58 protein-coding genes and 2 pseudogenes (2 of these 60 only partly in view) are annotated in these 56,065 nt (G+C 59.8%); 36 read left to right on the top strand and 24 right to left on the bottom strand.

Translation table 11 applies throughout. From position 1 onward, the window contains the following. The 3 genes and pseudogenes from ACOYW1_RS16550 to ACOYW1_RS16540 all read left to right on the top strand — a co-directional run. Positions 1-46 (top strand): annotated as a pseudogene (locus ACOYW1_RS16550) (hypothetical protein) (its annotated part extends 44 nt beyond the left edge of the window); the annotation flags it as partial. A gap of 76 nt (positions 47-122) precedes the next feature. Continuing rightward, positions 123-1,187: a dicarboxylate/amino acid:cation symporter gene (locus ACOYW1_RS16545; RefSeq protein WP_482418902.1), complete on the top strand. Its 1,065-nt coding sequence runs from the start codon at positions 123-125 to the stop codon at positions 1,185-1,187. A gap of 311 nt (positions 1,188-1,498) precedes the next feature. Further along, positions 1,499-1,762, top strand: coding sequence for a hypothetical protein (locus tag ACOYW1_RS16540; protein WP_482415617.1), 264 nt, complete (start codon positions 1,499-1,501; stop codon positions 1,760-1,762). A 116-nt stretch (positions 1,763-1,878) separates the two neighbouring features. Here the strand turns inward: ACOYW1_RS16540 and ACOYW1_RS16535 are convergent, their stop codons facing one another. The 4 genes from ACOYW1_RS16535 to ACOYW1_RS16520 form a co-directional block, all read right to left on the bottom strand. Next, positions 1,879-2,628, bottom strand: a complete 750-nt coding sequence (locus ACOYW1_RS16535; RefSeq protein WP_482415618.1) for an amino acid ABC transporter ATP-binding protein — start codon at positions 2,626-2,628, stop codon at positions 1,879-1,881. Positions 2,629-2,644: 16 nt separating this feature from the next. Further along, positions 2,645-3,745, bottom strand: a complete 1,101-nt coding sequence (locus ACOYW1_RS16530; protein ID WP_482418901.1) for an amino acid ABC transporter permease — start codon at positions 3,743-3,745, stop codon at positions 2,645-2,647. Positions 3,746-3,876: 131 nt separating this feature from the next. After that, entirely contained in the window at positions 3,877-5,037 is a 1,161-nt protein-coding gene (locus tag ACOYW1_RS16525; RefSeq protein ID WP_482418900.1) for an amino acid ABC transporter permease, read from the bottom strand. Between the two features lie 242 nt (positions 5,038-5,279). Beyond that, positions 5,280-6,215: an amino acid ABC transporter substrate-binding protein gene (locus ACOYW1_RS16520; RefSeq protein WP_482418899.1), complete on the bottom strand. Its 936-nt coding sequence runs from the start codon at positions 6,213-6,215 to the stop codon at positions 5,280-5,282. 581 nt (positions 6,216-6,796) lie between these two features. Between ACOYW1_RS16520 and ACOYW1_RS16515 the strand changes: the two genes are divergently transcribed. Then, complete coding sequence (locus ACOYW1_RS16515; protein ID WP_482415621.1) at positions 6,797-7,291, top strand: GatB/YqeY domain-containing protein; 495 nt, start codon at positions 6,797-6,799, stop codon at positions 7,289-7,291. Then, a complete protein-coding gene (locus tag ACOYW1_RS16510; RefSeq protein ID WP_482415622.1) occupies positions 7,292-7,729 on the top strand; it encodes a hypothetical protein in 438 nt (145 codons plus the stop codon). Positions 7,730-7,853: 124 nt separating this feature from the next. Here the strand turns inward: ACOYW1_RS16510 and ACOYW1_RS16505 are convergent, their stop codons facing one another. Further along, positions 7,854-8,060: a SlyX family protein gene (locus tag ACOYW1_RS16505; RefSeq protein ID WP_180143182.1), complete on the bottom strand. Its 207-nt coding sequence runs from the start codon at positions 8,058-8,060 to the stop codon at positions 7,854-7,856. 12 nt (positions 8,061-8,072) lie between these two features. Further along, positions 8,073-8,741 (bottom strand): spermidine synthase, encoded by a 669-nt coding sequence (locus tag ACOYW1_RS16500; protein WP_482418898.1) that lies wholly within the window; start codon positions 8,739-8,741, stop codon positions 8,073-8,075. Between the two features lie 509 nt (positions 8,742-9,250). On the opposite strand from ACOYW1_RS16500, the gene ACOYW1_RS16495 reads away from it, so the two are divergent. Further along, a complete protein-coding gene (locus ACOYW1_RS16495) occupies positions 9,251-10,162 on the top strand; it encodes an SDR family oxidoreductase (protein ID WP_482418897.1) in 912 nt (303 codons plus the stop codon). Here ACOYW1_RS16495 and ACOYW1_RS16490 read toward each other — a convergent pair. Next, positions 10,159-10,290: a hypothetical protein gene (locus ACOYW1_RS16490; protein WP_482418896.1), complete on the bottom strand. Its 132-nt coding sequence runs from the start codon at positions 10,288-10,290 to the stop codon at positions 10,159-10,161. The genes ACOYW1_RS16495 and ACOYW1_RS16490 overlap by 4 nt on opposite strands. Before the next feature lie 332 nt (positions 10,291-10,622). On the opposite strand from ACOYW1_RS16490, the gene ACOYW1_RS16485 reads away from it, so the two are divergent. The 6 genes and pseudogenes from ACOYW1_RS16485 to ACOYW1_RS16460 all read left to right on the top strand — a co-directional run bounded on the left by ACOYW1_RS16485 (position 10,623) and on the right by ACOYW1_RS16460 (position 14,730). Then, positions 10,623-10,967, top strand: a complete 345-nt coding sequence (locus ACOYW1_RS16485; RefSeq protein WP_482415626.1) for a hypothetical protein — start codon at positions 10,623-10,625, stop codon at positions 10,965-10,967. A 126-nt stretch (positions 10,968-11,093) separates the two neighbouring features. Further along, on the top strand, positions 11,094-11,483 hold the full coding sequence (locus ACOYW1_RS16480; RefSeq protein ID WP_482418895.1) for a hypothetical protein: 390 nt from the start codon (positions 11,094-11,096) through the stop codon (positions 11,481-11,483). Between the two features lie 220 nt (positions 11,484-11,703). Further along, positions 11,704-12,390 (top strand): MFS transporter, encoded by a 687-nt coding sequence (locus ACOYW1_RS16475; protein ID WP_482418894.1) that lies wholly within the window; start codon positions 11,704-11,706, stop codon positions 12,388-12,390. 114 nt (positions 12,391-12,504) lie between these two features. Next, positions 12,505-12,918, top strand: a pseudogene (locus ACOYW1_RS16470) (MFS transporter); the annotation flags it as partial. Between the two features lie 127 nt (positions 12,919-13,045). Next, positions 13,046-13,597, top strand: coding sequence for a hypothetical protein (locus tag ACOYW1_RS16465; RefSeq protein ID WP_482418893.1), 552 nt, complete (start codon positions 13,046-13,048; stop codon positions 13,595-13,597). A 92-nt stretch (positions 13,598-13,689) separates the two neighbouring features. Beyond that, positions 13,690-14,730, top strand: a complete 1,041-nt coding sequence (locus tag ACOYW1_RS16460; RefSeq protein WP_482418892.1) for a tetratricopeptide repeat protein — start codon at positions 13,690-13,692, stop codon at positions 14,728-14,730. 99 nt (positions 14,731-14,829) lie between these two features. Here the strand turns inward: ACOYW1_RS16460 and ACOYW1_RS16455 are convergent, their stop codons facing one another. The 17 genes from ACOYW1_RS16455 to ACOYW1_RS16375 form a co-directional block, all read right to left on the bottom strand. After that, positions 14,830-15,795: an HD-GYP domain-containing protein gene (locus ACOYW1_RS16455; protein WP_482418891.1), complete on the bottom strand. Its 966-nt coding sequence runs from the start codon at positions 15,793-15,795 to the stop codon at positions 14,830-14,832. 182 nt (positions 15,796-15,977) lie between these two features. Further along, complete coding sequence (locus tag ACOYW1_RS16450; RefSeq protein ID WP_482418890.1) at positions 15,978-17,597, bottom strand: response regulator; 1,620 nt, start codon at positions 17,595-17,597, stop codon at positions 15,978-15,980. Beyond that, positions 17,594-18,517: a CheR family methyltransferase gene (locus ACOYW1_RS16445; protein WP_482415633.1), complete on the bottom strand. Its 924-nt coding sequence runs from the start codon at positions 18,515-18,517 to the stop codon at positions 17,594-17,596. The genes ACOYW1_RS16450 and ACOYW1_RS16445 overlap by 4 nt, the downstream gene beginning before the upstream one ends. Positions 18,518-18,527: 10 nt before the next feature. After that, positions 18,528-22,082 carry a response regulator gene (locus ACOYW1_RS16440; RefSeq protein ID WP_482418889.1) on the bottom strand — a complete coding sequence of 1,185 codons (3,555 nt, stop codon included), beginning with the start codon at positions 22,080-22,082 and terminating at the stop codon, positions 18,528-18,530. A 44-nt stretch (positions 22,083-22,126) separates the two neighbouring features. Further along, positions 22,127-23,122 (bottom strand): ABC transporter substrate-binding protein, encoded by a 996-nt coding sequence (locus tag ACOYW1_RS16435; protein ID WP_482418888.1) that lies wholly within the window; start codon positions 23,120-23,122, stop codon positions 22,127-22,129. 351 nt (positions 23,123-23,473) lie between these two features. Continuing rightward, on the bottom strand, positions 23,474-26,164 hold the full coding sequence (locus ACOYW1_RS16430; RefSeq protein ID WP_482418887.1) for an SIS domain-containing protein: 2,691 nt from the start codon (positions 26,162-26,164) through the stop codon (positions 23,474-23,476). Then, a complete protein-coding gene (locus tag ACOYW1_RS16425; RefSeq protein ID WP_482418886.1) occupies positions 26,110-27,192 on the bottom strand; it encodes a hypothetical protein in 1,083 nt (360 codons plus the stop codon). Before ACOYW1_RS16425 ends, ACOYW1_RS16430 begins: the two co-directional genes overlap by 55 nt. Before the next feature lie 379 nt (positions 27,193-27,571). Then, a complete protein-coding gene (locus ACOYW1_RS16420; RefSeq protein WP_482418885.1) occupies positions 27,572-28,165 on the bottom strand; it encodes a penicillin-binding transpeptidase domain-containing protein in 594 nt (197 codons plus the stop codon). Positions 28,166-28,172: 7 nt separating this feature from the next. Continuing rightward, on the bottom strand, positions 28,173-28,955 hold the full coding sequence (locus tag ACOYW1_RS16415; protein ID WP_482418884.1) for a penicillin-binding transpeptidase domain-containing protein: 783 nt from the start codon (positions 28,953-28,955) through the stop codon (positions 28,173-28,175). A 167-nt stretch (positions 28,956-29,122) separates the two neighbouring features. Further along, positions 29,123-31,057, bottom strand: a complete 1,935-nt coding sequence (gene metG / locus ACOYW1_RS16410) for a methionine--tRNA ligase (RefSeq protein ID WP_482418883.1) — start codon at positions 31,055-31,057, stop codon at positions 29,123-29,125. A 135-nt stretch (positions 31,058-31,192) separates the two neighbouring features. Further along, a complete protein-coding gene (locus ACOYW1_RS16405; RefSeq protein WP_180143215.1) occupies positions 31,193-32,002 on the bottom strand; it encodes a PSP1 domain-containing protein in 810 nt (269 codons plus the stop codon). 152 nt (positions 32,003-32,154) lie between these two features. Continuing rightward, on the bottom strand, positions 32,155-32,886 hold the full coding sequence (locus ACOYW1_RS16400) for a DNA polymerase III subunit (protein WP_482418882.1): 732 nt from the start codon (positions 32,884-32,886) through the stop codon (positions 32,155-32,157). Then, positions 32,861-33,172, bottom strand: a complete 312-nt coding sequence (locus ACOYW1_RS16395) for a hypothetical protein (RefSeq protein ID WP_482418881.1) — start codon at positions 33,170-33,172, stop codon at positions 32,861-32,863. The genes ACOYW1_RS16400 and ACOYW1_RS16395 overlap by 26 nt, the downstream gene beginning before the upstream one ends. 206 nt (positions 33,173-33,378) lie before the next feature. Next, positions 33,379-33,654: an HU family DNA-binding protein gene (locus tag ACOYW1_RS16390; RefSeq protein ID WP_092211940.1), complete on the bottom strand. Its 276-nt coding sequence runs from the start codon at positions 33,652-33,654 to the stop codon at positions 33,379-33,381. Positions 33,655-33,858: 204 nt separating this feature from the next. Beyond that, positions 33,859-34,377: a transcription termination/antitermination protein NusG gene (gene nusG, locus ACOYW1_RS16385; RefSeq protein WP_246317822.1), complete on the bottom strand. Its 519-nt coding sequence runs from the start codon at positions 34,375-34,377 to the stop codon at positions 33,859-33,861. Positions 34,378-34,460: 83 nt separating this feature from the next. Next, entirely contained in the window at positions 34,461-36,332 is a 1,872-nt protein-coding gene (locus ACOYW1_RS16380; protein ID WP_482418880.1) for an LPS-assembly protein LptD, read from the bottom strand. Positions 36,333-36,356: 24 nt separating this feature from the next. Continuing rightward, positions 36,357-36,722: an LptA/OstA family protein gene (locus ACOYW1_RS16375; protein ID WP_482418879.1), complete on the bottom strand. Its 366-nt coding sequence runs from the start codon at positions 36,720-36,722 to the stop codon at positions 36,357-36,359. Between the two features lie 462 nt (positions 36,723-37,184). Between ACOYW1_RS16375 and tmk the strand changes: the two genes are divergently transcribed. The 24 genes from tmk to ACOYW1_RS16255 form a co-directional block, all read left to right on the top strand. Then, the gene (gene tmk / locus ACOYW1_RS16370) at positions 37,185-37,832 is read left to right on the top strand and encodes a dTMP kinase (protein WP_482418878.1); all 648 of its coding nucleotides are present in this window, start codon (positions 37,185-37,187) and stop codon (positions 37,830-37,832) included. A gap of 127 nt (positions 37,833-37,959) precedes the next feature. Beyond that, entirely contained in the window at positions 37,960-39,060 is a 1,101-nt protein-coding gene (locus ACOYW1_RS16365; protein WP_482418877.1) for a PLP-dependent cysteine synthase family protein, read from the top strand. Next, complete coding sequence (locus ACOYW1_RS16360) at positions 38,985-39,983, top strand: cysteine--tRNA ligase (RefSeq protein WP_482418876.1); 999 nt, start codon at positions 38,985-38,987, stop codon at positions 39,981-39,983. Before ACOYW1_RS16365 ends, ACOYW1_RS16360 begins: the two co-directional genes overlap by 76 nt. A gap of 21 nt (positions 39,984-40,004) precedes the next feature. Further along, a complete protein-coding gene (locus tag ACOYW1_RS16355) occupies positions 40,005-40,343 on the top strand; it encodes a CysS/YqeB C-terminal domain-containing protein (protein ID WP_482418875.1) in 339 nt (112 codons plus the stop codon). Positions 40,344-40,393: 50 nt separating this feature from the next. Beyond that, on the top strand, positions 40,394-40,873 hold the full coding sequence (locus ACOYW1_RS16350; RefSeq protein WP_482418874.1) for a hypothetical protein: 480 nt from the start codon (positions 40,394-40,396) through the stop codon (positions 40,871-40,873). 2 nt (positions 40,874-40,875) lie between these two features. Next, complete coding sequence (locus ACOYW1_RS16345; RefSeq protein ID WP_482418873.1) at positions 40,876-41,262, top strand: hypothetical protein; 387 nt, start codon at positions 40,876-40,878, stop codon at positions 41,260-41,262. 193 nt (positions 41,263-41,455) lie between these two features. Then, entirely contained in the window at positions 41,456-41,641 is a 186-nt protein-coding gene (locus ACOYW1_RS16340) for a 4Fe-4S binding protein (protein WP_482418872.1), read from the top strand. A gap of 215 nt (positions 41,642-41,856) precedes the next feature. Then, positions 41,857-42,189: a hypothetical protein gene (locus ACOYW1_RS16335; RefSeq protein ID WP_482418871.1), complete on the top strand. Its 333-nt coding sequence runs from the start codon at positions 41,857-41,859 to the stop codon at positions 42,187-42,189. Positions 42,190-42,328: 139 nt separating this feature from the next. After that, positions 42,329-44,008, top strand: a complete 1,680-nt coding sequence (locus ACOYW1_RS16330) for a ribonuclease J (RefSeq protein WP_482418870.1) — start codon at positions 42,329-42,331, stop codon at positions 44,006-44,008. Between the two features lie 6 nt (positions 44,009-44,014). Further along, positions 44,015-45,655 (top strand): DNA translocase FtsK, encoded by a 1,641-nt coding sequence (locus ACOYW1_RS16325; RefSeq protein ID WP_482418869.1) that lies wholly within the window; start codon positions 44,015-44,017, stop codon positions 45,653-45,655. Next, positions 45,619-46,257 carry a DNA translocase FtsK gene (locus tag ACOYW1_RS16320; protein WP_482423745.1) on the top strand — a complete coding sequence of 213 codons (639 nt, stop codon included), beginning with the start codon at positions 45,619-45,621 and terminating at the stop codon, positions 46,255-46,257. Before ACOYW1_RS16325 ends, ACOYW1_RS16320 begins: the two co-directional genes overlap by 37 nt. 98 nt (positions 46,258-46,355) lie before the next feature. Continuing rightward, on the top strand, positions 46,356-47,012 hold the full coding sequence (locus ACOYW1_RS16315) for a class I SAM-dependent methyltransferase (RefSeq protein ID WP_482418868.1): 657 nt from the start codon (positions 46,356-46,358) through the stop codon (positions 47,010-47,012). 466 nt (positions 47,013-47,478) lie between these two features. Further along, complete coding sequence (locus tag ACOYW1_RS16310; RefSeq protein WP_482423627.1) at positions 47,479-47,907, top strand: DUF2231 domain-containing protein; 429 nt, start codon at positions 47,479-47,481, stop codon at positions 47,905-47,907. A gap of 11 nt (positions 47,908-47,918) precedes the next feature. After that, positions 47,919-48,458, top strand: coding sequence for a DOMON domain-containing protein (locus ACOYW1_RS16305; protein ID WP_482423626.1), 540 nt, complete (start codon positions 47,919-47,921; stop codon positions 48,456-48,458). Next, positions 48,455-48,994 carry a thioredoxin domain-containing protein gene (locus tag ACOYW1_RS16300; RefSeq protein WP_482423625.1) on the top strand — a complete coding sequence of 180 codons (540 nt, stop codon included), beginning with the start codon at positions 48,455-48,457 and terminating at the stop codon, positions 48,992-48,994. The genes ACOYW1_RS16305 and ACOYW1_RS16300 overlap by 4 nt, the downstream gene beginning before the upstream one ends. 100 nt (positions 48,995-49,094) lie before the next feature. After that, positions 49,095-49,295, top strand: coding sequence for a hypothetical protein (locus ACOYW1_RS16295; RefSeq protein WP_482423624.1), 201 nt, complete (start codon positions 49,095-49,097; stop codon positions 49,293-49,295). A 148-nt stretch (positions 49,296-49,443) separates the two neighbouring features. Further along, the gene (locus ACOYW1_RS16290; protein ID WP_482415651.1) at positions 49,444-51,084 is read left to right on the top strand and encodes a cytochrome c oxidase subunit I; all 1,641 of its coding nucleotides are present in this window, start codon (positions 49,444-49,446) and stop codon (positions 51,082-51,084) included. Further along, positions 51,081-51,233 (top strand): hypothetical protein, encoded by a 153-nt coding sequence (locus ACOYW1_RS16285; protein ID WP_482423623.1) that lies wholly within the window; start codon positions 51,081-51,083, stop codon positions 51,231-51,233. The genes ACOYW1_RS16290 and ACOYW1_RS16285 overlap by 4 nt, the downstream gene beginning before the upstream one ends. Then, on the top strand, positions 51,187-51,681 hold the full coding sequence (locus ACOYW1_RS16280) for a cytochrome c oxidase subunit 3 (protein WP_482423622.1): 495 nt from the start codon (positions 51,187-51,189) through the stop codon (positions 51,679-51,681). The genes ACOYW1_RS16285 and ACOYW1_RS16280 overlap by 47 nt, the downstream gene beginning before the upstream one ends. 10 nt (positions 51,682-51,691) lie before the next feature. After that, positions 51,692-51,967 carry a cytochrome C oxidase subunit IV family protein gene (locus ACOYW1_RS16275; protein ID WP_482415653.1) on the top strand — a complete coding sequence of 92 codons (276 nt, stop codon included), beginning with the start codon at positions 51,692-51,694 and terminating at the stop codon, positions 51,965-51,967. 78 nt (positions 51,968-52,045) lie between these two features. Continuing rightward, entirely contained in the window at positions 52,046-52,660 is a 615-nt protein-coding gene (coxB, locus tag ACOYW1_RS16270; RefSeq protein WP_482415654.1) for a cytochrome c oxidase subunit II, read from the top strand. After that, complete coding sequence (locus ACOYW1_RS16265; RefSeq protein ID WP_482423621.1) at positions 52,653-53,603, top strand: UbiA family prenyltransferase; 951 nt, start codon at positions 52,653-52,655, stop codon at positions 53,601-53,603. The genes coxB and ACOYW1_RS16265 overlap by 8 nt, the downstream gene beginning before the upstream one ends. Positions 53,604-53,626: 23 nt before the next feature. Then, the gene (locus tag ACOYW1_RS16260) at positions 53,627-54,169 is read left to right on the top strand and encodes a hypothetical protein (protein ID WP_482423620.1); all 543 of its coding nucleotides are present in this window, start codon (positions 53,627-53,629) and stop codon (positions 54,167-54,169) included. A 311-nt stretch (positions 54,170-54,480) separates the two neighbouring features. After that, positions 54,481-56,065, top strand: partial view of a diguanylate cyclase gene (locus ACOYW1_RS16255; RefSeq protein WP_482423619.1) — the 5' portion only. Its footprint extends 890 nt past the window's final position; the window shows 1,585 of its 2,475 coding nt (coding positions 1-1,585); the start codon lies at positions 54,481-54,483; the stop codon falls past the right edge of the window.

The raw sequence follows: 56,065 nt of genomic DNA, 5'->3' as shown, positions 1-56,065 counted from the left end.
CGGTTTTTTTGCCGGGATCCTGTTGGGAGACAAAGCTGAATACCTTAAGCCCATCGGGGATATCTTCATTCGATGCCTGCGGCTCATCGTGGTTCCCCTGATTGTCCACCCGGGTCACCGGCGTGACCAGCGCCGGGGACCCCAAGAAGATCGGTTCCCTGGGCATCAAGACCGTGACCTACTTCATCGTGACCACCTTTTTTGCCGTTGTCATCGGCCTGGTGGTGGCCAACGGCTTTCAGCCGGGCGCGGGCCTGGCCCTGGGCGAGGTGAGTGAGATCGCAAGGCCCGACAAGGTCTCTCCCATGCAGATGATCGTCAACATGGTTCCCCTGAACCCTGCCGAGGCCCTGGCCAAGGGCAACGTTCTCCAGATCATCATCTTTGCCCTGCTTTTCGGTGGCGCCCTCTCCCTTGCCGGTGACAAGGGCAAGCCCGTGGCCGATTTTTTCGCGGCCCTTGCCGAGGTGATGTTCAAACTCTCCGACATCGTGATCCGCATGGCCCCTTACGGGGTGTTTGCCCTTATTGCCTGGACCTCTGGCAAGTTCGGCCTGGCCATTCTCATGCCCATGGGCAAGCTCATCGTGGCCACCTTGATTGCCAGCGTTCTCCACGTGCTCATTGTCTACACCGGAGCCGTCAAGTTCCTGGCCCGTGTCAGCCCCATCCACTACTTTAAAAAAGTCTTCGAGCCTGCTCTGGTGGGCCTGAGTACCTGCAGCGCGGCCGCGGCCTTCCCCTTTACCATGCGTGCCCAGAAGCAGCTCGGTGTCCCCGAGCGTGTCTCCGGGTTTACCCTGCCCATGGCCCTGACCATCAACATGGACGGTACTGCCTTGTACCAGGCCGTTGGCGCCGTGTTTGTGGCCAATATCTACGGGGTGGATCTCACCATTGCCCAGCAGGCGACCATCGTCATGACCGCGGTGCTGGCCTCCATCGGCACGGCCAGTATCCCGGGCGGTGGCCTCATCATGCTGACCCTGGTCCTTGAATCCGTGGGACTCCCCCTGGAAGGCATCGCCATTGTGGCGGGCATTGACCGAATCCTCGACATGTTCCGCACCACCACCAACATCTTCGGGGACAACTCCTCCGGTCTTGTTGTGGCAGCCCTTGAAAAGGACCTGGACCGTGAGATCGCGTCCACGCCCCTGAGTGACATGGAGATCGAGGAAGTCTGATAACGGATTCTGATTTCCGGGGTTTCCCAAAAAGCCCTTCGGTGCATGTCGCCGAAGGGCTTTTTTTATGGGGCCTTTTGCTTTGCTTTTCAGCGTCTATCTTTCCGGGTTTATGGTATAATAACACCGTAAGACCACACGCCGTCACATGCTTCATCCGGTCCTGCTTTGTTGACTGGGCTTCTCTCCTTTTTTTCATGCTCCTTTCCCACAGGTTTCGACCCCTTGTGTGGCCATGAACCGTTCACCGGCCTTTCGGACGGGCCCTTTGCCCCCCGGAGAGGCCGAATGACGACCCGAAAGGAGGGCACATGTACAACAGCAAACAAATTTGCGACAGGATCCGCAGCTTTTACCCGGATTCCGGTGAATGCGACAAAGACCTGCGCATCACCTACAACAAGGAGGAGCATGCCTGGCTGGTGGAGGCTTCGGGGTGGAAACGGCCCATGAAGACCTATGTGGAAGAGGCGGACGTGGATGCCTGCCTGTCTCGCGGCCATTGTGTGGGGCTGAGCTTTCAGGTGGGACAGATGCGGGCAAACGCCGGGGGCGGAAACATCGACGAATCCTGATACCGGGCCTTTTTGGCATGTCGGGGAAGAGACGGTGGGTGGATCTGAGTGTTGCGGGGCATGACCCCCGGACGCAGGATGCCCGGTGAAGGGAGTCCTGCGTCCTGTTGGTCACATTAATGTGACTGTGTGAGGATCTGGCTGAGGAAGAGCTGGGTTCGGTCGTAGGTGGGGTTGGTGAAGAACTCCTGTGGGGGCGCTTCCTCGATGATCTCCCCTGCGTCCATGAAGATGACCCGGTCGGCCACGGTGCGGGCAAAGCCCATTTCGTGGGTGACGCAGACCATGGTCATGCCCTCTTCGGCCAGCTCGGTCATGACGTCCAGAACCTCCTTGATCATCTCCGGGTCCAGGGCGCTGGTGGGCTCGTCAAAGAGCATGATGCGCGGGTTCATGCACAGGGCCCGCGCAATGGCGGCACGCTGCTGCTGGCCGCCGGAGAGTTGGCCGGGGTACTTGTGGGCCTGGGAATCGATATGAACCCGGGCCAGAAAGTCCATGGCCATTTTTTTTGCCTCTTTTTCCGGCATCTGCCGCACCCAGGTAGGGGCCAGGGTGAGGTTCTCCAGAATGGTGAGGTGGGGAAAGAGGTTGAACCCCTGGAAGACCATGCCCACGTTTTTCCGGATATCGGTGACGTTTTTCAGGTCCCGGGTGAGCTCGGTGCCCTCCACGGTGATGGTGCCCTGCTGGTGTTCTTCCAGGCGGTTGATGCACCGGATCAGGGTGGACTTGCCGGACCCCGAGGGGCCGCAGATGACGATGCGCTCTCCCTTGTGGACGCTCAGGTTGATGTGCTTGAGCACGTGGAAGTGGCCGTACCACTTGTTGAGGTCGTTGATCTCGATGACGACGGGTTGAGTCATGGTAAAAGCCCCTTTGCTACCAGGCGTTGTGTTTTTCAATGGATCGTCCGTACCGGCTGATGGAAAAGCAGATCACCCAGTAGACCAGGGCGCAGAAGACGTAAGCTTCGGCTTCGTAACCGAGCCAGTCCGGGTCCTGGGTGGAGGCTTTGATCATGCCGAGAAAATCGAGCAGGCCCACGATGATGACCAGGGAGGTGTCCTTGAACAGGGCCACGCAGCGCCCGATGATGGACGGGATGACGTGGTGAAGGGCCTGGGGCAGGACGATGAGGCGGGTGGCCTGCCACTTGGTGAGCCCTGTGGAGAGGGCCGCTTCCATCTGGCCGGGGGGAATGGCCTGGAGGCCGCCCCGGATCACTTCGGCGATGTAGGCCGACGAAAAGAGGATCACCCCGATCTGTACCCGGAGCAGGTTGTTGATGGTCACGCCTTCCGGGAGAAAGAGGGGGAGCATCACCGAGGCCATGAAGAGGATGGTGATGAGGGGAACCCCTCGGATGAGTTCGATGAGTCCCACGCACAGGGCTTTCACTCCGGCCATTTCGGAGCGTCGCCCCAGGGCCAGGAGCATGCCCAGGGGAAGGGAGATGAGGATCCCCACCACGGCCAGGCCCATGCTGAGCATGAGGCCGCCCCAGAGGGACTGGTCCACAGATGTCAGGCCCATGCCCCCGTTGATGATCCAGAAGACGGGCAGGGGCAGGGAGAACCAGAGGATGGCCAGGGTACGGGCGCTCACCAGGCGGAAGAGGGTAAGGATCACAACGCCCATGAGAAGCACGAAGGAGGCCACAGGTCTCCAGATATACTCCCCGGGATAAATGCCCACCATGAGCACGCGGAATTTTTCCACCACAAAGGCCCAGCAGGCCCCTTCCCGTGCCGCGCCGCAGGCGGCTTTCGTGACCCAGGACGCTTTGAATATCGCCCAGGAGAGAAGGGCGGGGATGGTGTTAAAGAGCAGGAGAAGGGCCAGGATGGTCAGGACCGTGTTGAGTTTGCCGTTAAACAGGTTCTGACGGATCCAGCCGATGGGCCCGGCCACGTCCAGTGGCGGCGCCTCCGCCGGTCTCGGGGTGAATGTTTTTATCGGTTCAGCTTCTGCGGGTATCATAATCACCACTTCTTTGTTTCTTAAACATGCACATAAACGCGCATTGACAAGTTGGGGCCCGGGGCATTTTTTCCTTAGCCCTTAGCCCTTAGCCCTTAGCCCTTAGCCCTTCAGCCATTAGCCTTTAACCCTTATCTCCCAATCAACTGCACCCTCGCGTTGAGCCAGTTCATGAACAGGGAGATGACCAGGTTGATGCACAGGTAGACGGACATCCACATGACGATGATCTCAATGGCCTGGTCGTTCTGGCCGATGACGGTGCCGCCCACGGAGACCATGTCCGGGTAGCCGATGGCCACGGCAAGGGAGCTGTTTTTCACGAGGCTGGCGTAATCGTTGGTGGTGGCGGGGATGGTAACCCGCAGGGCCTGGGGCAGGATGACCCGGCGCATGATAAGCCCCTCGGGCAGGCCCAGGGCGTGGGCGGCGTCAAGCTGGCCTTTGGCCACGGACTGAATGCCGCTGCGGACGTTTTCTGCGATAAAGGCGGCGGTGTAGAGGACCAGGCCGATGACCAGGGCGCAGAACTCCGGTCGGATGACGGAGCCTCCCCTGAAGTTGAAACCCTTGAGCACCGGCATCTCCAGGCTGGCCGGCAGACCCAGGAGCAGAGCGGCCACAAGGGGCAGGCCAAAGGTCAGGGCCAGGCCGATGCGGACGGAGGGCAGGGCGTGGCCTGTCTCTTTGCGCCTTTTCGTGGCCTTTCGGTGGACGATGACCGAGGCGATAAGGCCCAGGGCAAAGGCGGCGGGAATGAGCCAGAAGCCGCTCTCCGGAATGAGCTTGGGAAAGTAGATCCCCCGGTTGTTGAGGAAAAAGCCGATGCCCCAGTGAAGGCTTTGCCTGGGGGAGGGAAGGGCCGCAAGGACCACCCCGTAGGTGAAAAAGAGGATCAGCAGCAGGGGGATGTTGCGAAGCACCTCCACGTAGATCTCGGCGAGCCGCGCCACGAGCCAGTTGCCGGATACCCGTGCCACGCCCACCACCACGCCGATGAGGGTGGCCAGCACGATGCTGACGGCGGAAACATACAGGGTGTTGAGGACCCCGATGAAGAAGGCGTAGCCGTAAGTGTCGGCCGGAGTGTAGGGCAACAGGGCGTCGCTGATGGGCATGCCCGCTTCGTAGGAGAGGAATCCGAAGCCGGAGGCGATGTTCCGGGACGCGAGGTTGGCCTGTGTGTTTACAAAAAGCATGTGGCAGAACCAGAGAATCCCCCCCATGACAAGGAGCTGTATGAGGATGGTCCGGCCCTGCGCTTTGGACAGGGAAAGCAGTGGTTGTTTCATGAAAATGACATCTTTGTACGCTGGTGGTGATAACGATGGACGGGCAACGGAGAGCCTGGCTCTGCCGAAACCTGCAAGCCTCCGATGAACCGACACCGGAGGCTTGGGTGGTCAAGGGCTTGTCTTTGCCTTGACCCTGGGGCCGGGACAGGTCGGCAAGGGCCGGAAAAGGGAAAAACCCTTCACCGGCCCTTGATTTCTGTCGCGGACGCTGCGTTGTCAGGTGCAGATACGCACCGGACTTATCGGATGGGCATGGCGTACTGCAGCCCGCCTCGCAGCCAGAGGTTGTTCACGCCCCTGGGGATGTCCAGGGGGGTACCGGGGCCGAAGTGGCGGTTGTAGATCTCGCCGTAGTTGCCCACTGCTTTGATGGCGCGGACCAGCCACTCTTTGTCGAGGCCGAGGTAGCTGCCCGTGTCCCCGGAGGTGCCCAGCATGCGCTTGACAACGGGGTTCTGGGAGGTGGCCTTGATCTTGTCCACGTTGGCGGCGGTGATGCCGTTCTCTTCGGCGGCCACAAGGCCGTTGATGACCCAGGTCACGATGTCTTTCCACTGGTTGTCCCCGTGGCGGACCAGGGGAGCCAGGGGCTCTTTGGAGATGACCTCAGGCAGGATGGAGTGGGCCTTGGGGTCTTTTAAGGTGGAGCGCAGGGAGGCCAGCTGGCTGATGTCGGTGGTGAAGCAGTCGCAGCGGCCGGAGGCGTAAGCGTTGAGAGCTTCCTTTTTGCCGTCGAAGACCACGGCTTCCACCTTGATGCCGTTGGCGCGGGCAAAGTCGGCGAGGTTGAGTTCGGTGGTGGTGCCTGCGGTGACGCAGACCGATGCGCCGTCAAGCTCCCGGGCGGACCTGACGCCGAGTTTGTTGGGGATCAGAAAACCCTGGCCGTCGTAGAAGACGACGTGGGTGAAGTCAACGCCCTGTTTGCCGTCCCGCTTGAGGGTCCAGGTGGTGGTGCGGCTGGTCAGGTCCACCTGACCGGAGGAGACTGCCACGATTTTCTGCTTGGAAGCCAGGGGCACGAATTTGACCTTGGTGGGGTCCCCCAGGACAGCTGCGGCCACGGCGCGGGCCATGTCCACGTCAAAGCCCACCCAGGTGCCGGTGGAGTCGGGAATGGAGAAGCCGGGAACGCCTTCGCTGATGCCGCAGGTCAAGATGCCTTTGGCTTTCACATCTTCCAGGGTGCCTGCGAATACGGAGGCCGACATCATCAGAACAAAAGAAATGATCGAAAAGAGTAGAGCTGTTTTTTTCATAACACGATCCCCAATAAGTGAATAAATAGTTCGAACCTGACACCGATAGTAGATATGGGAACAGCCCCTTAAATTCAATCCTAAATTAGGTTTTGAGTCATAATGTTCCTTTAAAAGCCGGGGAAGTGCGCTTGATGTTCCTTGAAAGGGAAGGTGCTTGGCGTACCATTGGCGGCTCTGTTCGGGAGTACTGACTAGTTGTTCCGGTAACGCAAATGAGGGCGGGATCATGTGTGGAAGTCCGGGCCGTTTGTACGGGCCGTGAACCATTTTCATGTTCACGAAAACCAAAAAATAGGGTAAAGAGTTTAGACTGTCGAAGATTCCCAAGCAAACCGAAACAGCCGTTGGTGCGGCCCTGCTTCGTGCGGGGTGCATGCAGAAAACAGCGGCCCCCTGTGTCGCAGGAGGGGTGTTTTGCGGGGCGTCATAACCAATCCATCCTCATTAGGTAGGGTGCCTCACTTCGGTGAGGAAGAGAAGAATGCAGGTGTGAAATGGCTGACTACGATAAGTCTCCGTATGGCTGGAGTGAGGGCGACGGTGTCTCCCTCTACAACAAGATCAAAGAAGATCTCAAGACAGCTATGAAAACAAAGGACACCGCTGCCCGGGACACGTTCCGTCTGATTATGGGGGAGTTCCCCAAGCTGACGGTTGCCATCACCCTTGAGAGTGGCAAGAAGACCACCCGGGTGAAGAATCCCGATGAGATCACCGACGAGGACCTCCAAAACATCATCCGCAGCCTTGTGAAGTCGGAGAAGACGGTGCTGGAGGTCAAAGGTGAGGCCACCTCGGCCTACCTTGAGCTTCTTCAGAGATACCTTCCCCGCATGGCCGATGAGGCCGAAATCAAGGCATGGATCGACGCCAACGTCGATTTTTCGTCCCTGAAAAGCCCCATGCAGGCCATGGGTCAGGTGATGAAGCATTTTGGCAAGCTGGCCGACGGCAATCAGGTAAAGGAGATTCTCAAGGAGATGTGCTAAATGAGAGAAAAGGTCACAGAGGTGATGCAGCGGATTGCCTTTCTGGAGAAGGACCTGGATCTCCAGAAGCACATCCTGCGTGCCTTGCCTGCCGATGAAGAGGCCCAGGGCCGGGAGGTCCTTTCGGCCATTGCCGAGATCAAGGGGAAGATCGATGCCTGTCGCCAGGAGATCAAGGCCCTGGATCCCGAGGAATACGATCGGATGATTCGGTTTGAGGGGGCTGCTGCGGCGTTTAAAAAGGCCGCCGAGGGTCGTGAGTTTGTCTCCGTCATCGATCTCAACACCCACGTGGAATGCCGTATCGAGACCGTGGATGGCTCGTCCATCGATTGCTTGGTCAAGGCCCGCGACACCACCGGAGAGTGGCTCATCATGACCGTGGACGGCGACGTCATGACCCTGGGGGCGGACCAGGTTCCGGAAGAAGGGGCCTAAGCCGGTTTTTTGGAGCACACGAATCGGGCGTCACCGACGGATTTGCCGGTGACGCCCATTGACGATGCCGTGGTGCGCCCCGCCATCGGGGGCGGTGCCGTATGGAATCCGGCTGTGCGGGCGTTTAGTAATGGGGCGGCTTCTCGTTGGAAGGGGCGCGCTCCATGCGGGTGTCTGCGATCTGCGACACCTTGTCCAGAAGAAACTCCACCGCGTTTTTAAGCCGGTCGATCTCCCGCTGCTGCTCAATGACCACGCTGTTGAGCTCGTCAATGGTGTGCTCCTGAAAGGCCAGTTTGGTCTCGATGTCCATCAACCGATCCTCACTCATGATCGCCCCCTTTCATTTTGAGTTTTTTGCAAACCATAAGGTATGTTTCCCGCCTCGTTTGAGCCGTGCCTTGACGCGGACTTCCTCCACGGCAAGGCCGCACCCTTTGAGTCGCTTGGTAAAAACCGGGTCGGCGTGGGCCGACCAGACCCCCAGCACGCCGCCGGGAACCAGATGCCGTTTGGCAGAGAGAATCCCTGCCTTGCTGTAAAGGCTGTCGTTTTCGCTTCGGGTGAGGCCGTCCGGGCCGTTGTCCACGTCAAGGAGGATGGCGTCCCATGGTCCTTTTTCTTTGATGGCGTCGGCCACATCTCCCACAAACACAGAGGCCCGTGGATCGTTTAAGGGGTGTCCGGCCAGGTGTCCGTAATGGTTGCGGTTCCAGTCCACCACCTCGGGCACCAGCTCCGCCACGGTGACGGCGGCATCTTTTCCCGCATGGTCCAGGGCCGCTCGCAGGGTGTAGCCCATGCCGAGGCCACCCACGAGAATCCGGCATCCGTCGCAGGCGCCAAGGCGGTTTATGGCCTCCCGGGCCAGGACCTCCTCGGAACCGTGTGCACGGCTGTTCATCAGTTCGTATCCGTCGGTGCGGATGGAGAACTCATCCTGCCGCCTTGTCAACCGAAGGGTGTCGCCCCCCGGTACGTCAGCCTCTCCCAGAAACTCCCAGGGAATCATTGTACGTGTCCTTTGTCTTCCTGCCTGCGGTGTGGCGCAATGGCGGGAAATAAAACCAATTACGGTAAAAATAGCCTTCGGCCATGGGTGACGGGCCTTCCGGCCTCTGTGGTGTTCCATCCGGGATGTCAGGATATCACAGGGACGGGGTCAGGAAAACAACCTCAAGAAGGTGTCGCCCACTGCCATGGGCTTCGGGCAAAGGTCTTCTTTTACAGGGAGGCGGCAAAAATGACAAATGATTTCATGGGACGCACGGTTTGCGTGCCCTGTTTTTGTGGCCTGGGGGCCTGATTCCGGAAGAATGCCTGAAACGTACCCTGTATATTCACCTTGACAAGCGGATCGGTTCACCCCTAGTCTTGACATGGCTCTCCCCTTCTCCTGCAACCTGTGTTTCGCAGACCTCTTCACCAGCCTTCTCCCGCCGGACTCGCTCCGGTGACAGCCCGTCTTCCAGCTTCAATGACAATCATGGACCCCTTTTTTGCGATGATAAGGAGACGTGTATGGACAAGATCCGTTTTGACGACCAGGTGGTGGTGATCACCGGGGCCGGCTCCGGCATCGGTCGGGCCTATGCCCATGCCTTTGCGTCCCGGGGAGCCCGGGTGGTGGTCAATGACCTCGGAGGAAACCGGGACGGCACGGGAAAGGCGCATGAAGCCGCAGACAAGGTGGTGAGCGAATTGGCGCAGTACGGGGGCGGCGCCCGTTCCTCGGACCTTACCAACTCGGTGGCCAGCGCCCGTGGCGGCGAACGGATCATCGCCACGGCCGAGGATGCCTTTGGCCGGGTGGACGTCCTTGTGAACAACGCGGGGGTTTTACGGGACAAGAGCCTTTTGAAGATGACCGAGGAAGACTGGGAGCTTGTGGTGGATGTCCACCTCAAGGGGGCCTTTTGCGTGACGCGCCCTGCCTTTGCCCTGATGAAAAAGAACGGGTACGGCCGGATCATCAACACCACCTCGGGCTCGGGCCTTTACGGCAACTTCGGTCAGTCCGCCTACATGGCGGCCAAGATGGGGGTGGTGGGGTTGATGCACAGCGTGGTGGCCGAAGGGAGCAAGCACAACATTCTATGCAACGCCATTTCTCCGGTGGCGGCATCCCGCATGACCGACGACGTGATGCCCCCTGAGATTCTTACCAAGCTGAAGCCCGAGTTCATCGCCCCCCTGGTGCTCTACCTTGCCTCCCAGGAGAACCGGGAGACGGGGATGATTTTTAACTGCGCAGCGGGCTGGTTCAGCCGCACCGCCATCTGCTGTGCCCCGGGGCTCTGTCTCGGCGATGCGGAGCGTCCCATCACGCCGGAAGAGATCCAAGCCAACTGGGAAGGCATCACCTCCCTTGAGAATGCTGCTCCCCTGGGCTCCGTGGTGGATTCGTTCCGGTTCATGGCATCGCTTTTTTAAAATACGACCTCCAGGATGAGATTGGCGAAGCCCTCGTTGTCCCGGACCTTGTACCCGGCCTCCACCGGCCGCACGGCAATGACGCTGCCGTCCGAGGAAGGAGCCGCAGAGGCCGGATAGTTTACCACTCTTTGATTTCTTTACAGCAACCTTTCGCAATAATACTCTATAACTCCGATTGGTCGTTTTCTCGTAGAATATCCGGGCCAAGGCTCCGAGTTTGACACCCCGCACCGGTCGGGGTATACTGATTTCATGGAATAACGCAGTGTTCTGTCCCATCTCCGGCGATTTCGGTACCGGATTTCCTTCCCATGTTTTTCTCCTTGCCCCTTCCGCATCAGGTCTCATTGGTTTCCCCTTAAAACAGACGAACGATGCTTGTTGATTCACCGGGAACACTGGATGATCAATGCCTCGGAAACGCCCGGCAAGGGCGCGATCCGATCCAGGGGGTGCCATGGAAGATATGTATACGATCCAAGATGAAAAACGGGTGGTCACGTTAAAGGGGCGACGCTCCGGAAGCGAGCGCCGCAACACGGGCTCGGAACCTCAGGCCAGTGAGGCGCCGGCAGACCGCAGAAAGGGGCTTGAGAGGCGACACCGGCGGGTGCTCTCCTCCAGGGAGGTCCTGTTCGAGCGCATCAGCAGCCTCACCAACGGCATTGCCCTCCTGGCCGTGGGGCTCTTTTTTCTCCTTACCGGGCTCACCTTTCTGCCCGTGGTCGGGCTCTTTGTGGGTGGCTACATCATCTACAAGAGCTTTGCCGTCATGGCCGAGGTGCTGCACAAGGTGCAGTAGGGGGCACGGTGTCGGAGGGCTTTTCCCTTGAAGGAGAGCCTTCGGTCTCGTATGTAGGGGAGGGCAGCCTGAAACGTGGGGTTCAAGGCCGCCCGCCAACCCCAACCGAGAGACGTGAGACGTTCCGTGAACCCAGAAAAAAATCAGGGATCCTTCCTGATCCGAGTGGCCTTTTTTTTCCTTTTTCTCCTCTTTTTCATGGTGATCCATTCCGTGGGCTCCGTGTGTGTCGCCCTTGCGCCCGTTCCCAAGGTGGTGCGTCTGGTGCTGCACATGGCAGGGGAGGTGGTGAATCTCGTTTTTTTTGCCTTCAGCCTCTTTCTTGCCCGGGAGGCCGGCATCGCTTTTGTTCAGGAGCGGTGCTTCTTTTTTGAGGCCATGGGTGTGGCGTTTAAGCGAAGCTTCCGGCTCCTGCCGTTTGTCAACGCCCGGGAACCGCTTTCCGAAAAGCCACATCCCATGGATTCCACCGAGGTGCCGGTGAATACCCTGAGCAGCCGGACACGCTTTGATTGATGCCTGTCTGCGGGAACCGGAGCCATAGAAAATCCCGGCGGCAGCCGTCATGAATCTCCTTGAAATCAGCACGGGAATCGACTACACCTTCCCTTCACCTGCCCCACAGGCCCGGGCTTTCGTTTGCCGGCGCCGGGAACCGTGGGAGCCGCCCGGGGGATGAGCCGCCGGACATGCATGCCCGAAAGGGGAAAAGGTTGGTCTGGCGATGCGCCGTGATGTGAAATCAAATATTGTCAAACTCTATGTGATCAAGATCTCCAAGTGGCTGATGCTCACCGTGCCCATTGTGTTTCTCTTTTACCGGGAGAACGGGCTAGGCACCCGGGACCTTTTTCTGCTCAAGGCGGCATACTCCTTTGCCGTGGTGCTGATGGAGATTCCCTCGGGATACTTTGGGGATATCTGGGGGCGCAAGGTCTCTTTGGTCATCGGCAGTGTCATGGGGGCCGTTGGTTTCGGCCTGTACAGCGTGTCTTCCGGGTTCTGGGGGTTCCTTGCCTGCGAGATGATCCTCGGGGTGGGCCAGAGCTTTATCTCGGGGTCGGATTCCGCCCTTCTTTACGACACTCTGGAAGAGCAGGGGCTGGGCAATACCTACCTGAAAGAAGAGGGGCGCCTGGTCTCCAGCGGCAACTACGCCGAAGCCATCGCCGCACCCATCGGGGTGGGGCTTGCAGCCCTGAGCCTCGGACTCCTTTTTATTTCCAGGCAGTGGTGGCCTTTTCCGCGGTACCCGCGTCCCTCCTCCTTTTCGAGCCCCAGCGGCGACGGGTCATCCAAAAGGGAAATTTTACCCAGATTTTTCAGATCATCCGCTACGCCCTTACCCGGAACACGGGCCTTAAGTGGCGCATCGTCTATTCGTCCGTCATCGGTACGGCCACCCTCACCATGGCATGGCTGATCCAGCCCTATTTCGTGCACCTGTCCGTTCCCCTGGCCCTCTACGGGTTGTTTCTCCCTGCCCTGAACCTGACCACCGGCTTTGTCTCCATGACGTGGAAAGGCCTGGGCAGGCCGGCTGGGGCGGGACCTAACCGTCTTGCTCATCGCCTTTTGCATCGGGTCAGGCTATCTTTGCCTCAGTCTGTTCTCCACCATCTGGGCCGTGGCGTTTCTTTACCTTTTTTATATGGTCCGCGGGGTGGCCACCCCGGTGCTTCGAAACTATATCAACGAGTCCACCCCTTCGGAGATCCGGGCCACGGTCCTCTCCATCCGAAGCCTCATCATTCGCCTCTCCTTTGTGGCCGTTGGGCCGTTTCTGGGATGGTATGCCGATGGGTACGGTATGTCCGCTACCCTGCTGGTGGGCGGGACGGTGTTTCTTGCCGCCGGGCTCTGGACAGGCCTGCAGCTCCGCAAGGAGGCCCCGGGTAATGCCGTTGAGCCCTTTCTTTCCGATGACGGTGTGCTGCCGCCGTCCCGGTGAACGAGGCGATTTGCACGGCCTCGGAAAAAGGGTGGAGTGATCTTGGTCATACCGTTTTTGGTCGAAATGAGTTATAAAAAATGGTCTTATTTTTATGAATGAAACATGAGGAAAGGTCTTCCCCCCCATGGAATCACAGAAATTGACCGGTATCGCCATTCGACTCCTGGCCCTTTTCTATGCCGTCAAAGCATTTTTCGCCATTCCCGGTGTCGTGGGCAATTACTTTATGTCTAAGGATGCCCTGCGGATGCTCCCCGGAGATGAGGCCTTTGCCATGGCCGCCCGGGTGAGTGCCTTTGCCCAGCTCAATGCGTTTCTGCCCTTTGTGATGCTTCTTTTTTCAGGGGTGCTCCTCGCCAAGGCAGATACCCTGGCGCAGGCCTTCAACCCCGTGCCCTTTGAGCTGCCGTCGGCCCCTGAAGTCACCCCCGCGGCTCTGGTGAAGGGGGCCTTGTTTCTCCTGGGGCTCGTGGGTATCGGCTTCTCCTTTCATTACCTGGCGGCCTTTGGATCCACCTGGGCGGTGTACGGAAGCAAGGTGGCTCTTTTGGAGACCTCGGCCAAGGTTCGCCTCTGGTCCGGGTGCGTGACCGGAGGGCTTTATCTGGCCTGCGGCGTGGGATTGCTCCGGTATGCAGGGGTTATTGCGCGCCGGGTGTTTCCCGTGGGCACATGAGTCGGCCCCCGTGGCAGGGCCGACGTGGCAAGGTTATTCAATACGGTAGGTTCCCTTTGACCCAAGGGATGATGACGAAAACGAGGGTGTGTATGAAAAAACGACGAATTCTGCTGATTTGTGTTCTGTGCCTTTTCTGGGCCCATGGGAGCCTGGCTGGCACCCCGGCACCGGCGGACAAGGATGGCTTTCCCGGCGGGTACAGCCAGGAACGGTTCCTCACGGACAAAGCCAAGGCGGGTAAAGGCGATGCCGGGGCTCAGTTCGTGATGGGCTACCTTTACCATCGCCAGGTGGTTGATTTTGTGAAGGCAGACAGCTCCAAAGCGTTTGCCTGGTACCAGAAAGCCGCCCTTCAGGGGCACCTCCAGGCCTGTCAGATGCTGGGCCTCATGTACCAGAAAGGGGACGGCACCAAGGCAGACCCGGAAGCGGCCAAGCGCTACTATCAGTATGCCGCAGATCGTGGGCTGGCCGAAGCCCGCTACGGCCTGGGCCTGCTCTACGCCGAAGGGGTGGGTGTTCCCCGTGACGAGGAGCTGGCGATTTTCTGGTTCAAAAAGGCGTCCCGGCAGAATTTTTCCCCGGCCTGTGTTGCCCTCGGCGTGATGTACGCAGGGGGACGGGGCGTGAGCAAGAACATGGAGGCGGCCTTCAACTGGTTTCTGCGATCGGCGGAGCTCGGCAACAGCGAAGGCATGTTGAGGGTGGCGGGAATGTACCGCACCGGCATCGGGGTTCCCCAGGACATCGGGATTGCCATCCGCTGGCTGGAGGAGGCCCTCAAGGTGAAGTCCCGCTCCTCCCTGCTTGCAACCAACGATTTGGCCTGGATTCTGGCCACCTGCCCGGACGTGACCTACCGGGACAGCAAGCGGGCCTTGAAACTTGCCGAACACCTCGTGGCCTCGGGGGCAACCCAGCCCAGCGCCCTGGATACCCTGGCAGCGGCCTACGCCGCCAACGGCATGTACGAAAAAGCCATCCATGTTCAGGAGGATGCCATCAAGAAGCTCGATGAAACCGGTGAAAAGGAGCTGGAGGCCCCCTTGCGGGAGCGGCTGGAGCTTTACAAGGCGGGAAAATCCTGGGTGGAACCGCTGAAAAACGTAACCCAGGCGGAAAAAAAGTAACGGGAAGGCCAGACAATCGCGGCCCTGTTTTCACTGAGGCCATGCAAAAGCCCCGGGTTCATCGAACCCGGGGCTTTGTTGTTTTCTGGGGCGGTGGGCTTACAGCGCCAGCTTTTCTTCCTGAAAGTCCGTGAACTCCAGGACAATGTCCTGAAAGGCCTGCTCGGTGGCCAGGAAGGCATCCACCACCTCGGGGGCAAACTGGGTGCCGCGTCCCCCCTTGATGATCTCCACGGCCACCCCGTGGGAGAAGGCCGGCTTGTAGCTCCGGTAGGTTACCAGGGCGTCGTAGACGTCTGCCAGGGCCATGAGGCGTGCGGCAATGGGGATCTCCTCTCCGGTGAGACCGTCGGGGTAGCCGCTGCCGTCCCAGCGTTCGTGGTGGCATCCGGTGATGTCGCAGGCAATGTCCAGAAAGGGGGCTGACAGGCCCAGGAGAGTCTGTGCGTTGCGAAGGGCATCGCGTCCGTGGAGCGTGTGGCGCTTGACCCGTTCGTACTCCTCATCGGTGAGTTTGCCGGGTTTCAGGAGCAGGCTGTCCGAGACCCCGGCCTTGCCCAGGTCGTGCAGGGGCGCGGCCCGGAACATCATCTCAATGGTGTCCGGGGTCAGGATCTCCCTGTAGCCGGCGGTCTGGCTCAGCTCCTGGGCCAGGACCTTGACGAAGCGGGAGGTGCGCCGGATGTGATTGACGGATTCGTTGTTCCGCGTTTCCGCAAGGGACCCCATGGCCAGGAGAACGACGTCCCTGACGGCGGTGAGTTCGCGGATCCCTTCGGTGTCTTCCTGGGCCGGTGACTCTTCAAGGGACCTGAGGACGAGGACCGGGACGTTTTTGTCGGCCCCGCTGTTTTTGAGTTGCTGGCTGATCTCCCTGGCCTCGGCATCGGCCGAGCGGGTGTCCAGGAGGATCAGGTCCGGGGGGGCGGCGGACCCCGCGAGTTGCAGTGCCGCCTCACTGGATGTGACGGTGCGGGTGGTGCATGTGTCCTTGAGCAACCCCAGGAGCCGCTGGGTGGTTTCGGGCATGTCATCAACAATCAACACGGTTTTTTTCTCCATCATGGCGTGTCCTCCCGGGAAAGGATTGATGCGTTAAAAAAACAACCTGTGCGTGAGATCGTCTCGCGACAACTTTGATAATATCATTCTGAATTCAAAGGATAAAGGAAAAGCATGCATCCGGTGGGCGACGGCCCGGGGGTGTTGACAGCCGACGACGGCGTCGAACCTGGGCCGCCGGGTTTTCAGGCGGTCATGGAAAAGGAACGCTGGGCCTCGAGGAGAAGCCCTTCGGCGGTGCCCGGCATGCCCGGAGGGAGCATGCCGATACCCGCCTCCAGGGAGAGGTTGAAGCGGAAGGCGTTGAACACAAAGTCCCGCTGGGTGATGGCATCGGTAAACCGGTGGGAGATACGCGGGACCTCCGGGTCGGTGATGCCGCTCAAGAGGACGGCGAAGGTGGCGTTGTCGAAGCGGGCGGCCAAATCGTCGGAGCGGGTCATGTCCCCCAGCAGGCTCCCCACGATGCCCAGGACCATGTCGCCGGCCTCGGTGCCGTACGTGGCGATAACCTCTTCGAAACTGGTGAGGTGAAGCAGCAGCAGGGCGAGGCCCTGGCCCATGCGGTGGGCACGCTTGACCTCCCGGTGAAGCAGGTTTTCAAAGCACTGGCGGGTGTAAAGGCCCGTGCAGGGGTCTCGCAGGGAGGCTTCGTCGGCCCGGTCCATGGCCGCCAGGGTGGAGCCTGAGACCACGGTGTCCAGGGCGCGGTGAAGCAGGGTACGGATGAGGTCCGGGGTGATGCCGGCGCGATCCAGCACCTCCAGGGCGCCCTGGCGGATGAGGCGTGAGACGGTGAGTTCGTCGGTTCCTTCAGTGATGATGACAAAAAGCGGTCGCTGGGCAGGGGGGGTGAGGTTCCGGGCCAGGTCCTCGGCAGCGCCGTCCGGTAAGGGGCGGGAGATGAACAGGAGGTCCCGGCTGTTTTTTTCCAGGGCTTCTTTGGCACCCCTGGTGTCCTCCACACAGGTAACGTCCAGGCGGTCCAGGGTGTTGAGGGCCTTCACCAGCGGAGAGCCTTCACGGCCGTCCCTGCCCACCACGAGAATCCGGATGGTCTGGTCCAGGTCGATGATGGAGGAGACCCCGGGATACTCCCGGGTGTCGTCCACCTGGAGGGTCTGGATTTTGCGGATGATTCCTGCGATGCGGCGTCCGGACTCCTCGATGCGCTCCATGTAAAGGGGCAGCTTGTCCGGGGCCTCCCTGTGGATGTTCATAAGCTGGATGTTTCCCTGGAGGGCCATGAGGGGCTGGCTCAGTTCGTGGGCCATGGCCCCGGCCATCTGCAGCAGCACCTTCAGGCGCTCTTCCCGTAGCTTTTTCTTCTGATGGACCTGGATCTGGGAGTTGGCCTCCTTCAGGGTATCCACGGTCTCGGAGAGTTCCCGGGTGGTGGCCAGGAGGGATTGCTGGTACTGGTGCAGTTCCAGGAAGACGTTGACCTTACGGACGAGGGTTTCCGGGTCCAGGGGCTTGGAGAGGTAGTCCACAGCCCCGGCGTCGTAGCCCTTGAAGATGTGCTGGGTATCGGTGTTGATGGCGGTGACAAAGATGATGGGGATGCGGCAGGTGTCCGGGTTGCCGCGGATGAGCTCGGCGGTCTCAAAACCGTCCATCTCCGGCATCTGCACATCCATGAGGATCAGCGCCACCGGGTGGTCCAGCAACAGCCCCAGGGCTTCGTTGCCCGATGTGGCGGTGAGGATGGTGAGGTGGGGACGGGCCAGCACATGTTTGAGGGCGAGGAGGTTCTCCTCCAGGTCGTCCACCAGCAGAATCTGTTGGGTTGCATGGTTCATCATGGGGTAATCACTCCGGTTGCGTCGATGCCGGGGGCATGGCCCGGCGACATCGCAGGCTCACTGCAAGGGGTCGCAGGGGACGGTGTCTCATTTTTCTGGTAAATCTTCTCCTTGCCAGCCACCGGGACCATGCGATCGGCCCAGGAGGTGATGCTCATGGATTCACCGGTTCCCAGGCAGAAGAATCCGTCCGGGGCCAGGCTGTCGAAGAAGGTGCCGATGACCCGGTTGCGCAGCGGGGGGCTGAAGTAGATCAGGACGTTGCGGCAGAGGATCAGGTCCATCTCTCCAAAATGGCTGTCGGAGACCAGGTTGTGGTCGGAAAAGCGGATGGTGTCTTTGATGGCCCGGTTCATGATGACGTTGTCGTACCGGGCCGTGTAGTGGTCCACCAGGCAGCCGCACCCCCCGGAGAGCAGGTGGTTTCGTGTGTACGTGCGGATGCTTTCGATGGGGTAGATCCCTTCCCTGGCCGTGCGCAGGACCCGCTCGTTAAAATCCGTGGCGTAGATGCGGAAGCGGCCGGCAAGCCCCTCTTCCTGAAGGAGGATGGCCATGGAGTAGGCCTCCTCTCCCGTGGCGCACCCCGCCACCCAGACCCGGATAAAGGGGCGCTCTGCGAGCTTGGGCACCACGTGTTCCCGAAGGGCTTTGAAAAAGTGAGGGTCCCGGAACATCTCGGTGACGTTGATGGAGAGGTCGGCCAGCACGGTTTCAAAAAAAGACCGGTCGTTCAATACCCGGTACTGCATTTCAGAAAAACAGGTGAGTCCCGATCGCTTCAGGCGGCTTTTCAATCGCCTGCACAGGGAGCCTGCGGCGTATTGCTGAAAATCGTAGCCGTACTTCCGGTGGATGGCGTACAGCAGGCACGCCATTTCAATGGCCTCGTTGTCGGTGAGGGACGGAGCCGTTGCCATGGGGTCCCCTTTACACATAGAGCCAGACCCGGAGCATGGAGAGAAGTTTGTCCGGGTCCACGGGCTTGGGCATGTAGTCGTTGGCCCCGGCTTCGATGCTTGCCGTACGGTCTTCGGCCATGGCCTTGGCCGTCAGGGCGATGATGGGCAGCTCCTTGTGCTCGGCGTCTTTTCGAATGGCCCGAATGGCCTGGTAGCCGTCCATTTCCGGCATCATGATGTCCATAAGGACAAGATCCACATCCGGGGTCTCCTTAAGGCGGGTCAAGCCTTCCCGGCCATTTCGTCCCACCACCACATCCATCCCTTTTTCATGGAGAAGCCGCTTGAGGGCAAAGACGTTTCGCATGTCGTCATCCACGATGAGGACCTTGCGGCCGCTGAGGATCGACTCTTTGTCGTGGCACAGGGGGCGGTCCTGGTTCATGGGTCTCGGCAGGGTGGATTCCACCCCGTGGAGGAAGAGGGTGGCCTCGTCCAGGTTCCGGTGCATGGTCTCAAGGCCCGCATCCCCGGCGGGATGTTCTCCATCCTGGGCAGTTACGGAGCCCGAGGCCGTGGCCCGGTGGGTTGCGTCGATTTCGGAGAGCACTTCGTGCAGGTGCTCCAGGCTCACCGGCTTGGCGTGGAATCCGGCGACCCCCATGTCCATGGCTTTTCCCTTCTGGTCCCTGGAGGAGATGACGTGCACGGGGATGGCGGAGGTTACCGGGTTGGTTTTGAGCCGGTCGAAGACGTCCCATCCGTTCATGCGGGGAAGGGTGATGTCGAGGATGATGGCCGTGGGGCAGAAAAAGTCGGCAAAGTGAAGGCCTGTCTCCCCCTCTTCGGTGACCAGGGTGTCGAAGCCCTTTTCCCGGGCCAGCTTGACGAGAAGGGAGGCAAAGGTCACATCATCTTCGATGATGAGCAAGGATTTGTCCCCTGGCTTGGGCTGCGTTGCAGCGGCCTTTTCAGAAGGCCCCTCAAAGGGCGCGGGTGCCGTGGCTCCCCTGGCGGGAATGGCCGCAGGGGTGATGGGGGAACCCTTTGTGGCTCCGGTGCAGGGAAGCAAGAGGGTAAAGCAGCTGCCGACCCCCTGCTCGCTGGAGAGGTGGAGAGATCCCCCCAGGAGGCCGGAGAGCTCCCGGGAGATGGTCAGGCCGAGGCCGGTTCCGTAATACTGTTTGCTTTCGGTGCCGTCCACCTGGCAGAAGGCCTCGAACACATGGGCGTGTTTCTCTTTGGGGATGCCGATGCCCGTATCGGTGACGCGGAAGGCCAGGGCCGAGTGGGCAGGCAGGCTTGTGCCGGACGGGAGCTCCTGGGGGGAGGGGATGGTGATGCCGAGGCTCACCGAGCCTGTGTCCGTGAACTTCAGGGCGTTGGTCAGAAGGTTCTTGAGGATCTGTTCCAGTCTCTGGCGGTCGGTCTCAACGGTATCGGGCACATCCGGGGCAATGCTCAGGGTAAAGGCGAGGCCTTTTTCTTCGGCCAGGGGCTGGAACATGCGCCGAAGGCTCTCCACCAGGGCGGACAGGGGCGTGGGGGAGAGGGTCACGGTCATGCCGCCCGCTTCGATTTTGGAGAGGTCCAGAATCTCGTTGATGAGGGTCAGGAGCTGGGAGCCGGAGGAGTGAATTGTTCCGGCAAACTCCACCTGGTCATCGGTGAGGTTTCGTTCCGTGTTCTCTTCCATCATGCGTGAGAGCAGCAGGATGCTGTTCAAGGGGGTCCTGAGTTCGTGGGAGATGGTGGCCAGGAACTGGGACTTGTAGCTGTAGGAGAGCTCAAGGTCTTTGGCCTTCTGGCGGATCAGGACCCCGGCCTCCTCGAGTTCTATGTTTTTCTTTTTGATGCTCTCCTTTTGCTCTTCCAGCTGCTGGGTCTGCTCTTCGAGTTCCTGGTTGATCTGCTGGAGTGTCTCCTGCTGGAGTTCGAGCTCTTCGGCCTGTTTGCGCGTCTGGTGCAGCAGGGCTTCGGTGCGGATGCGTCCCTGGGTGGAGTCCACGGCCACGGCGATCTGCTTGTTCATGAGGTCGAGGAATCTCAGGTCCTGGCGGGAAAAGGGGCCCAGGCCCGCCAGTTCCACCACACACAGGCTTTTTTCGTTGTGGAGGCAGGGCTGGATCACCACTTCACAGGGGTATGCATCCAGAAGCCCGGAGTGGATGGGCAGGTAATCCGCGGGCACATCGGTGATGCGCAGCCGGCTGCCGGAAACAGCCGCTTCCCCCACAAGGCCTTCGCCCAGGGGGATGGGGGGCGCTTCACCGTCGGGGGCAGCCCCTGCAAATCCGCCGATGCAGATGAGAACGCCTTCGTCCACGAGATAGATCCGTCCGGCCTGGGCATCTAAGTAGTTGGACAGGAAGTGGATGATCTGCCTGCCGAGCTCCTCCATGGAGAGGTCCCCCTGGATGCGCCTGTGGAATTCGCTCTGGCCGATGCTGAGCCAGTTCTGACGCTGGATTTTTTTCCGGGACCGGGAGAGCTCCTCGTTGACGCTGTGGAGGTGGTCCCTCTGTTTTTCCAGCACCTCGTGCTGTTTCTGGAGCTCCTCACGCACCCGTTCATGTTCTTCGATTTCCCGGGTGAGCACCTGGTTGGTCCGGGTCAGCTCCTCTTCGTTGGACTCCAGGCGCTTTTTGCTGACCGTGGTCTCGGCAAGGCGTTTTGTCATGTGGTTGAAGTCCTGCATGAGCTCACCGATGTCCCCGGAGGCGTTGTTGTCCAGCCGGATGGTGAAATCGCCGTTGCGGATCTGGTGGGTGGCGTGTTTGAGCTGGTTGACGGCACGGGAGAAGTAGGCGCTTGCCCAGTTGGCCAGGGCAAGGACCACCGGCAGCCCCAGGAGCATGCAGAAGAGGATAAATCGCTTGAAGGTGCTGAGAAGATGCTGGGCCCGGTTGATGAAGTAGAGGGCCGTACCCTTGGACGTCTTCCGGGTTTCCAGAAATGAGGGGGCCAACTCGTCCATGTTGATGACCGTGGCCACGGCCATGGGCAGGCCGTCGGCCGTGGTGCGCATCACCGGGGCGATGAAGGTGAACTTGCGGCGTGTCTGGCCCGACTCCTCCTTCCAGGAAAAGTAGCCCGAGGCGTATTTTCCCCCGAGGCTTGAGGAGATGATGGAGAAAAATTCATCGGAGGCTTCGTCGATGTGAGCAACGGAGGTGTTCTCCAGGTCCTTGATCGGGTGGAAGAGGGTGGTGCCTTCCCGGGTGTCGATGAGGGTGGTGTAGCCGTTTTTTTCAATGGGCTGAAGGGCAATGCTCCGGAACCGGGGATCCTTCTGGAGATCGCCCAGGCTGAGGGTGGGGCGCAGCTCCAGGTAGAGTTCGATCTGGAGGGCCACGTCCATGGATTTTTGACGGACGCTTTTGGCCAGGGTGTCGGTGAGGAGCTGCTCGCGTTGCTGTTGCAGGTCTCCCAGGCCCTTTTGGATGGTCTCGTTGGTCCGTTGGGGAAGATCCCGGGTGATGAGGGTGATGGCAATGCCGAAGATGGCAATGGGCAGGATGCCTGCGATGAAGGTGATGGCCATCAGCCTGGAGCTGTATTTTTTGGGAAACAACTGGATCATGTATTTTGCAGCCTTCGGGGACCGGGGGGGCCCAGTCGGTGAGGTTATTCGTAAATGTTGTCGGCCATCAGGATCGCGTTGCGATGGATGGGGATGCTCAGGTCTCTGGCTTTTTTCAGGTTGATGGTGAGTTCATGGAGCTGGGGGCTTTGCGGGTGAATGGAGCCCGCGCTGAGCCCGGCGAGGATTTTTTCCACCGGGCTTTTGACCTGTTTGCCGGTCTCGGCAAAATTGCAGTGGACGGCCATGAGGGTAAAGCCCTGTTTGACCTGTTCCCCGCCCACGCCGATGAGGGGGATCCCGTCCTTGTCGGTGACGGCGGTGATGCGGCGCATGTTGGAGGGAAGGTTGAGGATGGCGTCGGCCGGGATATAGATGGCGTCCGTGGTGCCGGACAGCTCTGCGGCCCGTGCGGCCAGGGTGTCCAGATCAGGTTTTTCAATGGCCACCTTGACCACCTCCCAGCCCAGGGAGCCTGCTGCCGCGGCCGCTTCGTGAGCCGTGGCCGTTGCGGCAAGGGTTTCGGAGCAATAGAGGATCCCCAGGCGAGAGAGCCCGGGCATGATCTGCTGGGCGGAAAGGAGCTGGATGCGGGCCGGAACCCGCATGCTGACGCCGGTGAGGTTGGGGCCGAAGCCCGTGGTGTCCGGGATGATGCCCGTTGCGTCCGGGGCCGCCACCAGTGTGTAGACAATGGGAAGGTCGGGGGCCTCCTCCATGGCAAGGAGGGTGCCTGCGGTGCCCAGGGTGATCAGAAGGTCCACCTTCTGGCGTTTGAACTCCCGGATGGCCGACAGGGCCATTTCCCGGCTCTGTTCGGCGTTGTGGATGGTGAGGGTGAGGTTCTCTCCGTTTTTGAGCCCGATGGAGGCCAGGCCCGACTGGACTCCCTCCCTGGCGAGGCGGAACGGGGGAACCTGTTCGGTCCACTGCAGGACACCGATGTGGGGACCTTTGCGTCTTTCCAGGTCAATGACGCCTCCGGAGACGACAACCAGGGCAAGGATGACAGCGGTCAGGTAGATCAGATGTTTGTTCACGCACACTCCAGAACATGGGCCGGTCGGGTCCCAATGCCCCGGTGGCCTCGCAAAAAGTCGATGAAACGGTGTTGATACGCTGCGTGCCGTGACTTGGCCTGCGTGCAGCGTACACAATTTTGTCAACGAGGGGGGGGCAATGCCGACTTTTTGACGAAAGCATTATTCCTCTCATTAGAGGAATCGACAATTGTCTAAAAAACTGGAGCAAAAAAAACAAAAAAAGGCAGGATTTTCTCATCGGTTCTTCAACGGGTGAGCGGAGAGGGAAAGGGGGGCGGCGATACGGGGGGAAAAAGCCGGGGGAGCCGTTTTTGCAAACGCTCTCCCCCGGCTGTTCTGTCTGTGGGGTTAAGCGGCGTTCTCCAGGGTCTTGACCATTTTTTCGCCGATTTTCTCGGCAGAGAGGCCGAAGAGTTCATCAATGGGAACCAGCTCTAAATAGGCGTCGTCCCAGGTATGGCCCATCTCCTGAACGATGTTGCGGATACGTTCGTGCTTGCCGCCCAGGGCCTTGGATTTGCTGTGGAGGGGAATGCGCCCCTCCTTGAATGTGACGTTGATGGAGAGGATGAATTCGATGACGTTGGCGTTTTGGGAGAGAACCGGGATGATCAGGGTGTTCTTGTCGTCCTTGTTCCCCTTGCCGATAAAGACATTGCCTTCCCGGACGATGATGCTTTTGGTCCCCTTGAGCCGCGGATCGCTCTCCACCCTTGAGGTGGTGTGGGTGAAGATCCCGTCCTTGTCCACCAGGGAGATGGTGGTCTCGGGGGTGGCCTCGCCCAGGAGGTTGAGGCCGTCGATGCGGTAGAGCAGGGAGCCCTTGATGCCGGAGATCACCCCTTGCAGGTTTTTCAGAACCAGAACGTTGGAACTGGTGATCTGGGGCAGGGTGATACCCCGGTGGTTCAGGGCATCGAACAGGATCCCTTCGAAGGTCTCGGTGATGCGGCTGGTGCCCACGGTGACGGTCTTGGCCTGGTGCTTGATGGCGTCCACAGGCCTTGCCATGGCGTTGATGGCATTGGAAAAGCAGCCGAAGAGCTTGTCCAGCATGTTGGACGGGGTGCCCTTGCAATCGAAGTCCAGCTCAAAATCCGCTGAGGGGAGCTTGCCCGCGAGGTATTTCAGCAGCAGGGTGATGTCCGAGGCGGTGTTGAAACCCAGGATGGGAGGCAACTTCCATTGCACCGGCTGATCGCGCAGAACCGCTGGTGAACCTTTGGTGATCTTTTCACGGAAGGCCTTCTCAAGAATGATTTCGTACAGGTTCATCCCTTTGGCTTCAAAGGAGGTGATGACCTTCTGCAGCTCCTTGCGGTGCTCAAAGATCACGCGGGAGCCATCGTTGATGGCAAGTGCCGCGTAGTAGCCCCAGATGTGGCCAGCCAGGGTGTTGATGATGGGGGCCAGGTGCTCGGAGACCTGGGGCACGTGGAAGATACTGGCCGCATAGTTGTTGAAGCGCTCCTCCCCTTCGCTGGCGATGACGATGGGAACGGCTTTGTGGGCGTGGAAGATAGCCGTGTCCTTGATGATATCGCCCAGGACGCTCTCCCGGGTGCCGGCGGCACAGACAATGATCAGGGGTTCGGAGGAGAGGTCGATGTGCTTTTTGTCCTCCACGAAGTCGCTGGAGATGGTTTTGTAGCAGAGCTCGCTGAGCTTGATGCGGATCTCGTCGGCAGAGGCCTTGTTGGCACCGCTACCCACCGATGCCCAGTAGGTGCGGCTCACGGCATGGGTGAAGGCCGACGCCTTGATGTCCTCGACCATGTCCAGGACTTTTCGCATTTTTGTGGGCAGGGCCAGCAGCTCGCGGATCTCTTCGGAGATGAAGCGGGCATCGCGCTTTTTGGTCTGGCCGGCCAGGTGAAGCCCGATGAGGGCACCAGCCACGATCTGGCTGTAAAAAGCCTTGGTGGAGGCCACGCTCATTTCGATGTCTCGGCCGCTGCTGGTGTAGACAACCCCGTCCACTTTGAAGGTGAGGTCTGAGTCGCGCCGGTTGACGATGGCCAGGGTGGCGGCTCCCTTGGCCTTGACCATGTCCACGGCCAGGTTGGTGTCCGTTGTGGTGCCGGACTGGCTGATGGCGATGACCAGGGCGTCGGCCATGGTGTCCCCGTCACCGTCGCCCATCATGAACCCGGAGAGCTCCGAGGCTTTCAGGGGACAGACCTGGATGGCGGGGTCTCCGAGGTAATGGGTGAAGAGGTGGGCAATGGCCTGGGCCGCAATGCCTGCCGTGCCCTGGCCCACGAGAAAGACGCGCTTGATGGTTCCGTCCTTGATGCGGGCGATGGTGGCCTCGGGGATGGCGCTGTCGTCGAGCATGGTCTTGCAGAGCTCTTTTTTCCCGTCGATTTTCCAGCGGTTCTGCAGGGTCTTTTCCACGGAAGCGGGAGACTCGGAGATCTCCTTGAGGAAGTAGTGGGGAAAGTGCTGGCGGTCGATATCCCGGCTGGTGATCTCCGTCTCCATGACGGATTCGACGGTGACGGGCACCTCGGTGCCGTCGTAGTGGTAGGAGCGGATTCCGGCCTGGGCGCCTTCCAGGCGTGCCCTGGTGCCGTCCAGGACCACGATCTGGCCGGAGACGGGCTTGCCGTCTTTGCCGGTGATGGTCTTTTCGCCGTTGAGCTTGATGTAACGGGGGGTTTCCTCAACGAATCCGTACACCTCGGAGACGGCGATGTAGTGGTCTTCGGCGATACCCACGAAAAGGGCCTGGCCGCTTCCCTTCTGGGCAAGAAAGAGCTTGCCCGGGGCCAGGTCTGTCTGCATGGTGATGGCGTGGGACCCATGGAAATCGTTGACGGCAAGGCGAAACGCTTCCTCGATGTCGTGACCTGCCTTGAGGTAGGTCTCGATCTGCATGGGGATGACCTTGGTGTCTGTGGTGATCTCCTTTTGGAGGGTGTCGAACCGGTCTTCGTACTCTCCTTTGAGGGAGGCGTGGTTGTCGATATCGCCGTTTAAGCTCACGTGGATGATGCCCGAGCGGGGGATGCGCCCGTCGGTGTTCTGGTTGTCCACCGGGTGACAGTTGGCGTCGGTGATGGCACCACGAGAGCAGGCGCGCGTGTGTGGGAAGAGACCGTAAAATCGCTGCGTTTGAAGGTTGCCGCCACTTTGAGCAACAGGTCATTTCGAATCTGTCTCCGGAGAAAATCGACGTTGTCGCCCAGGCTGCCGATCTCTGCGGCCCGTTTGTAGACAAAGGCAACAGAAGTGCTTTTTCCCCTCTCTTCCACGGCAATGGTGTTGTTGAGGAGGGTGTCGCCCTGGGACCGCTCGTTTAAGGTCTCTTCCAGGCCTTCAGCCTGGAGGAATTCCCTGAGCTTGGTCCATGTTTTCGCCGGGAAGGTGAACATCACGGAGATGCCTGCAGAGTCGCGTCCCCGGACTTCAAGGCGGTTGATGGCGTTCAAGGTGGTGTTGATCTTTTTGAAGGGTACGATCCATCCGTTGCCGGACTGAATCAGCTCGGCCCCGGCGAGGTCCCTGACGCTTCGGACGTTGGTGAGGGTCTCCTGGGTAAGGGACCAGGAGATATCCCGGAGTCCTTCCAGGGCATCGGCCACGGCATCGGTGTCGGCCGGGGAGAGAAAACCCGCCTGTTCGGTGAAGGCCGCTTCTTCGCGGGTGAGGAGTTCGCGGATTGTCGTCGCGGCTCGGGAGAGGGCCTCAAGCTGGTCCTGGTTCTGCAGGAGAAGGGAGAAGAGGTGGTCCTCTTTGAAACGGCAGGCCTCGTTGTACAGGGCGGTGACCTGCTCCCGGCCACCCAGGTAGTCGGTGGCGAGTTCGTCGCCTGCGTTGATGACGGCGTCGAGCCCCTTTGCGGACAGGATCGTGATGGCCTCCCCAAGGGTGGGGACGGGCCCCTCTGCAGGGCCCCTTTCAAAGGAGACAAGGCCGGCAAGGCCGCAGTGCAGGGTGTTGGGGGCATTGGGGAAGAGAACCCAGGCATGTCCGGTGAGTTCCTGGGGGCGCCTGCCGAAACAGATGGGGGCGTTGAGCAGGGAGCGCAGGGTGGTCCAGGGTGTAGAAAACGTCCTTTTCATGGTTTAGATTCTCCAATGGTTTTATATCCGGGCGCCGCAAAGGACGGGCGCGTGGTTTGTAAAAAACGTACCGATTCATCTTGCTGCTGCCTCCTGTGGCTCTTCCGGAGGCCAAACATTTAAAACCCTTTGATAAACAGGCCTTGCCTAAGCCGCTGAAGGCTCCGCCGAAATAATTTCGACATGTTCGCACCTGTATCAGGAAAATTTTTTGCGGAGCTTTTTATCAAAAAAACGAATGCATCACGGGGTCTGGATGGGGTCCGTGGCGGTTGTCGTTCTCATGGTTACGGAACGCGCTATCTTTTGAGTTATACCACAGCTTGAGGGCCAAGGTCCCCAAAAAAACCGGCCCAGCTTCTCCTGGCCGTTGGGTGGCTCAGCTGTCGCCGGGGGAGGTCGCCTGCCGGGCTTCGGCGATGTGGGACCTGTCGGGTTCGGGGGGGTGGCTGAAGTAGCAGGTGATGGCTTTTCGCGCATAAGCGCTGGCCCGGGTCCCTATGTACGCCTGGTGCCCCACCACCACGGCGATGGCCATGGATCGCCCCGTTTTTTTCTCTTTGGCAAATCCCACGAACCAGTCCACGCGCACATCGCGGGCCTTGTTGGAGATGGACCCTGTTTTTCCGCCAAGGGTGAGGTTTTTCAAGACAGGGTCTCTGCGGTACCCGGCAAAGCTTTTGCGGGCCGTGCCGGAGCGGATGGTGCGCTGCATGAGCTCATTGAGGGTGGAGGAGACCTGCTGGGGCACGGCGCGACCCAGGGTCGGCGGGCGAGGCACGGAGAGCTCTTCGCCTCCGTCCGTTGTCACCGAGTCCACGAGGTACGGAGCGGGGATCTTCCCGCCGGTGACGGCTGTGGCGCCGATGAGGGCACCGTGGAGGGGAGAGATCCGGGTTACCCGGTTGAATCCGCAGGCAACCTCCGCCCACTGGTAGGGCTCTTCCCCGATGGCAAGGATGCTCTTTTCCACGGGCAGGTCAAAGGCGATGTCCTGATTGAAGAGAAACCGGTCCGCGTAGCCCGACAGGTTCGAGCTTGAGGGCGCCCAGCTTGCCGAAGACCGGGTTCACGGACTGGGCAAAAGAGTCCCGAAACGAGATGGTGTTGGTGTACTTGTTTTTCTTCTCGTTGAGCTGTCGCTTGTAGAGGGTGTACTTCCCCCCGTTGAAAGAGAGGGTGCTGCGGGGGGTCAGGCCCAGCTTTTCTGCGGCGGCTGAGGCGGTGATGATCTTGAAGATGCTGGCGGCGGGGTAAGCGGCTTCAAGGCTGGGGTTTGTGATGCCCTCGTCCTTGCTGAAGCCGGCCATGGAGAGAATACGTCCGGTGGCCGGGTCCATGGCCACTGCAGCCACATAACGCGGTGTGCCGCGTTTTCGGGCAATATTGCGTTTGAATTCGCTGATAAGAAGGGCCTGGAGCTCCAGGTCCAGGGTGGTGGTGACCGTGAGTTCCTGCTCTCCCTGGGTAACCTGAAGCACCTTGTGATCCAGGTGGGCCAGGGACTTGGGGGCGAGAAGGCCTTTCAGGTTGTCCTGGCTGAGGAGATTGGGGTTCTCTTCCGGGGCAGGGGGCGCTGCCGTGAAGGTCTCTTTGACCCGGGGCGCCACGACGATGGCCAGGGCCACGACAAGTGCCACCAGGGCGCCGCCTGCAAGGCCGCGCAAGGCGCCTTTTTTAAAGCTTTTGGATCGTTCTTTGATCTTTTGGCGTTGCTTCAGGCTCTGCTGGTAAGCTCGCCAGTCCTGTTTTTGCTGTCGCATAGGTCTCGTCGGAGGTGTCGTGATAGTGTCAGGCGCCCCAAAACCAAGCATACAAGGGCAGCAGGTGTTGAGCCGGCTTCGCAAGCCGGGATGCGTCAGCCCGAAGGGCCTTCGGGCTGACGCCGTGTCCATGTCTCCACGCCTTTTTCGTCAAGGCGGCGAAACGATTACTTAACGGGTGTTCCCGGCTTCAAACCCTCCACGTCAAAGGTGGCAAGGGAGAGGTTCTTGCGCTTGGTGGCGGCCAGGAGCATGCCCTGGGACTCCACGCCCATGAGGGTGGCAGGGGCCAGGTTGGCAACCACCACCACCTGGGTTCCCTTGAGCTCTTCCGGGGTGTAGCTTTTGGCGATGCCCGCCACCACGGTGCGGGGAGTGCCTTCCCCCAAGTCCACGGTGACCTTGAGGAGTTTGTTGGCCTTGGGAATGGGCTCGGCATCAAGGACCGTTCCCACGCGCAGGTCCAGGTTCTGGAAGTCGTCGAAGCTGATCTCCGGCTTGAGGGGCGTTGCCAGGGCCTTTTTGGCCGGGGCGGGCTTGTCCTTGGCCTGGGCCTTTTCAAAGGCCTTCAGGTCGATGCGGGGAAAGAGCGCCTTGGCCTTGGTGATGGCACCGCCCGGGGCAAGGGCGCCCCAGGTCTCAAAGGAGGAGAGGCGCATGGGGGTGTCCCCTGTGCCCAGGTGTTCCAGCATGGCCTTTGCCGTGCCCGGCATGACCGGGGAGATGAGCCCGGCCACCACCCGGAGGCCTTCCAGGAGGTTGTACATGACCGTCTTCAGGCGTGGGGCCTGGGCCTCGTCCTTGGCCAGGTCCCAGGGTGCGGTTTCGTCCACGTATTTGTTCATGCGGCCCACAAAGGTCCAGATCCCTTTCAGGGCCCGGTCAAAGGCGAAAAGGGGCATTTCGGTGCGGAAGGCCTCGCGGGCAGCGTCCGCGTCGCCGGCCAGGGAGAGTTCGTCCATGAGGGCGGCATCGGGCTCGGGAACCACCCCGCCGAAGTACTTGAAGCTCATGGCCACCACACGGGAGAAGAGGTTCCCCAGGTCGTTGGCCAGGTCGTAGTTGATGCGCTTGACAATGGCCTCTTCCGAGAAGTTGGAGTCGTGGCCGAAGGCCATGTCCCGCATGAGGAAGAACCGGTAGGCGTCCACGCCGTAGGTCTCCAGCAGGTAATCGGGGCTGGCCACGTTGCCGAGGCTCTTGGACATCTTGGCGTCGCCCATGTTCCAGAACCCGTGGACGTTGAGGGTGTTGAAGGGGGAGAGCCCTGCCGCCTTGAGCATGGTGGGCCAGTAGATGGCGTGGGTCTTGAGGATGTCCTTGGCCACGATGTGCTGCACCTTGGGCCAGAAAGTGGCGAACTTGTCGTCTTCGGGATATCCCAGGGCCGAGACGTAGTTGAGCAGGGCGTCGAACCAGACGTAGGTGACGTAGTTTTCGTCAAAGGGCAGGGTGATGCCCCAGGTGAGGCGCGACTTGGGCCGGGAGATGCAGAGATCCTCTAAGGGCTCCTTTAAAAAGGAGAGCACCTCGTTGCGGTACTGCTTGGGCCGGATAAAGTCGGGGTTGGCCTCGATGTGGTCGATGAGCCACTGCTGGTACTTGCCCATGCGGAAGAAGTAGTTGGACTCCTTGATGCGCTTGGGCTCTTTTTTGTGGTCCGGGCACTTGCCGTCCACCAGCTCACGCTCCAGGTAGAAACGCTCGCATCCCACGCAGTAGAGGCCCTCGTATTCCGAGTAGTAGATGTCGCCGTTGTCGTAGATCTTCTGGAGGATGTCGGCCACCACCTTTTTGTGGCTTTCGTCGGTGGTACGGATAAAGTGATCGTTTTCAACGGAAAGCTTGGGCCACAGGTCCCTGAAGAGGGCGCTGATCTGGTCGGCGTACTCCTTGGGGCTGCACGCGTTGGCTTCAGCCGCCTCGGCGATTTTGTCCCCGTGTTCGTCGGTGCCGGTGAGGAAAAAGGTCTCGGCGCCGAGCATTTTGTGAAAGCGGCTCACCACGTCGGCTGCGATGGTGGTGTAGGCATGACCCAGGTGGGGCTTGGCGTTAACGTAGTAGATGGGCGTGGTAATATAAAAAGGATCGGTCTGGTTCATGGATCTCATCTCTGTTGGTTCTGTTCTGGGTCGTGCCCGCAGGCTCCGGCTGCGCAAAGGGGCCTGAAGGCACCGGGCGGGCAGTCGTGACGGCACCGCCGGGTGCATGAAGGGCGCCTTGCCGGGTAAGGCTTTTTATCCTCTGGGTTTGTCCGGTTTGACGTTGTCCAGGTCGGCTTCGTACTCGCCCCCCTCATCGAGCCTGACGGTGAGGCGGTTGCAGATGACGTTGTGACGGATCACCTTGCCGCGGCCCTTGTCCGTGGTGACGAATTTTCCCACCTTGGGATAACGCTCTTTGAGCTTCTTGTAGGTGGCGTCTTCAAAGGTCAGGCAGCACATGAGCCGTCCGCAGAGGCCGGAAATCTTGGTGGGGTTGAGGGAGAGTCCCTGCTCCTTCGCCATTTTGATGGAGACGGGCTCAAACTTCTCAATAAAGGACGAACAGCAGATCTCCCGGCCGCATCGACCGAGCCCACCGCACATTTTGGCCTGGTTGCGGATGCCCACCTGGCGCATTTCGATGCGCAGGCGGAACTGACGGACAAGGATCTTGACCAGCTCGCGGAAGTCCACGCGTCCGTCGGCCGTGAAGAAAAAGGTGAGCTTGCTGGCGTCGAAGGTGCTCTCCACGGCAAAGAGGTTCATCTCCAGGCCGAGTTTTTCCACCTGCTGCTGGCAGAAGTCGTGGGCCTCGGTTTCGAGAAGGATGTTCTTCTCCCGCTGCCTGACGTCCTCTTCCGTGGCCAGGCGAAACACCTTTTTCAAAGGGCTGCCGGTCTCTTTTTTTTCCAGGGGTTCCGGCGGGGTGGCCACCACCCCTAAGCCGAGCCCCTGCTCGGTGGTGACGATCACCTTGTCGCCCACGTTGAGGACATAGGGACCGCTGTTGAAATCGTATATTTTTCCGGCCGGTTTGAACCGAATGCCGACTACTTTTTCCATAGGTCTGTGCCACACTGCTTGGGTGAAAAAAGGCTGCTTGCCGCATGGGCATGCGGAAAAGCACGTATGCCCCTTCGTGCACGGCGTAAGTAAGGCTGCGGTGCAGCCTGCCGAGGCAAAGGGGCACGACAATTGGGGGAAGCCGAAAGCGATCAGCTCTGCATCAGCTTCAACGCCATCACCTCCAGGGTGTGCCGCAACACGGTGTTGCCGTCGATGCGCTGAAGGGTGTCCCGAACCGTGTCGGCCATGGCGGTGAGCCGTGGCATCTCGAATCGGGCCGCATCGGCTTCCAACTGCGGCATAAGGTCGCGGTTTACCACACGCCCGGGGTCCAGTTTACAGACCATCAGGTCGTGGAGGTAATGCCCGACCAGTGAGAGGGACCGGATGGCCTTCTCTTTGTCCCTTCCCAGCACCTCGGCAAAGGCCAGTGCATGGGAGAGATCTCCCCGTCCCGGCAGGGGCAGGGCCGTAAAGAGCCAGTTGCGCTGTGCAAGCCAGGCCTCCACGCCGCCTTTCCCCGAGACCATCTCAAGGGCCCGGGCATAGCTGCCGTCACTTAAGGCGGCCACTGCTTCGGCCTGCTGCCGGGGCAGGTCCGTCTCTGCCGTGAGGCATCGTACCACGGTCTCCTGTTCAAGGGGCCGAAACGCGACGAGCTGGCACCGGGACAGGACCGTGGGCAAAAGCTCCGAAGGCTGGCAGGTGGTCAGGATGAAAAAGGTCCCGGCCGGAGGCTCTTCCAGCACCTTTAAAAGGGCGTTGGCTGCCTCGCGGTTCATGTGGCCCGCCTCCCGGATCACAATGACCCGATGGGTTGCCTCCAGCGGTTTTGCAAGCAGAGTATTGCATAGATCACGGATCTGCGAAAATTCCAGCACGGGTGCCGTCCGGCTCGATAACCCGGATGTCCGGATGGCTTCCGGCCTCGATTTTACGGCAGCTTCGGCAGGTGCCGCAGCGAAGGGAGAAGAGGGGGTGACACTGGGGCTCCGACGGTGTGTCGGGGCTTTGGCAGTTGAGGATCTGGGCCAGGGTAAGGGCTGCTTCGGCCTTGCCGGTTCCGGCGGGGCCGGAGAAGAGCAGGGCGTGGGGGAGGGTGTCGTGACGTGTCATGGACAGGAGGGCGGAAAGTGGCTGCTCCTGTTCTGGGAAGTGTTCTAACATAGATGGTGCCACCTGTGAGTATGATGACGCGGGGTCTCCGGGTGAAAACCGCCTTTTTTCTCAAAAAAAACGGCACGTGACTCGGGACGGCTGTGAGGCGGTTGCCTTTGCCGGCCGTCCCGGCAGTGCCTTAGCTGTCCCGACGGGAGTCGGGGACACCGCCGAGCCGTTGTCGGCGGGCGGTGCCATACCCGGAAAAAGGGGCGCTAGTAGTCCACGCGCTCCTTGAGCTCCTTGCCGCACTTGAAGAAGGGCAGCTTTTTGGGGCTGATGAGCACTTTGTCGCCGGTCTTCGGGTTGCGGCCGGTGTAGCTCTTGTACTCTTTGACGTAAAAAGAGCAGAGGCCGCGAATCTCTACGCGGTCCCCGCGGGTCAGGGCGTCGGTCATTGAATCAAAAAAGATCTGTACAACCTCCGCAGCTTCCGCTTTGGAGATATTGGCTTCGTTTTTCAGTGTGGAGATCAGCTCCAGTTTATTCATACATCCTCCTTAGAATACTAAGACTTATCTTTCAATCTGGACGCCTCGCGGGCGTTGCATCGCTCTTAAATAAACGTAAATCCATAGCAAGTCAAGGGGTTATGGAGAAGTTTTGAGCGGATTGTGGAAAAAAGTGAAATCCCCTGATTTTTCGACGGCCCCGACCCTCGGGGATGCAAGGGGCGGGGCGTTCTAAACCTTGTTTTACGGGACGCGTTCGATGTCCGTGTCGGAAACATGGACCGCTGCTGACTGCCCCAGGATATCAATGTTGACGATGACCCGGCCCTGGCCGAGGTTCTTGGCAAAGATGCCCGTGATCCCCTCAAAGGGGCCCCGGGTCACGATGACCGCCTCCCCTTCCAGGAAGGTGGCGGCGGTGAAGATCTCTTCCCCGGCGGAGACCATGATCTGAAGGGAGGAGAGGGACTCCTCCGGGATGGCCACCGGTCCCCGGGTGCTCCCCAGGACGCGGACCACGCCGATGGTCTTCAGGATGGAAAGGTGGTTCTCAGGGGTAAGCCCCGCCTTGACAAAGACATAGCCGGGAAAAATCGGGACATCCAGGACCACACGGCGGTCCTTTCGCCGGCTCGGCTTTTTCATTTTGGGGAGAAAGGTCTCAAAGGACTTCTTGGTCAGGTTTTCGAATACCACATTTTCAAATCGACTCCGCGTGTGAAGGGCGTACCACATCTCATCCGTCGGGGTGATAATCGTCATGTGAAGATCCTCAAAAAGGTGTCATGGGTTGGCGCGCCGTTCTCCCAATAAGGAGGGGGCGGCGCGCAGTTCTGTTGTCTTGATCAGTTGGCGTCGTAGCTGCTGTCGAAGCCGCCGAGGCCGGTCAGCTCCACGCCGAAGACGATTTTTGTGTCGTCGGTGGAGTCTTCATACCGGGTGAACAGGGACCAGCATGAGGAGGTGTAGGTGACGCCTACGGATTTCTTGATGTCTTCGTTTTCCTCGATGTCCCGCTCGTAGTCGCAGTCCAGGGTGATGCGGTCAAAGAGGCCCGTTTTAAACCGGGCCACAAGGCTGTTGGTGGACTCGTAGCTGGTGGACGGGGTGATGCCCAGGCTTTCGTGGATGCTCTCCAGGGGGTCCCGCTTTTTTCGGTGGCTGATGCTGAAGAGCCTTGTCTCTTCGGTTCCCATGATCAGGGCGGTGTTCTGGGTGAGCATTTCGGATTCGTACCAGCTCCAGGTGCCGTCGAATTTGAAGTAGAGGTTCATGGCCGGGTTGAAGATCAGCTCGGCGTAAAAGGGCCTGAAGGGTTCCTGGGTGAGGCCGTTGCGCCATTTGGTGGGATCGGACTCCTGTTCTTCCTGGATATCATAGGTCTGGGAGATGGTTCCGGTGAGGAGATCCCGGTAGACGGGGATGCCCTCGCCGTTTTTCTTGGAGGTCAGGATGGAGTCCAGCTTCAGGGTAATCTGGTTTTTGCCGTCGATTTCGTCAATGGAGTCAAAGCGCGGGTACTCGGACTCCTCCAGGCGATCCTGCCAGTCGTAGGTCAGGGTCGGCTTGATGCGGTGGCGGGCCTTGTCCGCCCAGTCGGCATCTGTGTTGAAAATCCGGTAAAACTCCGTTGAGATGTCCGTGGTGAACTCGGGAACGGCGGCGGAATGGGTCCCGGAAAGGGCATTGGTTGAATCTTTTGTGTCGATATCCCACCAGAGGCCTTTCACCCCTGCGCTGGGATCCACGGAAAAGGCGCCCACCTTGAAGGGCATGTAGACCTTCGGCAGGACGTAGGTGCGCTCGCCGTCGTAGAGGGCGTCGGTGAGGTCTTCCCGGTAGAAGCTGGTGGCCCCGCCCGTGACGGAGACCTGGAGGGGTGTGGTGCCCAGGGCGGTCCGTGACTGGGTCATGGTGAGGGTGGGAAGCTGCTGGAGGGTGGAGTCCTCGGTGTCCTGGGAGCGGGCCACGACGTCATCGTTCCAGATGCCCGCGAGGCTGGCGGTGAAGGCGTTGGTGGTTTTGGTGACCGAGAGCTTGTTGGTCCTCACCGTGTCGGTGTAGTCGTCGAGGGTTCGGCCCATGAACTCTTCCATCTCGTCCTGGGTGGCGTCGAAGCCCCCGGGTCCGTCCTTGAACTCCCGCAGGTAATCCTGATCGCTGACCCAGTCCAGATCGAGTTTGGCTTTGAACCCGCCGCCGAGTTCCTGGTCGGCCTTGCCGCGGAACCAGTAGCGGTCCGTGTTGGTGCGGTCCGGGGAGCCGTCGTACCCGTAATCGGAGTTGGCGCTGGTGCCGTCGTCGATTTTCTGGTCGTCGAGGCCTTCGACGGAGAAGATCCCCCTGGACAGGGCGCTTGCCATGTACCGGAACTCAACGCCTCCGCGGAGGCCGCGTTCGGTCATGTAGTTGGTGTAGACCGTGGCGTCCATGCTGTCGCCCATGGTGACGAACAGGGGCTGGATGATGTCCAGGCCTTTGCGTGAGGAGTAGCCCACAAGGGGCGCCAGCAGGCCTGTCTGCCGTTTGATTTTAACGGGGAACAGGAGGTACGGGGTGTAGATTACGGGGAGGCCGGCTGTCTTGAGCATCACGTGGTGGGCCGTGCCGTAGCCTTCGATGGTGATGTCCAGCTTGCGACCGGTGATGGACCGAACCAGTCCGGCCTTGCTGTCGCAGGCGGTGATGCGCGACCCTTCGGCGGGCGTCGTCCTCACCCTTCGGCAGCGGGTGCGCCGGGATCACCAGGTACGGTGATGCTTGATGAACACCTGCTCGTCGTGATGGTGCTTGGCGAGTCGATGGCGCAGGCGATGGGCGGCCTCCGGGCGGCCGTCTTTGTCGGTCTCCAGGTCATCGCCCTCGGCCTCGGCGGTGCCTTCCTGGATGTGGTAGGTCACGTGGTCGGCGTGGAGGGTCACCGAACCGTCGGTGACCAGGACGTTGCCTTCGGCGACGTAGACCCCTTTGGCCGCGTCATGGGCCAGGCTGTCCGCGGTGATGTTTACCGGGGCCTTGCCGGGCGTGGGGGCGGCAGAGGCGGATTGAACCGTAAGGGTGAGGATGCTTAGCAGGAGAAACCATGTGAATCTGTGCGGAAAGACCATGTTGAAGCGTGCCTGTGTCGTCTGTCACCCCAAATGACTAAGGGGCTGGGTTGAGGTCTCCGGCCGGTGACGGCCCAGGGTGCCCCGGTGGACGGGCCCTGTGGGATCCGACCGACGTCGAGGCGTCGAAGAACAAGTGTGGCTTTGATTTTTCCCCGGCCATCACGTATGATGCCCTCGAAAAAAGTCACGGGCTGAAACGCCCTGCATCTCCTCATTGCCTGAGGAAGAAGATGCCGTGGCGTTGAAGAGTATTGCTGAATTTACCGGGTGCGTATACCGTTGCCCTGTGGGTCGGTCCGGCCCCTGTCCTTTAGACGTGCCGACGGGGCGTTTTCGAGACCACCCGAGTTATAAACCCCGAATACCCTGAAAAGTCAAGTTGAACATGGGGCGGGGACTGTACGGCACATGCCGCATTGCGTGGAAACGAAGCCACCGGAAATGAGTTGAGGAACGACTATGCTGATTACCCTTGAAGGGATTGAGGGCTCTGGGAAGAGTACTCAGATAAAACGGATAACGGCCCACCTGGAGACGCTGGGGCGCCGGTGCATCACCACGCGGGAGCCCGGAGATACGCCCATCGGTAAGAAAATTCGGGCGATCCTTCTGGACCCGGAGAACCGTGAACTTACCTCCCTTGCGGAGCTTTTCCTTTATGCGGCCGACCGTGCCCAGCACCTGGGGGAGCGGGTTCTTCCCCACCTTGAGGCCGGTGACGTGGTGGTGAGCGACCGCTTTTTCGATGCCACCACCGCCTACCAGGGATATGCCCGGGGCCTGGATCTTGAGGTGATTGAGAAGATCCACGGCATGGTGCTTAAAGGGCTGCGGCCCGACCTGACCCTCATCTCCGGACTCCTCGAGGTGGGCCTGGGGCGGGCCATCTCCGCCATTGAGGCGGGGGACCGCACCGTCGCTGAATCCCGGTTTGAGCAGGAGGCCCTGGCCTTTCACGAGAAGGTCCGGGCCGGCTACCTGGCCCTTGCCCGCCGTGAGCCCGACCGCTTTGTGATTATTGATGCCACCCTCTCTCCCGATGAGGTAACCGAGGCCGTGACACGGGCCATTGATGAACGGCTCGCCCGAAGGGTGAGAAAATCGTGAATTACATTTTGTGTTTTTGAAATGCCTAATTTTTTCACAGCAACCACCTCTAATGGTATTAAATAATTGCAAATAGCCCGTTTTTTTCATGAAATATCCGGGCTGAGGGATGAAAAGAGCTGAGACCATGACGACCCATACGATTCTGGATGCCATCGGCAACACCCCCCTTGTGGAGGTGACGCGCTTGAATCCCAACCCCCGCGTGCGTATCCTTGCCAAGCTTGAGTATGTCAACCCCGGTGGCTCCATCAAAGACCGCGCCGCCCTGTCCATGATCGAGTATGGGGAGAAAACCGGGGCTCTGACCCCGGACAAGACGGTCATCGAAGCCACCAGCGGCAACACGGGCATCGGTCTGGCCATGGTCTGCTCGGTGAAGGGGTACCGACTGAAGCTGGCCATGAGCGAGGCCGTGAGCGAGGAGCGCCAGAAGATCCTTCGAGCAAGGGGCGCTGAGATTGTCCTCACCCCGGGCCACCTGGGCACCGACGGGGCCATCGACGAGGTCACCCGGCTGGTGGCCGAGCACCCCGAGATCTATTACCGCAGCAATCAGTACAGTTCCCCGGCCAACTGGATGGCCCACTACCACGGCACCGGCCCGGAGGTCTGGGCGCAGTGCGAGGGGCAGGTGGATTGCGTGGTGGCCTCCATGGGTACCACCGGGACCCTCATGGGGCTCTCCCGGCGCATGAAAGAGTACAGGCCGGAGATCCGTATTGTGGGGGTCGAACCCTATCTGGGCCACGGCATCCAGGGTCTCAAGAACATGAAGGAGGCCAATGAACCCCCCTATGATGAGCGCAGCCGTCTGGACGAGAAGGTCAACGTCGAAGACGACGAGGCCTTTGAGATGACCCGGCGCCTTGCCGCAGAAGAAGGGCTCTTTGTGGGCATGAGCAGCGGGGCGGCCATGGTGGCCGCCGTCAAGGAGGCTGAGGCCATGGAGTCGGGGACCGTGGTGGTGATCCTGCCTGACGGCGGGGAACGGTATCTCTCCACGCATCTCTTTTCCGTCAAGGACAAGCCCGGGCCCATGCTGTACAACACCCGCACCGGTCGGCGGGAGATGTTCGCCCCCAAAGATCCCGGGGTGGTGACCCTTTACTCCTGCGGCCCCACGGTCCATCAGCGACTCGACCCTTCCTCATGCGCCGCTTTCTCTTCTCGGACCTTCTCAGCCGCTATCTGGGCTACCGGGGGTTTGCCGTTCGCCATGTGGTGAACATCACGGACCTGGACGACAAGACCATTGCCGGTGCTGCGGAGCAGGGCGTGCCCCTGGCTGAATTTACCCGCCACTGGATCGACTTGTTCCACAAGGACCTTGCCGCTCTGACCATCAAGGCCCCCGAAGCCTGTCCCAAGGTGAGCGATCACGTGGATAAGATGGTATCGGTCACCGAGGAGCTCCTTAAAAAAGGAGTGGCCTACGAAAAGCTGCGGTCCGTCTACTTTGACATCTCCCAGGTGGAGACTTACGGGAGTATGTCCGGGGTGGATCTGGAGAAGATCCGCCTGGGGGCCACCGTGGACCTGGATGAATATGAAAAGGAGAACCCCCGGGACTTTACCCTTTTTAAACGCACCCGGGGCCGGGAGCGTGAGATGGGTGTGAGCATTGCCACCCGGTGGGGGCGGGTTCGGCCCTCCCTCCACGTGCAGTGCGCGGCCATCTCCATGGCGTTTCTGGGGGGCGGTTTCGATATTCACACCAGCAGCCGGGAGCTCTTGTTCCCCCACCATGAAAACGAAGAGGCCATAGCCCGGGCCCTCACCGGCGAGCCCCTGGCCCGGTTCTGGCTCCACTGCGACCGGGTTCTGGTCCGTGGCCGCAAGATGGCGGGCAACGGCGAACGCATGACCCTGGAGGATATTCGGGGCATGGGCTTTGACGGTCGTGTCCTGCGGTACTGGCTTCTGTCCGGGCACTATCGCAAGCCCCTGAACTTTTCCCGGGAGCGCCTGGAGGAGGCGGCCAAGGCCCTTGCCAAGATTGATGCCTGCATCCATGCCCTCATGGCGCGGGAGTCCGGGCGTCCCTTCACCGACCTGGACCAGGTTGTCTACGATATCCGGCGGGGCCTCATTGATGCCATGGACGACGACCTCAACGTGTCCCGCTGCCTGGCGGTTATATTTGGCTGATCCCGGCGGATCAACGCCCTGTTGGGCGACGGCTGGATCGACGCGGACGGCGCCCGGGAGCTTCTCAAGATTTTTCGGGATGTGAATCAGGTCCTCGGGGTCTTTGACTTTTCGGATGAAAAGGGAGCCTGTCGCGATGAGGTGGCGTCCCTGGTGGCTGAGCGGGACCGGGCCAGGGAGATGGGGGCGTGGGACCGGGCCGATGCCCTGCGTGACCGCCTGGAGGCCATGGGGGTTACCGTTCGGGACGCCCGGGTCGACGAAGGTGGCGATTTTGCCGTGCACGGTACATGGGTCTTGATGCCGCAGCAAGCGGCGCATACCTTAAAGAAAGATGATTTAACATCGGAGGATTACTGAATAATGATGCGCGTGGACCATACTTTCCCCATACCCATATGAGCGATGCCGTGGCCCAGGTGCTGACGCCGCTGTTCGACGAGGTGGTCATCACCAAGGCATCGACCGCAGACCCTGTCCCCGACGGGGTTACAGCCCTTGGTCCCTCCCCTGAAGAGGAAGCGCGCCTGTGTGCCCTGCTGGCCGACTGGCGGCAGTTCAGCGGAATCCATGGGGAGGGGCTTGCCACCTATGCCCGTGGACTGGGCCAGCGGGTGGACCCTCTGGATGAGCTGCTCGCCTCCCAGATCAAATGTGAACTCCAGCGCCAGATCAAGGGCGATACGGCCCGCAACGAGGGGGCCGATGCCGTGACCACGGCCCGGGCCCTTCTCAGTCTGGCCGCAGAGTATGACCTGAGGCACCGGGATCTGGATGACGACCTGTGCCGCATCGACGCCAGGCAGCAGGCGCTTCTGGATACCTTGAAAGGAGAGGTGGCGGACGGCCGAAGCCGTCGAATCCCGCGAGAAAAGGCGGCGGGGAGGTGAAGATGATGCAGCGCCTCTCTGCCTGGGGGAGCCTCTTCACAGCCGAAGGGGAGGCCTGCCCGGACCGCCTCTTTGTCACCACCAGCCGGGAAGCCCTGGATTTGGTGGCGGAGCACGGAGGCATTGCCCTGGAAGAGCTCGGGGTGCTCCGGGGCGTGGGCCTGAGGCGCGAAAGCCTGGAAGCCCTGTTTGCCGGGGACCCTTCGGGAGTCCCCCTGGAAACGGGGTCCGATGACGGTGGGGTGCCCGTCACGTTCACGATATGCATCGCTCGTGGTGAACACCCGTACAATCTATTTAACCGGTTTGCTCGCGGAACAAATGTTTCCCTGCAGGATCGGACTGTTCAAGGTTCTGAAATAAGAAGATGTGGTCTTCGTTCTTGCTAGAGATTGCCCTGGACTAGTGATTGCGCAAGGGGCTTTTTATGGATGCTACTTTTTTAAAAACCATATTGACAGCCCCTGAAAAATATATAATGAATAGATCTGACTTCGTCAGGACAGATTATTTTCAGGCGTTTTCAGCCTGATTTTAGTTTGGGTGAGAATATAACTGAATATTTTTTAAGGAGGCTTTAAGATGGGTTTCGAACCTAAAGTAGATGTCGACAAGTGCACCGGTTGCGAAGAGTGTGAGCCACGCGACCGCAGGATATTTGAGATGAAGGACGGCAAGTCCAGCGCTGCAAACGCAGAAGAGTGCCTTGGCTGCGAAAGCTGCATTGAAGTTTGCGAATCCGACGCGATTACTGTTGAAGAAAACTAGTTGACGTTTTTTTCATGAATCCCCGACGTGCTCCGGCGCTGTCGGGGATTTTTTTTCCCGCCCCTTTCGTACACGCCTTTCAGATCCTCTTTTGAAAACACGTGGTTTTGTGCTTCCGGCACCTGCAGAGGGTGAACATCCACCTTGCCCGGGAGAGCATTTTGTGATACGTCGGTTTTTTATACATATCTCTTAAAAGCGGAATTGTTTGGTTTATGAAACAGTATGTCATTGATGAACTGAGACCCGAGGATTACGACAAGATCAAAGCCTGGCTGGACGACAACCTGGAGAGATCGGCCCTGGGAGATCTTTACTGGCTTCCCCTGGACGGCGGACTGCTCAATGACGTGCAGCGGGAACACACGGACTGCGCCCCCCATGTTTTTGCCCTGGAGTTGGGGCCCACCAGCCTTTCCTGCGAACTGCTTGTCCGGACACGAAAAAAGGTCACCTGCCCCTGTATCGGCTACGCGACAGATCAACAGTTTCTCTGGCTTGTGGGGCGCATGGACGAACTCTTCCAAGCGGCCGGGGTCCTCTGTTAGCGTCATGGACCCTTTCGCTCCCCGTGCCGACGGCATGGGAGACACGCAACACCCATCTTTGCCGTCTTTGGCTATGGATGGCCATTATCATACACATTTGACAAGATCATCAATCAACATCACGAGACTGGGTGAATAGATGGAACACAATGTATCACCGGAAGGCGACAAGGCCTTGAGAATCATTCCCCTGGGAGGACTGGGCGAGATCGGGCTCAACATGATGGTGATTGAGTACGGTGATGACGCGATCATCATCGACGCCGGGCTGATGTTTCCGGAAGATTACATGCTCGGTATCGACATCGTGATTCCGTCCATGGATTACATCAAGCAGAACGCCTCGAGCATTCTGGCTGTGATCCTGACCCATGCCCACGAAGACCACATCGGGGCCCTGCCTTACCTTTTAAAAGAGGTGGACATACCGGTCTACGGCACCTCCTTTACATTGGGCGTGGTGCGCAGGAAGCTGGAAGAACAGGCGGGCCTGGGCTCCTCCTCCCTCAATGTTTTCCACGCAGGGGAGCTGCTCCGCATCGGTCCCTTTGAGGTGGACCCCATCCGGGTGAGCCACTCCACGGTGGACGGGGTGGGTCTGGCTGTACGGACCCCCCGGGGCGTGATTGTCCACACCGGCGACTTCAAGATCAACCTGTCGGGCAACGAGTCCACCATGACCGACGTCAACAGCTTTGCCCGCTACGGGGAGAAAGGGGTCCTGGCCCTTTTGTCCGACTCCACCAACGTGGAAAAACACGGCTACACCATCTCCGACGGCGAGGTGGCCGATTCGTTGAGGCGCATTGCCTTTGACGCCGAAGGGCGCATCGTGGTGGCCCTGTTCGCCTCCAACGTGGCGCGCATCCAGCAGATCGTGGACATTGCCGAGAAAAAGGGCTGCAAGGTGGTCTTCTGCGGACGCTCCGTGGATGCATCCGTGAAAATTGCCCGGGAGCTGGGTCTTCATATCCCGCAGGGGATGGAGCTGGACATCCGTCGGAGCAACGATTTCCCGGCCAACCGCCTGATCCTCATCACCACCGGGAGCCAGGGAGAGCCCATGAGCGCCCTGGCCCGCATGGCCGCCGGAAACCACAAGCACATCAAGATCCGGAAAGACGATACCATCGTCTTCTCATCCAAGATCATCCCGGGTAACGAGAAGGCCATCGCAGGGATCATCAACACCATCTATCGCCTGGGTGCCAACGTGGTGTACGAAAAAACCGCGCCGGTGCACGTGTCGGGCCACGCCCATCAGGAAGAGCTCAAGACCATGATGCACCTGACCCGGCCCCGCTACTTTATCCCCATCCACGGCGAATACCGCCATTTGGTGCACCACGCCCGCCTGGCCGAATCCGCAGGCATTCCCGAGGAGAACGTGGTCCTGGCCGAGAACGGGGACATCATCACCTTTGACGACGACGGCGCCCGCCTGGACGGCAAGGTGGCCACAGGCCGCGTGCTGGTGGACGGCAAAGGGGTGGGGGACGTGGGGCGCAGCGTCCTGAAAGAGCGGCAGATGCTGGCCGAGGACGGACTGGTGGTGGTGACCATCGTGTTTGACGAAGAGACCGGGGTCATTGTGTACGGCCCTGAGATCGTCTCCCGGGGGTTTGTCTTCTGGACGGCCACGGGGCACCTTCTGGACGACGCCCAGTGCGTCATCCTTGAGGTGGTGGAGGAGGTGGGCATGGACGCCCCCAACCGCACGGATCTCATCCGGTCCAAGATTCAAAAGGCGCTGCGCCAGTACTTCAACTTTACCATCAAGCGCCGACCCATCATCGTTCCCGTCATCATGGAGCTGTAGATTCGGATGCGAAAAGAGATCACCGGTACCCTCCTGTTTTTTCTTGTGGTGTTGACCCTGATCAGCCTGGTTTCCTACAACTGGACCGACCCGTCCATCAACCATGCCGGGGCGTCGTCCGCCCATGTCAAGAATCTCTTCGGGCTCCTGGGGGCCCACATCGCCGGGTTTCTCATCGGGCTCGCCGGTATGGGGGCCTTCTGGATCCCCGTGCTGCTGCTCATCGCCAGCGTCCATTTCCTGAGCAACCGTGAGGGAAAGAGCCTCTATTTTATCTCCGGGGGCGGCGTGATCCTGGTCTTTGCCACCGGTACCCTCCTGGCCATGGTCTCGGGCCTTGACTACTATATCCTCTTTGACAACCGGTTCCCCGCAGGGGGCCTGATTGGGAGCATGCTCAAAGGGGCGCTCCTGAAATACACCAACCTCACCGGGGGGCTCATCATCATCAGCGTGGCCATTTTCATCGGCCTGATCCTCTCCACCGGGTTCTCCTTTATTGCCCTCTACCACTTTATGAGGGGCCGCTGGAAAAAAGCACAGGAGCACAGGGCGCGCCGTAAGGTAAAAAAAGACCTGGAAAAGAGTGTGAAGACCGCCAAGGTCAAGGAGAGAAAGGCCAACCGCAAGGTGGCCAAGAGCACACCGGCCGATGCCTGCGAGGTGAAGATCAAGAGCGTCAAGCCCAAAAAGGCCCACACCGCCACCGTGGCCCAGCAGGCCGAGTTCAGCTTCATGAGCCCCGGCGAGACCAAGGGGTACCGGCTCCCCACCATCTCGTTTCTCAATGACCCCGTCGAAGAAGAGGGGGCGGTCATCGACAACGAGAGCCTGCGCATGCTGTCGGTGCAGCTTGAGAAGAAGCTGGAGGATTTCGGGGTGATGGGCAAGGTGTCCGAGGTCTCCCCCGGCCCTGTGATCACCACCTTTGAATACAAGCCCGCCCCCGGGGTGAAGATCAACAAGATCGTGAACCTGGCCGATGACCTGGCCCTGGCCCTCAGGGCCATCAGCATCCGCATCGTGGCCCCCATCCCCGGCAAGGACGCCATCGGCATCGAGGTGCCCAACGATGTCCGGAGCAAGGTGTGGTTCAAGGAGATCGTCACCTCCAGCAGCTTCATCAAGTCCAAGTCCCCGCTGTGCATGTGCCTCGGTCATGACATCGTGGGCAACCCTGTTTCCGCCGAGCTCAACAAGATGCCCCACCTGCTCATCGCCGGTGCCACGGGCGCGGGCAAGAGTGTGGGCTTAAACGTCATGATCTCCAGCCTGCTGTTCAAGTCCACCCCGGACGACGTGCGCATGATCATGGTGGACCCCAAGCGCATTGAGCTCTCCGTCTACGACGGCATCCCCCATCTCATCACCCCGGTGGTCACGGACATGAAAAAGGCCACCAACGCCCTGTTCTGGGCCGTTCGGGAGATGGAGCGGCGCTACGAACTCCTGGCCCAGTACAAGGTCCGGAACATCGACCAGTTCAACAAAAAAGCCGAGAAACTCGCCCAGGAAGCCAAGAAAAAAGGGCCCGCAAAACCGGCCCCCCAGGATGCCGAAGGCGCCCAGGTACCGCCGGAACCCACAGAGCCTCCGGAGAGCTTCCTCAGATCGTCATTATCATCGACGAGCTTGCCGACCTCATGATGGTGGCCTCCCGGGATGTGGAGGTGGCCCTGACCCGCCTGGCCCAGATGGCCCGTGCATCGGGTATTCACATTATCCTGGCCACCCAGCGGCCCAGCGTGGATGTCCTCACCGGTATCATCAAGGCGAACTTTCCCACGCGTATCTCCTTTCAGGTCTCCTCCAAGACCGACTCGCGGACCATCATCGACGCCAACGGGGCGGAGAACCTCCTGGGCATGGGGGACATGCTCTACCTGCCGCCGGGCACGGCCAAGCTCATGCGAATCCACGGGGCCTTTATCTCCGATGACGAGCTCAGTGAGCTTATCAGTTTCTGGAAGGCGCAGCAGGGACCGGGCTACGACACCTCCATTCTCGACACGCCCCCGGAGGCGGCTGCCGCCGAGGGAGGCGACGAGGAGTACGATGAAAAATACGACGAAGCCGTGGCCCTGGTGACCCGAACCCGGCAGGCTTCCATCTCCAGCGTCCAGCGTCACCTGCGTATCGGATACAACCGAGCTGCCCGCATCATCGAGGCCATGGAGCGTGATGGGGTCATCGGCCCTGCCGACGGCTCCAAGTCCCGGGAGATCCTGGTGGCATCCTATGACGAGTAGGGCTTTCTGCCGGGTGACATTATTTCATTGATGTGATCGGGGCATCCCGTCAAGGGTGCCCCTTTTTTTATCTGACATTTGAGGAAAGTTGGTGTTGTATGGCTTTGGACAGATCATTGATCGACAGCGTAAAAGGCTTTTTGAGTATTGAAGAGGGCACACGCCTTTACACCCTTGCCGCCGAGGCGGCAAAGATGGGGCCCTGCCTTGAGATCGGCAGCTACTGCGGCAAATCCACCCTCTGGATCGGCGAGGCCTGTCGCCAGGCAGGCAGCGTGCTGTTTGCCGTGGACCACCACCGGGGCTCGGAGGAGCAGCAGAAAGGCGAAATGTTTTTTGATGCCGACCTCTGGAACGCCGAAGAGGAGAAGGTGGACACCTTTGCCGTATTTCGGAACGCCATGGACCGGGCCGGGCTTAATGACACCGTGGTCCCCATGGTGTCGAAGTCCACAGTGGCTGCGCGGTTCTGGGCCACTCCTTTGAGCCTTGTGTTCATCGACGGCGGTCACACCTACGAGGCCGCTTACAACGACTATGCCTGCTGGGCAAGGCACGTGGTGCCCGGCGGTTACCTCCTGATCCATGACATCTACGACTCCATCGAAGAGGGCGGGCAGGCCCCCCACCACATCTATAAAATGGCCGTTGCCTCCGGGCAGTTCGAGGTGCTGGAACGCACGGGCTCCCTCGGCGTTCTCAGGCGCTACCCCTGTGGGGTGCTTCCGCCGGATCTCCCGGAAAAAGATTATTAGGTTTCAGCGAGCCCGGACAGCGTTGCTCCCCACCGGACACCCTTGGGCATAGGCCGATGGTGCAACGCTGACCGGATTCCAGGCGACTGATGCCTCTCCGTTGCACTCCACGGCGGTGTGCCCTTCCTTGGGCATGAAGGGTGTTGCTCACCTGTGCTCACTCTGATAAACTATGTCCATCTGCGTGGGCCTCATCCGGAGCCCTGCACCGGGCTTCAAGACATGACGGCCCCTGTTTTTCCTTCCTTTCCGAGCCTCTGCGCTGCGTTGTTTTCGACTCGCCGAGTCCTTCGTGTGTCATTTCCTTTTTTACCTTTCCATGCGTGGGATACCTTGACGGATATCCCTTTGTTAACAAGAACCGATCCGGGTATCCGGCCGCTGTGAGCGGACGGCACTCACCTTCGGGCGGTTTTGTTACCCACTGTTCAGGCTGTCACACAACCCAATCTGCGAGGTGGTTACGATGGTCGAGTTCATCTACGGTTTACTGGAGAGCGTCGGGTTTCACCATCCGCTGCATCCGGCGGCAACCCATATTCCCATGGGGCTTGTGATGGGAGCCCTGATTTTTCGCGTGACAGCCATCCTTTCCCCCATGAAGGAACTGGCCCGGACCGGTTACCATTGTGCGGTGCTGGGACTACTGGGCACCCCACCCACGATCATTGTGGGGTGGATGGACTGGCAGCACCGGTACGGGGGAGAGTGGGAGTACCTCATCGGCTTGAAAATGGTACTGGCCGTGATCCTTACGGTGCTTCTGATCCTCATCGTGGTTCTGGACGATCCCGAGACACCGCGGGTGGACCTGCGGAGCTTTTTGTATGTCCTGGGTATTGCCAATGTCATCGGCTTGGGGTTCTCCGGTGGCGAACTCATTTCGGACGGTTGACGGAGGACGCTATGAAACGGTTGGCTTTCTGGATCATGCTTCCGGTCTGTTCTGCTGGGGCTTCCTCTCCGGCTACCCATCAATTTAGGTACACCCTGAAAGACGGCCCCATGACGTTCAGCTGGACGGTGAGCGGGGAGACCCTCCACGTGAAACTTACGGGCAGGACCACGGGCTGGGTAGGAGTTGGCTTTAACCCGGAAAAGATGATGAAAGGCGCGAACTTCATCATGGGCTATGTGAAGTCCGGGAAGGTCAAGGTCACCGATCACATCGGAAACACTGAGCGCAACCACAAGGCCGACACAAAATCCGGCGGTGAAAACAACACCACCGATATTGCCGGTTCCGAAAAGGGCGGCGTCACGGAGATCTTTTTTACCATCCCCTTGAAGACCGAAGACGCAAACGACACGGACCTCGATCCCGAAGGCGTGACCACGGTGCTGCTGGGCATGGGAGGCGGCCGGGACAGCTTTCGCTCTGTCCATAAATTCAGGTCGGTGCACCAGGTAACCCTGTCCACGGGTGCTTCGGAGAAAGTCAAGTGAGCCGGGCGGCGGCCATGGCCCTTTGTGTGCTGGTCCTTGTGGCGGCTGGGGCCTCCCGCGGTCTCTCCCAGGATGAGATGGACCATGGGGCTTTGCACCATGGCGACGCGCCCATGGTCATGGTGGAGTCGTCGACGGCCGTGGATGTGGGGGTGGATGAAAAACCAGGCGATACCCTCTACACGGAGGGCAAGCTCTGGAATGAAAAAGGGGAGGCCGTCAACCTCGAAGAGGTGCTGGACCTTCCGACCCTCCTGATTCCCGCCTATTACAATTGCCCTCGGTCCTGCAGTCTCCTGCTTGCGTCCATGGCCACGGCGATTCGGGACCTGGACCTTTTTCCGGCCATGGAGTACCGGGTGGTGACCTTGAGCTTTTCACGGGAAGAGACCCCTGCGGATGCTGCACGGGCCAAGGCCCAGTACATGAACATCCTGGGGGACGGCTACCCCGAGGAGGCCTGGACCTTTCTGGTGGGTGACCCCGAAAGCATCGCACGGATCTGCGATTCCATGGGCTACCGATTTACCAATTAATAACCCCTATGCCCACCCCAATGTGGCCCTTGCCGTGGCTCCCCGGGGAAAAATCATCCGATACCTTTACGGACCCGACTTTCTGACGGCGGACATCAAAATGGGATTGCAGGAGGCCGCCCGCGGCATGGCGTCGGTCTCCATCCGCAAGGTGGTGACCTTCTGTTTTGACTGGTTAAAACTGGGGAGCTACGTGCTGAATATCTACCGGTCCATGGGTACCCTGATCCTCACCCTTGTGGGGCTCATGTTCCTCTACCTGGTGCTGGGGCCCAAGGGGCGGCGAAGGGAGAGGGTGTAGGAAGGCAGGGGATAGGAAAAGCAGGTAAGAGGTCATAGGTGAGAGGTCATAGGCAAGAGGTCATAGGTTATAGGTGAGAGGGGGGATGGAGAATCGCCCTTTTTCATGTTGTGTGGATTGCCATTTAAACGGAGATCGGAGATCAGAGATGGAACAGGTTCCCTCGTTTTTCGAGACACCGGCACCGCCCCGCTTCAAGGGCGTGCTCTCCTGGCTTATCACCACGGATCACAAGCGCATCGGGCTTATGTATCTCTTCGTGATCCTTTTCTGGTTCGTGGTGGCCATGTTCCTGGGCGGGCTGATGCGCCTGGAGCTGATGTTCCGCGGCGAGACCCTCATGGGTGCCCAGTCCTACAACGCCCTGTTCACCCTCCACGGGGTGATCATGATTTTTCTCTTCATCATCCCGGGCATTCCGGCCATTTTCGGCAACTTCATCCTGCCCATCCAGCTCGGCACCGACGACGTCTTTTTCCCCAAGCTCAACCTGCTCTCCTGGTATCTTTACGTCATCGGCGGGGTCCTGGCTCTGTCCACGCTGTTCATCGGCGGCCCACCGGACACGGGCTGGACCTTTTACGTCCCCTTCAGTGTGGGCACCAACAGCAATGTCTCCACCGCTGTGTTTGCCGCCTTTGTGCTGGGGCTGGCCAGTATGCTTACGGGCATCAATTTTGTTACCACCATCCACCGGATGCGAAGCGAAAAGATGGGATGGCTCCAGCTGCCCCTGTTCTCCTGGAGCCTTTACGCCACCAGCTGGGTTCAGATCCTGGCCACGCCGGTGGTCTCCATCACCTTGCTTTTGATCATCGTGGAGCGTTTCCTGGGGGTGGGGCTCTTTGACCCGGACAAAGGGGGGGATCCCATTCTTTACCAGCATCTCTTCTGGATGTATTCCCATCCGGCCGTGTACATCATGATCCTGCCCGGCATGGGGGTGATCTCCGAGGTGATGGCGGTCTTTGCCAGAAAGCCTGTTTTCGGCTACAAGGCCATGGCCTTTTCCAGCCTGGCCATTGCCGTGGTGGGCTCCCTGGTGTGGGCCCACCATATGTACACCAGCGGTATGAGCGATACGGCGGTGTTTGTCTTTTCCCTGCTGACTTTTCTCGTGGCCATTCCGTCGGCCATCAAGGTGTTCAGTTGGGTGGCCACTCTCTACAAAGGGTCCATCCTCATGACCCCGCCGCTCTTTTTCGGGCTCTGTTTCATCTACCTGTTTTCCGTGGGCGGGCTCACCGGCCTGGTCCTGGGGGCCGCCGGTCCCGATATCCATGTTCACGATACCTATTTTGTGGTGGCCCATTTCCACTTCACCATGTTCGGCGGCACCGGGTTTGCCTTTTTTGCGGCCCTTCATCACTGGTGGCCCAAGATGTTCGGGCGGATGTATGACTTTAAGGCGGCCTACTGGGCGGCGGTTTTGGTGACCTTTGGCTTTTTCCTTCACTATGTGCCCATGTTTGTGCTGGGGCTCCAGGGCATGCCGCGGCGCTACTACGACTACCTGCCCGAGTACGAGGCCGGTAATTTTGTGGCGGGCTTTGGTGCGGCTTTTATGCTGGCGGGCCTCGTGCTGATGCTGGCGAACCTGATGGTGTCTGTCAAACGGGGCAGCATTGCTGCCGCCGATCCCTGGGGCGGAACCACCCTGGAGTGGACAGTGCCGTCGCCGCCGCCGTTGCATAATTTCATCCAGGACCCGGAGGTCCCGGATTACCCGTATGATTTTACCGGTATCGGTGCCGTCAAGGCTAAGGCCGGTGACGCGGAGGTCTCATGAGGCAGGCCACGGATCACAAAGGAAAGCGTCTCGGCATGTGGCTTTTTCTCTATACCGAGATCATTCTCTTCGGCGGGCTGTTTGTGCTCTACGCCGTCTACCTTGCCAAGTACCCCGGGGATTTTATTCAAGGGGGAAAAGGTTCCTAGGTTCCGGCTCTTTGGCGCTGCCAACACCCTGATCCTCCTGGTGAGCAGTTGTGCCGTAGCCTCGTCCATTACCGCCGTGCAGAGAGACCAGAAAAAGCTGGGGCTGATCCTTGTGGGCGCCACCATTTTCTGCGGCCTCGTGTTTCTGGTGAACAAGTACTTCGAATGGGGGCACAAAATTCATGAGGGCATCTACCCGGGTTCCGATGACCTGGTATACGGAGAGCCGGGCCGCAATATTTTTTTCGGGCTCTACTATGTGATCACCGGCCTTCACGGCCTTCATATCGTCATCGGCATGACCGTTCTCACCGTGGCCTTTGTGCTGGTGTCAAGGGAACGTATCACGCCGGAAAATCACGTTTTCCTGGAAAACGCCGGGCTCTACTGGCACCTTGTGGATCTTGCCTGGATCTTTATCTTCCCACTTTTTTACCTGGTCCTTTAAGGAGAGACCCATGCACATTGCATCCTACGGACGGTTGATGGGCGTCCTGGCCGCGCTCATTGTCTTGACCGGGGTCACGGTGGCGGCCTCGTATGTGGACCTGGGCCCTTTGAACGTCTGGGTTGCCCTTGCCATTGCCTCCACCAAAGCCTCCCTGGTGCTGCTTTTTTTCATGCACATCGGCATGGAGGGGCGCCTGGTGGTGGCTTCGTTTCTCAGCACCATTTTTTTCCTGGCCATCATGATCGGTTTTACCTTCTGGGATGTGGCGTTTCGGATGCCCTGAGTGGTGAATAGTGAGCAGCAGATAGTGAATAGTGAGTACTGAGCCGGTACGGTTTCCCCTTTTCCCAAGGAGTGCATTATGCCCATGGACAACAACCCGGTGGCTCTGGTGGACCGGTCCTTCTATTTTATCATTGGGTTTTCCTTCCTGTTTCTTTTTGCCATTACCGTGGTGATGATCTGGTTCGTGATCCGGTACCGAAGGAGCCGGAACCCTTACGCATCGGATATCCGGGGCAATGTGTGGCTGGAGCTTGCCTGGACGGTGATTCCAACGGGTATCGCCATTGCCATGTTTGTGTCCGGCTGGCAGGCGTATACGGGGCTTCGGAATGTCCCGGACGGCGCCCTGGAGATCAAGGCCTACGCCCAGATGTTTTCCTGGATCTTTGTCTACCCCAACGACAAGGAGACCGAAAACGAGCTGGTGGTCCCCGTCAATGTTCCGGTGAAGATCACCCTGACATCCGAAGATGTGCTTCACAGCTTTTACCTGCCCTCATTCCGGGTGAAGATGGACGCCGTCAAGGGGATGGACACGCGGGCCTGGTTTTTCCCCGACAAAGAAGGGGAGTTCGTGTTTCACTGCACGGAGTTCTGCGGAACAGGCCACTCCACCATGGACGGCACACTGACCATTGTTTCCAAGGAGGCCTACGAAGCATTTCTTGAGGAGGAGGACGACGATGAGTGACCGCAGGACGTGCAACCGAACGGAAAGCACGGGACACGGCGGTTTCAACCAAGAGATGGAGATGGCCGTGGCAGATACGAATCCCCCACCCAGGATCGCTCCGAAGGGAAGGGTGCTCTCCTTTTTTCTCCTCTCCAAAGCCTTTCTCTCGGCCCACATTGGCCTGGCGGCCGCCGCTGGCTGCCTGTTTCACCCCGACGGCGGGGTCATGCAGGCTTCCATGGCCTGGGTGGGGGTGACCATGACGGCCATGGCCGGTGCCCTGGTGAATAACATCCAGGATCGGCTCCAGGATCAGGAGATCCCTCGCACAAGGTGGCGCAAAGAGGCCCTGGAATCCGCCGGGGTCCTTGCCCTGCTCAAGGGCGCGGGTCTCATGGCCGTCCTCGGTCTCATGCTGGTGGTGGACGCAGGTGACGGCCTCTGGCCCGGGGCCATGGTCCTGGTGGGACTTTTTTTCTACAACGCGGTGTATACCCCGCTAAAGAAGAAGAGTCATCTGGCCCTGCTCCCCGGTTCCCTGTGCGGCATGGCCGCCCTTCTTGCCGGGTGGATGGTGGCCGGGGGCTCTCCCATGGACCGCGGGGCGCTTTCCGCTGCTCTGGTGGTGGGGGTGTGGCAGATTCCCCATTCCATGATCCAGAACCTCAAGCACGCCGATGAGCTGAGAAAGAGCGATCAGCCCACCATCACGAAGCTCTTCAAGGATCCGGACCTGGCCTTCGTGACCCTCATGTGGGTGATGCTCTATAATCTCTCCTTGTACCACCTTATTTTCATGGCGCCCTTTTCGGATTGGGCGCTGCTCCTGCTCTTTACCAATGCAGGCTTTCTGACCCCGCTTTTTGCCCATACCCTGTTTGTGCTCAAGAGGCCGGGCCTTGCCTTCAACTTTCTGAACCTGTCCCTGGTGGTGTATTTTATCGCCCTGATGATACCCTGAAACGACGTGAAAACGGAGAAGGGATGCCGACGATTCATGACCCGATCCCCCTTGTGGAAGAACTCTTCGTACCTTGGAAGGCGTCCCTTGCCGGTGAGTACACGGGATACCGAAATCATGTCTACCGCATGCTTCACTTCTGCTTCGGCCTTGCCCGCTGCTCCGACGCGGATCGAGAAAAGCTCTGCATCGCAGGGGTGTTCCATGATATGGGCTTGTGGATCGACAGCAGCTTCGACTACATCCCCGCATCCATCCCCCCGGCCCTGGCCTGCCTGAAGGGCCGCAACCTCTCTGCCCACTCCCATGAGATTTCCCTCATGATCTCCGAGCACCACAAGCTTCGGGAGTACAGGAACAAAGCCTTTCCCCTTGTGGAGCTGTTTCGCAAAGGCGATCTGGTGGACGTCTCCCTGGGCCTGTGCAGCTTCGGGCTTTATAACGCCTATGTCCGGGCGGTGAGGGGCCATTTTCCCAATGCCGGATTTCATGTGAACCTTGCCCGCAGGGCGGCCAGATGGGTCGTCAGGCACCCCCTGGATCCCGTCCCCATGATGAAGTGGTGACGAACGCTCCATCATTCCTCCGTTCCCAACGTTTCCTTGATCCCTTCCTCTTATGATGTGTTCCCGTGTATCCCTGTGTCTGCATGTTGCTGAACGTCGAATGCGTTTGACCCGTTCCGCCCGGCGCGGAGCGAGTGACTCGGGTGTATTCATATGTCTCAGCGTGTGATACATAAATGATTTCCCGTTTAGACAAAGTTGGGGGTGGGCAGGGCCCTGGGAAGGCCCTTTGGTTTTCTTTTTTTCGTTGCGCAGTAGAATTTGCGCGTCCGGGGCCCTGGAGCGGCAACGATTGCCGGAGTATGTGGTGCATGGCTGTATGTGGGTGTGTGAAGCGTGTGATGCTGGTGGGGGCCTTTGTTCTGTGCCTTGCCTTGCCGGCGGGGGCGTTTCAGGTGTCTTTGTTTGTGCCCCGGGACGACACGGTGTTCTGGGCGTCCCTTGTGAGGTTGACCCGTGCGGCGGCCCATGACCTGGCCCTGGACCTGGAGGTGTATTCGGCCGACAACCGGGGGGACATCATGCTGTCTCAGGTAGAGGCCGCGTGCGCCAAGGGCACCGACGGCATTCTTTTCATGAATTACGAAAACCTCGGCCACCAGATCCTGACCATATCCCAGGTCCACGCGGTACCGGCATTTCTTTTCAACACCGGTTTTTCCGATTCCCGGCTGGTCCCCAGGAGACAGTATCCCCATTGGATCGGAAGCATGACCCCGGATGATGCCCGGGCCGGGGCGCTCCTTGCCGAAGGGTTGATCCGGGCGGCCAAGCGGTCGGGCAGGAGCGATGTCCGGATGCTGGCTGTGGAAGGCAACCCCTTAGAGAAATCGTCCTCGGACCGGGTCGACGGCATGAAGGCGGTTGTGGCTGACCGTGACGACGTGACGCTGTACGGCATTGTCAGCGCCGGAAAGGGGTGGAGCAGGGGCCGGGCAAGGGACGCGGTCATGGAAGGGCTGCGCAGCCACCCGGACATCAATACCGTGTGGGCGGCAGGGGACGACATGGCCCTGGGCGCCCTGGATGCCGTACGTGAGCTGGGGCTGGACAATGGGACGGTGGTCACAGGGGGCATAGACTGGAGCTTTTCAGCCGTAGAGAGCATTCGGTCCGGTGGTGTTACCTTGAGCGTCGGTGGCCATGTCCTGGAAGGGGCCTGGTCCCTTGTCCTGATGCACGACTATCTTAACCGCAGGGATTTTTCCCGGGAAAGCACGGTTTTCAAAACCAGGATGCACGCCATCGACAGCGGCAACGTCGAGCAGGTGGCGGCTTTTTTATCCGATGACTGGGAACATGTCGATTTCGCAAGCTTCTCCAAGTACCTGAACAAGGCCCTGCTTTACCGGTTCGACCTACCCTACCTGCTGGACTCCTTTTACCCGAAGAAAAACAGCTTTGAGCTTACCGCCGAGGAGCGCCGCTGGCTGGCGGACCATCCCACGGTGCGCCTGGGGATCGACGACAACTGGCCTCCGTTTGAGTTCATCGGACCGGAAGGCCGATACAAAGGCATGGTGGCCGATTATGTCCGGGTTCTGGAAGATCGCCTGGGAATCCGGTGCATCTACACCCGCGGGATGAGCTGGACAGATACCCTGGAGGCCATGGGGGAGCATCGCCTGGATATGATCGCCGCCATCGGTGCGATCCCCCGGCACAAGGGCTCCATGCGTCTCACCGCGCCCTTTTTGTCATTTCCCCTGGTGGTGATCACCAGCGAACAGGTGGATTTCGTGGAGGACATGGCAGCCCTTTCAGGCAGGACCGTGGCCGTGGTCAAAAATTATTCCGAGCACACCATTCTTTCTGCCGAGTACCCGGACATCAAGGTCCTGGCAACGGACAGCACGGCCCGGGCCCTGGCTGCCGTGGCCACAGGCAGGGCCCACG

The organism is Desulfoluna sp. CYM3A, assembly GCF_056829965.1.
The sequence above is the reverse complement of the archived record's forward strand: the minus strand, read 5'-3'. Positions and strand labels throughout refer to the sequence as shown.

Bases quoted from the DNA above. Each gene is read 5' to 3' on its own strand.
- ACOYW1_RS16540 (WP_482415617.1), top strand. From the start codon at position 1,499: ATGTACAACAGCAAACAAATTTGCGACAGGATCCGCAGCTTTTACCCG.
- ACOYW1_RS16535 (WP_482415618.1), bottom strand. From the start codon at position 2,628: ATGACTCAACCCGTCGTCATCGAGATCAACGACCTCAACAAGTGGTAC.
- ACOYW1_RS16530 (WP_482418901.1), bottom strand. From the start codon at position 3,745: ATGATACCCGCAGAAGCTGAACCGATAAAAACATTCACCCCGAGACCG.
- ACOYW1_RS16525 (WP_482418900.1), bottom strand. From the start codon at position 5,037: ATGAAACAACCACTGCTTTCCCTGTCCAAAGCGCAGGGCCGGACCATC.
- ACOYW1_RS16515 (WP_482415621.1), top strand. From the start codon at position 6,797: ATGGCTGACTACGATAAGTCTCCGTATGGCTGGAGTGAGGGCGACGGT.
- ACOYW1_RS16510 (WP_482415622.1), top strand. From the start codon at position 7,292: ATGAGAGAAAAGGTCACAGAGGTGATGCAGCGGATTGCCTTTCTGGAG.
- ACOYW1_RS16505 (WP_180143182.1), bottom strand. From the start codon at position 8,060: ATGAGTGAGGATCGGTTGATGGACATCGAGACCAAACTGGCCTTTCAG.
- ACOYW1_RS16500 (WP_482418898.1), bottom strand. From the start codon at position 8,741: ATGATTCCCTGGGAGTTTCTGGGAGAGGCTGACGTACCGGGGGGCGAC.
- ACOYW1_RS16495 (WP_482418897.1), top strand. From the start codon at position 9,251: ATGGACAAGATCCGTTTTGACGACCAGGTGGTGGTGATCACCGGGGCC.
- ACOYW1_RS16485 (WP_482415626.1), top strand. From the start codon at position 10,623: ATGGAAGATATGTATACGATCCAAGATGAAAAACGGGTGGTCACGTTA.
- ACOYW1_RS16465 (WP_482418893.1), top strand. From the start codon at position 13,046: ATGGAATCACAGAAATTGACCGGTATCGCCATTCGACTCCTGGCCCTT.
- ACOYW1_RS16460 (WP_482418892.1), top strand. From the start codon at position 13,690: ATGAAAAAACGACGAATTCTGCTGATTTGTGTTCTGTGCCTTTTCTGG.
- ACOYW1_RS16455 (WP_482418891.1), bottom strand. From the start codon at position 15,795: ATGATGGAGAAAAAAACCGTGTTGATTGTTGATGACATGCCCGAAACC.
- ACOYW1_RS16450 (WP_482418890.1), bottom strand. From the start codon at position 17,597: ATGATGAACCATGCAACCCAACAGATTCTGCTGGTGGACGACCTGGAG.
- ACOYW1_RS16445 (WP_482415633.1), bottom strand. From the start codon at position 18,517: ATGGCAACGGCTCCGTCCCTCACCGACAACGAGGCCATTGAAATGGCG.
- ACOYW1_RS16440 (WP_482418889.1), bottom strand. From the start codon at position 22,082: ATGATCCAGTTGTTTCCCAAAAAATACAGCTCCAGGCTGATGGCCATC.
- ACOYW1_RS16425 (WP_482418886.1), bottom strand. From the start codon at position 27,192: ATGAAAAGGACGTTTTCTACACCCTGGACCACCCTGCGCTCCCTGCTC.
- ACOYW1_RS16415 (WP_482418884.1), bottom strand. From the start codon at position 28,955: ATGCGACAGCAAAAACAGGACTGGCGAGCTTACCAGCAGAGCCTGAAG.
- metG (WP_482418883.1), bottom strand. From the start codon at position 31,057: ATGAACCAGACCGATCCTTTTTATATTACCACGCCCATCTACTACGTT.
- ACOYW1_RS16405 (WP_180143215.1), bottom strand. From the start codon at position 32,002: ATGGAAAAAGTAGTCGGCATTCGGTTCAAACCGGCCGGAAAAATATAC.
- ACOYW1_RS16395 (WP_482418881.1), bottom strand. From the start codon at position 33,172: ATGTTAGAACACTTCCCAGAACAGGAGCAGCCACTTTCCGCCCTCCTG.
- ACOYW1_RS16390 (WP_092211940.1), bottom strand. From the start codon at position 33,654: ATGAATAAACTGGAGCTGATCTCCACACTGAAAAACGAAGCCAATATC.
- nusG (WP_246317822.1), bottom strand. From the start codon at position 34,377: ATGACGATTATCACCCCGACGGATGAGATGTGGTACGCCCTTCACACG.
- ACOYW1_RS16375 (WP_482418879.1), bottom strand. From the start codon at position 36,722: ATGGTCTTTCCGCACAGATTCACATGGTTTCTCCTGCTAAGCATCCTC.
- tmk (WP_482418878.1), top strand. From the start codon at position 37,185: ATGCTGATTACCCTTGAAGGGATTGAGGGCTCTGGGAAGAGTACTCAG.
- ACOYW1_RS16365 (WP_482418877.1), top strand. From the start codon at position 37,960: ATGACGACCCATACGATTCTGGATGCCATCGGCAACACCCCCCTTGTG.
- ACOYW1_RS16360 (WP_482418876.1), top strand. From the start codon at position 38,985: ATGCGCCGCTTTCTCTTCTCGGACCTTCTCAGCCGCTATCTGGGCTAC.
- ACOYW1_RS16345 (WP_482418873.1), top strand. From the start codon at position 40,876: ATGATGCAGCGCCTCTCTGCCTGGGGGAGCCTCTTCACAGCCGAAGGG.
- ACOYW1_RS16340 (WP_482418872.1), top strand. From the start codon at position 41,456: ATGGGTTTCGAACCTAAAGTAGATGTCGACAAGTGCACCGGTTGCGAA.
- ACOYW1_RS16335 (WP_482418871.1), top strand. From the start codon at position 41,857: ATGAAACAGTATGTCATTGATGAACTGAGACCCGAGGATTACGACAAG.
- ACOYW1_RS16330 (WP_482418870.1), top strand. From the start codon at position 42,329: ATGGAACACAATGTATCACCGGAAGGCGACAAGGCCTTGAGAATCATT.
- ACOYW1_RS16325 (WP_482418869.1), top strand. From the start codon at position 44,015: ATGCGAAAAGAGATCACCGGTACCCTCCTGTTTTTTCTTGTGGTGTTG.
- ACOYW1_RS16315 (WP_482418868.1), top strand. From the start codon at position 46,356: ATGGCTTTGGACAGATCATTGATCGACAGCGTAAAAGGCTTTTTGAGT.
- ACOYW1_RS16310 (WP_482423627.1), top strand. From the start codon at position 47,479: ATGGTCGAGTTCATCTACGGTTTACTGGAGAGCGTCGGGTTTCACCAT.
- ACOYW1_RS16305 (WP_482423626.1), top strand. From the start codon at position 47,919: ATGAAACGGTTGGCTTTCTGGATCATGCTTCCGGTCTGTTCTGCTGGG.
- ACOYW1_RS16295 (WP_482423624.1), top strand. From the start codon at position 49,095: ATGGGATTGCAGGAGGCCGCCCGCGGCATGGCGTCGGTCTCCATCCGC.
- ACOYW1_RS16290 (WP_482415651.1), top strand. From the start codon at position 49,444: ATGGAACAGGTTCCCTCGTTTTTCGAGACACCGGCACCGCCCCGCTTC.
- ACOYW1_RS16285 (WP_482423623.1), top strand. From the start codon at position 51,081: ATGAGGCAGGCCACGGATCACAAAGGAAAGCGTCTCGGCATGTGGCTT.
- ACOYW1_RS16275 (WP_482415653.1), top strand. From the start codon at position 51,692: ATGCACATTGCATCCTACGGACGGTTGATGGGCGTCCTGGCCGCGCTC.
- coxB (WP_482415654.1), top strand. From the start codon at position 52,046: ATGCCCATGGACAACAACCCGGTGGCTCTGGTGGACCGGTCCTTCTAT.
- ACOYW1_RS16265 (WP_482423621.1), top strand. From the start codon at position 52,653: ATGAGTGACCGCAGGACGTGCAACCGAACGGAAAGCACGGGACACGGC.
- ACOYW1_RS16260 (WP_482423620.1), top strand. From the start codon at position 53,627: ATGCCGACGATTCATGACCCGATCCCCCTTGTGGAAGAACTCTTCGTA.